The 56,577-nt window shown below is 72.4% G+C and carries 49 protein-coding genes and 3 pseudogenes; 26 read left to right on the top strand and 26 right to left on the bottom strand.

Annotated elements, in window-relative coordinates; all coding sequences use genetic code 11:
- Positions 1-331 precede the first annotated feature (331 nt).
- Positions 332-961, bottom strand: coding sequence for a TetR/AcrR family transcriptional regulator (locus ACFY2B_RS37335; RefSeq protein ID WP_390767492.1), 630 nt, complete (start codon positions 959-961; stop codon positions 332-334).
- A 68-nt stretch (positions 962-1,029) separates the two neighbouring features.
- Between ACFY2B_RS37335 and ACFY2B_RS37330 the strand changes: the two genes are divergently transcribed.
- Positions 1,030-2,487 (top strand): MFS transporter, encoded by a 1,458-nt coding sequence (locus tag ACFY2B_RS37330; RefSeq protein ID WP_390767491.1) that lies wholly within the window; start codon positions 1,030-1,032, stop codon positions 2,485-2,487.
- Positions 2,488-2,714: 227 nt separating this feature from the next.
- Here the strand turns inward: ACFY2B_RS37330 and ACFY2B_RS37325 are convergent, their stop codons facing one another.
- The gene (locus ACFY2B_RS37325; RefSeq protein WP_390767490.1) at positions 2,715-3,263 is read right to left on the bottom strand and encodes a GNAT family N-acetyltransferase; all 549 of its coding nucleotides are present in this window, start codon (positions 3,261-3,263) and stop codon (positions 2,715-2,717) included.
- 357 nt (positions 3,264-3,620) lie between these two features.
- Here ACFY2B_RS37325 and ACFY2B_RS37320 point away from each other — a divergent pair.
- Positions 3,621-5,497: pseudogene (locus tag ACFY2B_RS37320) on the top strand (TIM-barrel domain-containing protein).
- A 245-nt stretch (positions 5,498-5,742) separates the two neighbouring features.
- Here the strand turns inward: ACFY2B_RS37320 and ACFY2B_RS37315 are convergent.
- Positions 5,743-6,348, bottom strand: coding sequence for a helix-turn-helix domain-containing protein (locus ACFY2B_RS37315; RefSeq protein ID WP_390767489.1), 606 nt, complete (start codon positions 6,346-6,348; stop codon positions 5,743-5,745).
- An 89-nt stretch (positions 6,349-6,437) separates the two neighbouring features.
- Here ACFY2B_RS37315 and ACFY2B_RS37310 point away from each other — a divergent pair, with 89 nt between their 5' ends.
- Positions 6,438-7,064 carry an SAM-dependent methyltransferase gene (locus tag ACFY2B_RS37310; protein WP_390767488.1) on the top strand — a complete coding sequence of 209 codons (627 nt, stop codon included), beginning with the start codon at positions 6,438-6,440 and terminating at the stop codon, positions 7,062-7,064.
- Between the two features lie 43 nt (positions 7,065-7,107).
- Positions 7,108-7,608, top strand: coding sequence for a DinB family protein (locus ACFY2B_RS37305; RefSeq protein ID WP_390767487.1), 501 nt, complete (start codon positions 7,108-7,110; stop codon positions 7,606-7,608).
- A gap of 170 nt (positions 7,609-7,778) precedes the next feature.
- Here the strand turns inward: ACFY2B_RS37305 and ACFY2B_RS37300 are convergent.
- Positions 7,779-7,980 (bottom strand): annotated as a pseudogene (locus ACFY2B_RS37300) (CGNR zinc finger domain-containing protein); the annotation flags it as partial.
- Here ACFY2B_RS37300 and ACFY2B_RS37295 point away from each other — a divergent pair.
- Positions 7,970-8,326, top strand: a pseudogene (locus ACFY2B_RS37295) (MBL fold metallo-hydrolase); the annotation flags it as partial. The pseudogenes ACFY2B_RS37300 and ACFY2B_RS37295 overlap by 11 nt on opposite strands.
- A gap of 190 nt (positions 8,327-8,516) precedes the next feature.
- Here the strand turns inward: ACFY2B_RS37295 and ACFY2B_RS37290 are convergent.
- Positions 8,517-9,425, bottom strand: a complete 909-nt coding sequence (locus ACFY2B_RS37290) for a helix-turn-helix domain-containing protein (RefSeq protein ID WP_390767486.1) — start codon at positions 9,423-9,425, stop codon at positions 8,517-8,519.
- A gap of 142 nt (positions 9,426-9,567) precedes the next feature.
- Between ACFY2B_RS37290 and ACFY2B_RS37285 the strand changes: the two genes are divergently transcribed.
- Positions 9,568-10,125, top strand: a complete 558-nt coding sequence (locus tag ACFY2B_RS37285) for an RICIN domain-containing protein (protein WP_390767485.1) — start codon at positions 9,568-9,570, stop codon at positions 10,123-10,125.
- 309 nt (positions 10,126-10,434) lie between these two features.
- Here the strand turns inward: ACFY2B_RS37285 and ACFY2B_RS37280 are convergent, their stop codons facing one another.
- Positions 10,435-10,995 (bottom strand): hypothetical protein, encoded by a 561-nt coding sequence (locus ACFY2B_RS37280; protein WP_390767484.1) that lies wholly within the window; start codon positions 10,993-10,995, stop codon positions 10,435-10,437.
- 1,046 nt (positions 10,996-12,041) lie between these two features.
- On the opposite strand from ACFY2B_RS37280, the gene ACFY2B_RS37275 reads away from it, so the two are divergent.
- From ACFY2B_RS37275 to ACFY2B_RS37225, 11 genes are all read left to right on the top strand, one after another.
- Positions 12,042-12,305, top strand: coding sequence for a hypothetical protein (locus tag ACFY2B_RS37275; protein ID WP_390767483.1), 264 nt, complete (start codon positions 12,042-12,044; stop codon positions 12,303-12,305).
- Positions 12,306-12,715: 410 nt separating this feature from the next.
- Positions 12,716-12,850 (top strand): hypothetical protein, encoded by a 135-nt coding sequence (locus ACFY2B_RS37270; protein ID WP_390767482.1) that lies wholly within the window; start codon positions 12,716-12,718, stop codon positions 12,848-12,850.
- Positions 12,851-12,965: 115 nt separating this feature from the next.
- The gene (locus tag ACFY2B_RS37265; RefSeq protein ID WP_390767481.1) at positions 12,966-15,104 is read left to right on the top strand and encodes a SpoIIE family protein phosphatase; all 2,139 of its coding nucleotides are present in this window, start codon (positions 12,966-12,968) and stop codon (positions 15,102-15,104) included.
- A gap of 252 nt (positions 15,105-15,356) precedes the next feature.
- Positions 15,357-17,711 carry a phosphate ABC transporter substrate-binding protein PstS gene (pstS, locus tag ACFY2B_RS37260; protein WP_390767480.1) on the top strand — a complete coding sequence of 785 codons (2,355 nt, stop codon included), beginning with the start codon at positions 15,357-15,359 and terminating at the stop codon, positions 17,709-17,711.
- Positions 17,712-18,120: 409 nt separating this feature from the next.
- Positions 18,121-18,504 carry an RNHCP domain-containing protein gene (locus ACFY2B_RS37255; RefSeq protein ID WP_390767479.1) on the top strand — a complete coding sequence of 128 codons (384 nt, stop codon included), beginning with the start codon at positions 18,121-18,123 and terminating at the stop codon, positions 18,502-18,504.
- Positions 18,505-18,532: 28 nt separating this feature from the next.
- Positions 18,533-18,961, top strand: coding sequence for an RNHCP domain-containing protein (locus ACFY2B_RS37250; RefSeq protein WP_390767478.1), 429 nt, complete (start codon positions 18,533-18,535; stop codon positions 18,959-18,961).
- A gap of 586 nt (positions 18,962-19,547) precedes the next feature.
- Positions 19,548-20,702, top strand: coding sequence for a molybdopterin-dependent oxidoreductase (locus ACFY2B_RS37245; protein WP_390767477.1), 1,155 nt, complete (start codon positions 19,548-19,550; stop codon positions 20,700-20,702).
- A gap of 41 nt (positions 20,703-20,743) precedes the next feature.
- Entirely contained in the window at positions 20,744-21,154 is a 411-nt protein-coding gene (locus tag ACFY2B_RS37240; RefSeq protein ID WP_390767521.1) for a hypothetical protein, read from the top strand.
- A 321-nt stretch (positions 21,155-21,475) separates the two neighbouring features.
- Positions 21,476-22,528 (top strand): NAD-dependent epimerase/dehydratase family protein, encoded by a 1,053-nt coding sequence (locus ACFY2B_RS37235; RefSeq protein WP_390767476.1) that lies wholly within the window; start codon positions 21,476-21,478, stop codon positions 22,526-22,528.
- Between the two features lie 24 nt (positions 22,529-22,552).
- Entirely contained in the window at positions 22,553-22,741 is a 189-nt protein-coding gene (locus ACFY2B_RS37230; protein ID WP_390767475.1) for a hypothetical protein, read from the top strand.
- Between the two features lie 140 nt (positions 22,742-22,881).
- On the top strand, positions 22,882-24,033 hold the full coding sequence (locus tag ACFY2B_RS37225; protein ID WP_390767474.1) for a glycosyltransferase 87 family protein: 1,152 nt from the start codon (positions 22,882-22,884) through the stop codon (positions 24,031-24,033).
- A gap of 278 nt (positions 24,034-24,311) precedes the next feature.
- On the opposite strand, the gene ACFY2B_RS37220 is transcribed toward ACFY2B_RS37225, so the two are convergent.
- Positions 24,312-24,941 (bottom strand): TetR/AcrR family transcriptional regulator, encoded by a 630-nt coding sequence (locus ACFY2B_RS37220; protein WP_390767473.1) that lies wholly within the window; start codon positions 24,939-24,941, stop codon positions 24,312-24,314.
- A 64-nt stretch (positions 24,942-25,005) separates the two neighbouring features.
- On the opposite strand from ACFY2B_RS37220, the gene ACFY2B_RS37215 reads away from it, so the two are divergent.
- From ACFY2B_RS37215 to ACFY2B_RS37205, 3 genes are all read left to right on the top strand, one after another.
- Positions 25,006-25,665, top strand: a complete 660-nt coding sequence (locus tag ACFY2B_RS37215; protein ID WP_390767472.1) for a peroxiredoxin-like family protein — start codon at positions 25,006-25,008, stop codon at positions 25,663-25,665.
- A gap of 46 nt (positions 25,666-25,711) precedes the next feature.
- A complete protein-coding gene (locus ACFY2B_RS37210; RefSeq protein ID WP_390767471.1) occupies positions 25,712-26,542 on the top strand; it encodes an SDR family NAD(P)-dependent oxidoreductase in 831 nt (276 codons plus the stop codon).
- A 301-nt stretch (positions 26,543-26,843) separates the two neighbouring features.
- A complete protein-coding gene (locus ACFY2B_RS37205) occupies positions 26,844-27,443 on the top strand; it encodes a YbhB/YbcL family Raf kinase inhibitor-like protein (protein ID WP_390767470.1) in 600 nt (199 codons plus the stop codon).
- Positions 27,444-27,543: 100 nt separating this feature from the next.
- Here ACFY2B_RS37205 and ACFY2B_RS37200 read toward each other — a convergent pair whose 3' ends face one another.
- The 3 genes from ACFY2B_RS37200 to ACFY2B_RS37190 form a co-directional block, all read right to left on the bottom strand.
- Complete coding sequence (locus ACFY2B_RS37200) at positions 27,544-28,065, bottom strand: hypothetical protein (RefSeq protein ID WP_390767469.1); 522 nt, start codon at positions 28,063-28,065, stop codon at positions 27,544-27,546.
- A gap of 2 nt (positions 28,066-28,067) precedes the next feature.
- Entirely contained in the window at positions 28,068-29,501 is a 1,434-nt protein-coding gene (locus ACFY2B_RS37195; RefSeq protein ID WP_390767468.1) for a molybdopterin-dependent oxidoreductase, read from the bottom strand.
- Positions 29,502-29,790: 289 nt separating this feature from the next.
- The gene (locus tag ACFY2B_RS37190; protein WP_390767467.1) at positions 29,791-31,167 is read right to left on the bottom strand and encodes a glycosyltransferase 87 family protein; all 1,377 of its coding nucleotides are present in this window, start codon (positions 31,165-31,167) and stop codon (positions 29,791-29,793) included.
- A gap of 344 nt (positions 31,168-31,511) precedes the next feature.
- Between ACFY2B_RS37190 and ACFY2B_RS37185 the strand changes: the two genes are divergently transcribed.
- Positions 31,512-32,684 (top strand): MFS transporter, encoded by a 1,173-nt coding sequence (locus ACFY2B_RS37185; protein WP_390767520.1) that lies wholly within the window; start codon positions 31,512-31,514, stop codon positions 32,682-32,684.
- 436 nt (positions 32,685-33,120) lie between these two features.
- Complete coding sequence (locus tag ACFY2B_RS37180) at positions 33,121-33,756, top strand: ScbR family autoregulator-binding transcription factor (RefSeq protein WP_390767466.1); 636 nt, start codon at positions 33,121-33,123, stop codon at positions 33,754-33,756.
- Between the two features lie 70 nt (positions 33,757-33,826).
- Here ACFY2B_RS37180 and ACFY2B_RS37175 read toward each other — a convergent pair whose 3' ends face one another.
- The 3 genes from ACFY2B_RS37175 to ACFY2B_RS37165 form a co-directional block, all read right to left on the bottom strand.
- Complete coding sequence (locus tag ACFY2B_RS37175; protein ID WP_390767465.1) at positions 33,827-34,603, bottom strand: class I SAM-dependent methyltransferase; 777 nt, start codon at positions 34,601-34,603, stop codon at positions 33,827-33,829.
- A 274-nt stretch (positions 34,604-34,877) separates the two neighbouring features.
- Positions 34,878-35,993, bottom strand: coding sequence for a tetratricopeptide repeat protein (locus ACFY2B_RS37170; RefSeq protein ID WP_390767464.1), 1,116 nt, complete (start codon positions 35,991-35,993; stop codon positions 34,878-34,880).
- Positions 35,994-36,052: 59 nt separating this feature from the next.
- The gene (locus ACFY2B_RS37165) at positions 36,053-38,929 is read right to left on the bottom strand and encodes a CHAT domain-containing protein (protein ID WP_390767463.1); all 2,877 of its coding nucleotides are present in this window, start codon (positions 38,927-38,929) and stop codon (positions 36,053-36,055) included.
- Between the two features lie 23 nt (positions 38,930-38,952).
- Here ACFY2B_RS37165 and ACFY2B_RS37160 point away from each other — a divergent pair, with 23 nt between their 5' ends.
- From ACFY2B_RS37160 to ACFY2B_RS37150, 3 genes are read left to right on the top strand one after another with little or no spacing between them, the layout of a single operon-like run.
- Entirely contained in the window at positions 38,953-39,321 is a 369-nt protein-coding gene (locus ACFY2B_RS37160; RefSeq protein WP_390767462.1) for a hypothetical protein, read from the top strand.
- Positions 39,318-40,208, top strand: a complete 891-nt coding sequence (locus ACFY2B_RS37155) for a hypothetical protein (protein ID WP_390767461.1) — start codon at positions 39,318-39,320, stop codon at positions 40,206-40,208. The genes ACFY2B_RS37160 and ACFY2B_RS37155 overlap by 4 nt, the downstream gene beginning before the upstream one ends.
- The gene (locus tag ACFY2B_RS37150) at positions 40,205-40,750 is read left to right on the top strand and encodes a hypothetical protein (RefSeq protein ID WP_390767460.1); all 546 of its coding nucleotides are present in this window, start codon (positions 40,205-40,207) and stop codon (positions 40,748-40,750) included. The genes ACFY2B_RS37155 and ACFY2B_RS37150 overlap by 4 nt, the downstream gene beginning before the upstream one ends.
- A 254-nt stretch (positions 40,751-41,004) precedes the next feature.
- On the opposite strand, the gene ACFY2B_RS37145 is transcribed toward ACFY2B_RS37150, so the two are convergent.
- A complete protein-coding gene (locus ACFY2B_RS37145) occupies positions 41,005-42,249 on the bottom strand; it encodes an MFS transporter (protein ID WP_390767459.1) in 1,245 nt (414 codons plus the stop codon).
- 134 nt (positions 42,250-42,383) lie between these two features.
- Between ACFY2B_RS37145 and ACFY2B_RS37140 the strand changes: the two genes are divergently transcribed.
- Entirely contained in the window at positions 42,384-43,310 is a 927-nt protein-coding gene (locus ACFY2B_RS37140) for a LysR family transcriptional regulator (RefSeq protein WP_390767458.1), read from the top strand.
- A 17-nt stretch (positions 43,311-43,327) separates the two neighbouring features.
- Here the strand turns inward: ACFY2B_RS37140 and ACFY2B_RS37135 are convergent, their stop codons facing one another.
- The 12 genes from ACFY2B_RS37135 to ACFY2B_RS37080 form a co-directional block, all read right to left on the bottom strand.
- A complete protein-coding gene (locus ACFY2B_RS37135; RefSeq protein ID WP_390767457.1) occupies positions 43,328-43,501 on the bottom strand; it encodes a hypothetical protein in 174 nt (57 codons plus the stop codon).
- A gap of 91 nt (positions 43,502-43,592) precedes the next feature.
- Complete coding sequence (locus tag ACFY2B_RS37130) at positions 43,593-44,492, bottom strand: HpcH/HpaI aldolase/citrate lyase family protein (RefSeq protein WP_390767456.1); 900 nt, start codon at positions 44,490-44,492, stop codon at positions 43,593-43,595.
- Positions 44,489-45,826: a CaiB/BaiF CoA transferase family protein gene (locus ACFY2B_RS37125; RefSeq protein ID WP_390767455.1), complete on the bottom strand. Its 1,338-nt coding sequence runs from the start codon at positions 45,824-45,826 to the stop codon at positions 44,489-44,491. Before ACFY2B_RS37125 ends, ACFY2B_RS37130 begins: the two co-directional genes overlap by 4 nt.
- 85 nt (positions 45,827-45,911) lie before the next feature.
- Positions 45,912-46,826, bottom strand: a complete 915-nt coding sequence (locus ACFY2B_RS37120; protein WP_390767454.1) for a ribokinase — start codon at positions 46,824-46,826, stop codon at positions 45,912-45,914.
- On the bottom strand, positions 46,823-48,247 hold the full coding sequence (locus ACFY2B_RS37115) for an ADP-ribosylglycohydrolase family protein (protein ID WP_390767519.1): 1,425 nt from the start codon (positions 48,245-48,247) through the stop codon (positions 46,823-46,825). Before ACFY2B_RS37115 ends, ACFY2B_RS37120 begins: the two co-directional genes overlap by 4 nt.
- 2 nt (positions 48,248-48,249) lie before the next feature.
- Positions 48,250-49,398 carry an ADP-ribosylglycohydrolase family protein gene (locus ACFY2B_RS37110; protein ID WP_390767453.1) on the bottom strand — a complete coding sequence of 383 codons (1,149 nt, stop codon included), beginning with the start codon at positions 49,396-49,398 and terminating at the stop codon, positions 48,250-48,252.
- A complete protein-coding gene (locus ACFY2B_RS37105) occupies positions 49,395-50,720 on the bottom strand; it encodes an ADP-ribosylglycohydrolase family protein (RefSeq protein WP_390767452.1) in 1,326 nt (441 codons plus the stop codon). Before ACFY2B_RS37105 ends, ACFY2B_RS37110 begins: the two co-directional genes overlap by 4 nt.
- Positions 50,717-51,835 carry an ADP-ribosylglycohydrolase family protein gene (locus ACFY2B_RS37100; protein WP_390767451.1) on the bottom strand — a complete coding sequence of 373 codons (1,119 nt, stop codon included), beginning with the start codon at positions 51,833-51,835 and terminating at the stop codon, positions 50,717-50,719. The genes ACFY2B_RS37105 and ACFY2B_RS37100 overlap by 4 nt, the downstream gene beginning before the upstream one ends.
- A gap of 88 nt (positions 51,836-51,923) precedes the next feature.
- Complete coding sequence (locus tag ACFY2B_RS37095; RefSeq protein ID WP_390767450.1) at positions 51,924-53,231, bottom strand: extracellular solute-binding protein; 1,308 nt, start codon at positions 53,229-53,231, stop codon at positions 51,924-51,926.
- Positions 53,231-54,052, bottom strand: coding sequence for a carbohydrate ABC transporter permease (locus ACFY2B_RS37090; RefSeq protein ID WP_390767518.1), 822 nt, complete (start codon positions 54,050-54,052; stop codon positions 53,231-53,233). The genes ACFY2B_RS37095 and ACFY2B_RS37090 overlap by 1 nt, the downstream gene beginning before the upstream one ends.
- An 89-nt stretch (positions 54,053-54,141) precedes the next feature.
- Positions 54,142-55,050, bottom strand: coding sequence for a carbohydrate ABC transporter permease (locus ACFY2B_RS37085; protein ID WP_390767517.1), 909 nt, complete (start codon positions 55,048-55,050; stop codon positions 54,142-54,144).
- Positions 55,051-55,088: 38 nt separating this feature from the next.
- Positions 55,089-56,219: a LacI family DNA-binding transcriptional regulator gene (locus ACFY2B_RS37080; protein WP_390767449.1), complete on the bottom strand. Its 1,131-nt coding sequence runs from the start codon at positions 56,217-56,219 to the stop codon at positions 55,089-55,091.
- Positions 56,220-56,577: the final 358 nt, after the last annotated feature.

The raw sequence follows: 56,577 nt of genomic DNA, 5'->3' as shown, positions 1-56,577 counted from the left end.
CGTTCGGCTGCGCTCGGCCCAGGAAACCCTCGATGCGTTCCACGTCAGGGACGCACGCTCGCCGACCGGGCACTTCCCGACGGGTCGGGGGTACGTCGCGGCGACCACTGTTCCTGCCGTCAGCCTGGGCCAGGATCTTGCACGCCGCTAGGCGGTGCGCCCCGCCCGGAACACCCGGTCCGTGCGCCCCGGACCGGGTGCCGGTCCGAGGCTGGCGGATCTTCCGTCAACGAAACGCCACGGCCAAGCAGTTCGGCTGCCCCTGCTTACCTCGTGAAGCGGGTACGGGGGCTGCCTCTGGATTGTCGGGCTGCCCGGCCGGGGCGGTCGGTCAGTGGTGCCACCGGGCCCGCCAGTTGTCGGTGGCGGCGCCGGTCAGGACGGCTCTGACCACGTCCTCGGCGAGTGTGGCGGTGATCGGGAGGTGCCCGAACAGGACCCGGTAGTAAGTGGTGGCAGCGAGCATGTCCAACAGCAGGTCGATGTCGATGTCCGGCCGGAGGTCGCCGTGTTCGATGCCCCGGCGCAGGGCGGCTGCCGTGGAGGCCCGGCGGGGGTGGAAGAACCTCTCCCGGAACTCGGTGTCCAGCTCCGGGTCGTCGGCCAGGTCGGCGACGAGGGCGGGCAGGACCCGGCGCCCGACAGGCTCGGCGAACGCCTCGCTCAGCGTGGTGATGCCCTCGACCAGGTCGCAGTGGGTGCAGCCGGTGTCGGGTGTGGGGGCAGTCCCCGCGACGCCGGCCAGCGCGTGCACGACGAGGTGCTGCTTGGATCGCCAGCGCCGGCGGAGGGCCGGCTTGCTGGTGTGGGCCCGTACCGCGACGGCGTCCATGGTCAGACCGGAGTACCCGTTCTCCTGGAGCAGTTCCAGTACGGCCTTCGGGACCGCGGCGTCGATGCGTTCGTCGCGGGGCCTGCCCTGGGACAGGCGTTCCTGGGCATCGTGAGCGGGTTTGGCCATGGAGGCAGTATAGGTTTACATTTACGTTCCGATCCAGAACGTAATTAAATTAGAGAGGTGTGCGTGCTGTGACCTCCTGGACCGAAACCCCTGCCACGGGGACGGCCGACGGCGTCTTCGCCCGGCCTTACAGAGCCCTGACCTGCGGAGTGATCCTCAGCGTCGCCCTGGTGGCCTTCGAATCCCTGAGCATCGCCACCGTGCTGCCCGAGATCGCCCGTGCGCTCGGCGGCCTCGACTCCTACGGGTGGGGGTTGTCCACCCTGATGCTCGCCAACATCGTCGGCACGGTGGCCGCCGGCCGGTCCGCCGACCGGACAGGCGTCCGGCGTCCCCTTCTGCTGGGCCTGGTGGTCTTCACCGCCGGCTGTCTGCTCGCGGGCGCCGCGGGCAGCTGGCCGCTGTTCCTCGCCGGGCGGGCTGCACAGGGTCTGGGCGTCGGCGCCATCATGGGCATGGCCTACACGGTGGTCGGGCTGGCCTACCCGGAGCGGCTGCGGGCGCGGATGTTCGCTCTGCTGTCCTCGGCCTGGACCCTGCCGTCCCTGGTCGGGCCCGCCCTCGCCGCGTGGATCGCGGACGCGGCGGACTGGCGAGGTGTCTTCCTGCTCATGCTGCCCCTGACCACCGCCGCCGCGCTGCTCGCGCTCCCGCCGATCCGCGGCCTCGGCCGTCCCGCCGCCTCCGACACCTCTGACATCTCTGACATCTCTGACGCTTCTGACGCCGGCCAGGACGGCCGCTGGTGGCAGGGTCCTGTCGCCGCCAGTTGCGCCCTGACCGCCGCGACCACCGTCCTTCTGTGGGCACTGTCCCTGCGCGCCGTACTCCTGCTGGTGGTCCTGGCACTGGCCGGTCTGGCCGTGGCGCTGGCGTCGCTGCGCCGGGTCACCCCGCCCGGGACGTTGTCCCTGCGTCCGGGCGTGGGCGCGGGCATCGTGGTGCGCGGGCTGCTGTGCGCCGTGTACTTCGGCAGCGAAGCGTTCATTCCGCTCGGGCTGACGGAACTGCGCCACCTCAGCGCCACCCAGGCCGGCCTCGGCCTGTCCGTGGGTGCGCTCACCTGGGTCGCCGGATCCGCGCTCCAGGCCCGGCACGACACCCGCGCCGCCGGCGACGGAAAAGTGCGGGGTCGGGGGCGGAGCGTGGCGCTCGGCTGCGTGGTCCTGTTCGCGGGCCTGCTGGTCACCGCCCTGGCCATGCTCCTCCCTGCCGTGCCCGCCCTGTTCGCCCTCGCCGGCTGGGCCGTCGGAGGTCTCGGCATGGGCGTGGCGTTCAACGCGGCCACCACCGACACCATGGAACAGGCCGCCTCCGGCCAGGAGGGCGCGGTCAGCGCCGGCCTCCAGCTCGCCCAGACCCTGTCCACCGCTCTGATCAGCGGCGCGGGCGGCGCGGCCATAGCGATCGCGCACGCCCACGGCTCGACCACGCGGGGCGCGCTGCTGGGCGTGTTCGCCGTCACCGGAGTCCTCGCCGCCCTCGCCGTACCCGCGGCCCGCAGACTGCGCCCCCGCGCCGTATGACCCTTCGGGTTCGGCCCGACCGGTGAGGACACAGTCCTCAGGACCGGAAGGACAACAGCCTCGGGCGGCCGCCACCGGCGCGTGTCTCAGCCCACCCGTCGAGGAGTTCCCCGTTCGGCCGGCTGGTGCCGCCCCCGGTGGCACGCGGCACACCGTCCGTGGCACGTCGTGCGGCACGCGGCATGCCGCCGGGACCCGAGCCGGTCAGTGCCGTCGGGGGTACGAGTTCAAGCGGGCGGCGTGACCGGGAACCGTACGCCCATCCACTGTTCGGCGCCCCACTCCTCGAACCGTTGCACCTCGGTGAACCCCAGCTTCACCGCGAGGCGCATCGAGCGCTCGTTGGCGGTCTGGGTACAGAGCACCACCGGGTCGCCGGGAAGGGCGTCGGCGAACCAGTCGAGCGCCGCCGCGCACGCCTCGGCGGCGTACCCGCGTCCCCATGCCTCCGGCAGGAGCAGGTAGCCGAGCTCGGCCTCCCCGGCATCCGGACGGACATGGCTCCGATGGTCCGCGTCGCGCCGGTTGAGCTCGATGGTGCCGATCATCGCTCCGTCCAGCTCGATGACGAAACGGCCGGGCCGCCTCTCCGGTGTCTCGGGCAACGCGCGCTCACACTCGTCACGCGGTCGAGGGCCGCCCATGTAGGCGCCCACCTGCGGCGAGGTGAACAGCTCGATGAACACCGCACGGTCCCGGGCCTCGGGCACACGGAGCACGAGCCGCTCGGTCTTGATCGGGGCAGGTGGCCAGGCGACGGATCCCAGTTCAGTCATGGCAGGGAACCTATCGCCGCGAGCGCGGCACGGGCTTCCAGAAGAATGCGAGCAGTGCGCCGGGTCGGCTCCGGCGCTTCCTCTCACTTCCTCCTCGGCCAAGGCCGGCAACCGGTTGCCGTCGCCGCCCACGGGTACGACCCTCACGCCGCACGCCCGTCGGCCTTCACGCCACACGCCCCGTCGACGGGACCGTGCAACTGCCCGCCCGCAGCCGCACGGTGGTGCGTGAGGAGCGGTGACATGGGCTCACCCCGCCCGTCGGACTCGCTCCCACCGGCCACGGCCGACGACCGGCCGCCCGGGCTTCCGTGTGCGGTTCCGCTGCCCCCACCGCCTCACCCCCTCAGGAAGGTCATGAAGTTCACCGACGGTCTCTGGCTCGTCCGCGACGGCGTCCGGATCCGGTACGCCACCGAGATCCGCGACATACATGCCGACCCGAAGCGTTTCACCGCCTACGCCTCCTTGCGGCGGGTGACGCACCGAGGGGACACCCTCGACGCGCTCCTCACCCTCGACTGCTTCTCGCCCGCCGAGGGCGTCATCGGTGTCCGTGTCACCCACCACGCCGGCAAGCGCCATCCGGGCCCCGAGTTCGCCCTCACGGCCGAGCCCGGCGGCGCGGGGGAGGTACGCCGGGAAGGCACCGTCACCGAGTTGGTCAGCGGCCCACTGACCCTGCGTGTGGACCGCGCCGCCCCGTACACGCTGGCCTTCCACGGCGCGGACGGCCGGGAGCTGACCCAGGCCGGCCGCAAGGGCACGGCCTTCGCCACCACCGACGACGGCGCGCACCACGTCCTGACCCAGCTCGCGCTCGGTGTCGGCGAGCAGATCTACGGCCTCGGCGAACGCTTCACACCGTTCGTCAAGAACGGCCAGGTCGTCGACATCTGGCAGGCGGACGCCGGCACCAGCAGCGAGCAGGCGTACAAGAACATCCCCTTCTATCTGTCCTCCCGCGGCTACGGCGTCTTCGTGAATCACCCCGGCAAGGTCTCCTTCGAGGTCGGCTCCGAGTCGGTCGGGCAGGTGCAGTTCAGCGTCGAGGACCAGACGCTGGAGTACTACGTCGTCGCCGGCCCCACCCCGAAGGACGTCCTCGCCCGCTACACCGCCCTCACCGGCCGCCCGGCGCTGCCGCCCGCCTGGTCCTTCGGCCTGTGGCTGACCACGTCCTTCACCACGGACTACGACGAGGCCACGGTGATGTCGTTCGTCGACGGCATGGCCGAGCGCGGCATCCCGCTGTCCGTCTTCCACTTCGACTGCTTCTGGATGCGCGCGCACCAGTGGTGCGACTTCGCCCGGGATCCCGAGGTCTTCCCCGACCCCCGGGGCATGCTCGCTTCGCCCGGTCCGCGACCGCGGGCGGTCAGCAGTACCCCGTGCACTGGGGCGGCGACTGCTGGTCGTCCTTCGAGGCCATGGCGGAGTCCCTACGGGGCGGTCTGTCCCTGTCGCTGAGCGGTTTCGGCTTCTGGAGCCATGACATCGGGGGCTTCGAGGGCACGCCCGACCCGGCGGTCTTCAAGCGCTGGCTGGCCTTCGGCCTGCTGTCCTCCCACAGCCGTCTGCACGGCTCGTCGTCCTACCGTGTGCCCTGGGAGTTCGGCGAGGAGGCCGTCTCCGTCGCCCGGCGCTTCACCCTGCTCAAGCACCGCCTCATGCCCTATCTCTACGGTGCCGCCGTCGAGGCCCACCGCACGGGCGTGCCGGTGATGCGGCCCATGGTCCTGGAGTTCCCGCACGACGCGGCCTGCCGCACACTCGACCGCCAGTACCTGCTGGGCGGCGACCTTCTGGTCGCCCCCGTGTTCAGCGAGGACGGAGAGGTGGAGGTGTACCTGCCCGCGGGCACCTGGACCCATCTCCTCAGCGGCGAGCAGGTCACCGGCCCGGCGTGGCGCACCGAACGGCACGGTTACGACAGCCTGCCTCTGTACGTCCGTGAGGGCGCCGTCCTGCCACTGGCCGCCGACGACCGGCGACCGGACGGCGACTGGCTGGAGCATCCCACCCTGCTCGTCCATCCGCAGGCCGGGGCCGCCCACGCCCGGCAGGTGACCGTCCCGGGCCCGACCGGTGTACCGGCCGCCGTCTTCCGGGTCCGGCGTGAGGGCGGCCTGCTGCGGGTCACCGCGGACGGTACCGAGCGGCCTTTCACGGTGCGTGTCGTCGGCGGAGCGAGCGCCGAGGGCACCGGGGAGGTGACCGTCCCGCTGCCGTGACGACGCAGCCGCGCTCGGGGACGCGTGGGCAGCCATCCGAACTGCCCCCGGCACGGGCCCCGTACGCGGGTGAAGCAGGCACGCGTCAGCAGCGAAACCGGCGCGCGTCCGCGGTGCGGCAGACGCGCGCCGACGGTGAAGCAGGCGACCGGCGGTGATGCAGGAGCACCGCGATCCGGTGCGGTCGCGGCGTCGGCCCGGTGGGCACCCGGCCGACGCCACCGCAGGTTCACTCGCTGCGGTCGTCACCGGGGCCCGGCCCGGCCCGGCCGATCGAGGTCGGTGCGTACGTGCGCGCGCAGCCCTTGCAGGCCGAACAGGATGAGGAGTTCGACCGCTGCGCCGTCGGCGCTGCCCAGCCAGTGCGGCAAGGACGTGTCGAACTCGGCCGCCTCACCGGGCGGCAGGGTCAGGTCGCGCTCGCCGGTCACGAGCCGCAGGCGACCGTTGAGCACATAGAGCCATTCGAAGCCCTCATGGGTCTGCGGGGTGGGTTCGAGCGGTTCCGGCCGGGCGGGGATGATCATCTTGAAGGCGTGCACCCCGCCCGGTCGCCGGGACAGCGGCACGAAGGTCATTCCGTACCGTCGGATCGGCTTGAGGTGGATCCGGGGGTCGCCGGTGCGCGGGGCACCGACGAGGTCGTCCAGCGGAACGTCGTAGATACGGGCCAGCGGCAACAGCAGTTCCAGGCTCGGCCTGCGCTGTCCGCTCTCCAGCCGGGACAGGGTGCTCTCCGACACCCCGGTCGTCGCCGCCAGGTCGGCAAGGGTGATGCCGCGGTCACGACGCAGCGCACGCAGCCGCGGCCCCACCGCGTCGAGCACGTCGTCGTCTGTCTTGGGGTCCATGCGGTCCATCGTGCCGTTACCGCAAGATTTCGTGCCAGGGCGTGGGGTGCCTGGCGAGACTGGGCGCCCGCCGACGACAAGGAGTCCTGATGAGCACCACTGATGCGGTCACGTTCTGGGACGGCGTGCATGCCGCCCGGCCGACAGCCGGCGACCCGCGGCCGAATGCCCGCCTCACCGAGACGGTGGCGGATCTGCCGCCCGGCGACGCGTTGGACCTCGGATGCGGTGGCGGCGGCGACGCCCTGTGGCTCGCCCGCCGGGGATGGCAGGTCACCGCCGCCGACATCTCGGCCGTGGCGGTCGAGCGGCTCACCGCTCTCGCCCGCTCACACGACCTGGGCGACCGCGTCATCGCCGTGCGGTACGACTTGCAGGAGTCCTTCCCGCCCGGCGCATTCGACCTGATCTGCGCCCACTACCTGCATACCCCCTGTGGCCTCGACCGGGCGGCCGTCCTGCGCGCGGCCGCGCACGCGCTGCGCCCCGGCGGGCAGCTGCTGGTCGTCGACCACGGCTCGACCGCGCCGTGGTCATGGCAGCAGGAGCCCGATACGCACTGTCCGAGCCCGCGGGAAGTCGCCGCCGGTATCGACCTCGCCCCGGAGACCTGGACGGTCGAGCGGGCCGACGCACTCCGCCGGGTCGCGACCGGACCGGGCGAGCGCACCGCCGAGGTCACCGACCATGTCCTCCTCATCCGCCGCACCACCTGACCTGGTGGCCGGCACCGCCCCCGACGAAGGAAGGCGACCACCGTTGCCCAGCACCACGCGCCGCGACCGCCGCGGCGACACCCCGCCGCCCCGGACCTGCAACAGTGAGACGGAGGTCCTGCGCGGATTCCTCGACTACCTCCGGACTTCGATCGCCGCGAAGGTCGACGGTGCTCCCGAACCGCAGGTCCGGACAGCCGCGGTGCCCTCGGGCACGAACCTGCTCGGGCTGCTCAACCACCTGACGTTCGTCGAGCGCGCCTTGTTCCTCGGGGACGGCGTCACTGACTGGCAGGCCACGTTCCGGGCCGGACCGGCGGACAGCGTGGCCGATGTCGTGGCCCGCTACCGAGAGGCGGTCGAGCAGGCGAACGACGTCCTCGACGGGTGCACCGATCTCGGCGCACCGGTCCCCGGGCCGCGGCCGGGGCGCCCCGCTCCCAGCGTCCGCTGGGCACTGACCCACATGATCGAGGAGACCGGCCGGCACGCGGGCCACGCGGACATCCTCCGCGAACTGACCGACGGTTCGACCGGTCGTTGATCCGCCTTGCTCCGCCTTCGCCGCGGGCGGGGTGAGGGGGCTCGGCAGACGGGCGGCGGAGGCGGCAACGGCCGGGTGATCCGGACCAAGACGGCGCGCGGCCGGCGAGTTGGTGAGGGTCGGTCGAGGAGGGCCGGTGGCCTCCTCGACCGACCGGACGCCCGACGGCGTCACGGGGAGGTGGTGCGGCGGGCGTAGGCCCGGGCGGCGCGGGCGCGGTCGCCGCAGCGGACGGAGCACCAGCGCCGGCGGACGTTGCGGAGCAGGTAGCGGTTGCAGGGAGCTGAGCCGCGGCGCGTCGGGACCGGTGAGCAGGTCGGCGGCATCCGCGGCCAGGGTGGCCGGCGCATGGTCCACGATCGCGGTCACCGGCGAGGTCGTCGGCTTCGTGCTGACCGGCGAGGGCCTCCCCACGGTCTACGCCAGCGGTGACAACGCCTCCCTCGACGTGGTCCGGGAGATCGCCGACCGCTTCGCTCCCCTCGACACCGCTCTCCTCTTCGCCGGCGCCCCCCGCTTCCCCGTTCTCTTCGACAACCAGCTGATCGTCCTGGACAGCGCCCAGGCCGCCGAGGCCGCCCGGATCCTCGGCGCCCGCCGCGTGGTTCCCGTCCGCTACGACAGCTGGGCCCATCTCAGCGAGGGCCGCGAGGAGTTGGAAGCCGCTTTCACCAGCGCCGAGCTGGCCCAGCGTCCGGACTGGGGCCGGCAGGACTGACCGCTGCCGCCTGCGGGGTGTTGCGGTGGACGCAGGGGCCGCTGCCCGGGTTCCGGGCGCGCACCGCATGTGCGGAACCCGGGTGCGCAGGGCCGGGCGGCCTCTGCCCGGCGCCCGCTCCTGCCGAACCCGGGGCCTGGTCCTGATGCCGACGGCCGCCACGGGCCGGATTCCCTGCCCAGACCGCCGGTCATCCCGCGGGCTTGAAGCAGGATGTCCTCGCCGACTCACCTGCTGTGCCGTGCTCCGTGATGAAAGCCTCGACGAATACGCATCCGTGGACTGTTGACAGGACGTCCCCCCAACTGCCCGGAAGCTTCTGGTCCCCCGTGTACTGGGCCGGTGCCGACGTCCGGTCGGGGTCGCGGTGGGCGACGATGTGTGTCGTCCAGGTGTGGGAGACCGGGCCTTGGAGGTATCCCCAGGCCGCCCTGCACGCCGGAGAGTACATCAGAATGATCGTCCCGTAGGGTCGGCCGCCGGGCCATTTGACGGGTTGCCAGTCGAGTTGCTTGGCATCGGCGCGGCAACCTGCCTCGTAGGGGTCCCTACCATCCCGGGCGGCATGAGCAGCCACCAGGGAACCCGACGGCGCTTGCGGATCGTGCCCGGCCTGACGGCCGCCGGTCCGGTGGACCAGCAGCACCACGACCACCGCCACGCAGACCAGTGCCAGAAGAACCGCGAGCACTCGTCGGCCACGGCGCGTCCCTGAAGTCCCTGAACGCAGGCCAGGGTGCGCGCCTGCACCGTACTCGCGCGTCGTGGTGACGGCGACGTTCGTGGGACCGGCGCTGTCCGAGGTCGTGTCGGTGACCGACGCCGCCGGGGCCGCGACTTCCTCGTCACGCGCGAGTTCCCATAGCTGCCGCCAGTTGGCGGGGTCGGCTCGACATGCCTGGACGAACGCCTCGATCACCGGCCAGGTCGGGGTCGCGCGCCCGCTCTCCGCAGCGCTCAGTGCCGCGGTCGAGTAGCCGCTGCGCTCCGCCAACTGCCGCAAGGTCATCCCGCTGGTGTCCCTGAGGTCCCGGAGCCGCTGCGCGAGGTTGCTGCGCGGGCCGCTACCGATCAGCGGCACTCTCTTCCGTCCTGCCATCGAACGCTCCCCCACCTCGACCGGCCATCGGCATTGTTCAGCAATGTTCAGGCACGCACGCCGCCGCTGGCTACCGCCGGTCCAGACGACGAAAGATTGATCCACACGCAAGCCGGACAAGCACAGACGAGAGGAGCCACACATGGCAATGACCAGGCAACTGCGCCGCCTGGCGGTCCTGGGGGCGGTCGCGACGTTCGCGGCAGGCGCGGCCGTCGGCACGCCCGCGAGTGCCGCTGCGGCATCGGCCCCGAGCCCGCACGTCGTCCCGCTGTCGTTCCACGCGGGGGAGTTCGAGTTGATGAGCGATCTGCCGAGCCACCGGTGCGTGGGCATCAACGCCAGCCGTCAGGCCGGGCTCTGGAACTGCACGGGCGGCAACGACCAGGTGTGGTCCTTGGCCAACGGTGACAACCAGGGCAACCTTCAACTGGAGAACCGCAACGGCCAATGCCTGGGAGTCGCCTCCGCCGGCACCCGCAACGGCTCCCGCGTGGTCGCCGGATCCTGCCATGCCGACCACCCCGACCAGTTCTGGTTCGGCCTGCAGTACCGCGATGATCCGTCCTCGATCCTGAACTGGCACGCAGGGCTGGAACTCGCTGTGTCGGGCGGTGCCGACATCAACGGCCAGCCTGTCATCCTGTGGAGTCACACCACCAACCCGGACCACCGCTGGACCCTGAACAACTACTTCTGACGGCCGTCTCGGCGGGCATGACCATCCGCCAGTCGCGGACGGAGCGAGCGAGCCCGGACCGACCGGTCCGGGCTCGTGGGCTGTTCGGACGCGGCTTGCGACAACTCTCGGGGCGGCCGTGTGGTGATGTGGGAGGAGTCCGCCCGCGACGGCGCGCAGGCGAAGACGCTCAATGACCGCGGGGTTCCGGGTGCGTCTGGCCCGCGAGACGGGCCGGGTCTTCGGTGCGGAGGTGCGAATGGGCCGCAGCACGTGGTGGTGGCAGTTCGGGCGCGCTCGTGCTGGCACAGGACGCCCGCAGCGGGCCTGTCAGGCGCAGGGTGGCTCCGACCGGGCACCTTCTGGCAGCAGCTTGCGTTCGGCTTTGGTGTAGTCCCGTCCGGCGCCGGCGCAAAGAGCGCGGAACTGAGCGTCGGAGCGCAAGTCGAAGGTCTGGCGGAGTTGGCCGGTTTCGATGGTGAGACGGTGGCCGTTCACGAAGCCCGCCGTCCAGTCGTCGCCCGCGACCGCCAGGGTTTCGGAGGCACCGTCACCCGCCTGATCGTAGATCTGGACCTGCTTCTTGCCGAAGAGGTAGGTGACGGTGCTGCCGGCCGGCCCGAACCCGACCAGTGTGTCGCTGGCTGAGCAAAGTGCGTTGAGCACCCGCGGCTTCCCGCGGTCGACGTCCCACACGCGCAACTGGCCGTCGGAGTTCTGCACGGCAAGGCTTGAGCCGTCCGCGTCGAAGGCGAGGCTCGCGGTGACAGTTTCGGTGCTGAACGGCACGGTGATCGTAGGGCCCTTCAGTGTCGTAATGCGCCGCGGGGCACGGACGTCCCACGGCAGGATCTCGCCGCGCAGGGTTCCCGTCCTGGTGACTGCGGCCACCTGTCCGGGATGTCCTGGACGAGCGAGGAGTCGGGCGCGCGCAAACATCTCGTTGGTGACGCCGATGCCGACGAATCGCCGTGCTTGCGTGGGGCGGCAACGACACCGACTGGTGGCGGGTACGGTCGGCGTCGACGATCTCAAGCCGTTGGTCGGTGGCCCGGGCGACGTAACGCCCGTCCGGTGACACGGCGGACATCCCCGTCCCGTTGTCTTTCCGGAACCCTTCGTCACCGGCCCGCTCGGCGCGCACCGCCATCAGCGCCGTGCCGACGGGCACGAGGACCATGAGCCCGCCGCCCGTGCTTGGCACCGCGGCGACACCGTCGTACGCGGCGGGAGTGTCGCCCGATGTGGGGATGTGGGTGCGGTAGGTGTATCCGGTGCGTACGTCGGTCAGGGTTTTTTCTGCGTAGCCTCCGGTCGAGAGCCCTGTATCCGGGCTGTCCGCTGTGTCGGCGACTCCGTACCGCGAGGTGGCGTCCTGATCGCTCAGCGCGGTGGGCAGCTCGGTCTTTGGGCCGGGTGTGCGGCCGAGTGCTTGTGCGTACTGCGTAGTGGCCAGGTGTTCGCCACCGGCCGCCAGTTGGGCGTTGTCCAAGTCACCGGTGTGGGAGGTGTACCGCAGCCGACCCGTGGTGAGGTCCCTTGCGTCGATGCGCTGGCCAGGCTGCTTGCGGGAGTAGCTGATGGTCACGACGGTGTCGGCGCCGGAAATGAAAACGGCCTGCTTCACCCCTGTCTCGGGGACGAGCCCCTCCGGCACGTCGACAGGGGTGCCGGAGGGCACCTGCCACGCCTCGGCGAAGGCCGGGACGCATCGCTGGGTGCCGTTGAAACACTCCATGGAGTTGTCGTTGGCCAGACGGGCGTAGCAGTCCGCGCTGATCATGGCGAGTTGGGCGACTTCCTCACGGCGAAGTCCCGGCACGCGGCGGGGGCGCCCGACGACCGCCAGGCCGACCTGACCGGGGTCGATGTCCGCCCGGCGTGCCTTGAGGAAGGCTCCCGGCTCTCCGGGCCCTGGCTCCCTGTGGTCATGTCCTGTGTCCGCCTACGCCGACGGTCCGGTCGGGGCAATCCGCGCACTCGTCCAGTCAGAGGACGGCATCACCGCCCACGCACCGGGAGACCCGGCGATGATGGCGGCCGCCATCATCGAATCCGTCTCCCCCAGCCCCACCCCGACGCGGCTCACCCTGGGCAGCGATGCCTACGATGCCGTGCGGCACGCCTTGGCCTCCCGGCTGGAAGAACTCGAAGCGGCCAAGCAGACCGCCCTGTCCACCGATGTGGCGGCAACAGGCTGAGATCGCGGGGCACAATGGACCTCCCATGAATACCGTGTCGGTACACCGCCGGGCCGGGCAGTTCACTGAACAATGAGGAAGAACCAGTCGGTCGAAAATCCTCACCTGATCTCATGGACCGGACCTGAAAAGGCGGCGAACCTCGCGGGGGCTCACACATGTCCTCTTCGACAAGTTCTCCGGAATTCTTGCGGACAAATACCCGCCTATAAATGTGCGACGACATCGCCGTCGAAGCTCTCTGCACACCGGTGGGCACATACCGGCACCGAGGCGGTCGACAGGGATCCATCCGTCGCCCCGATATCACCATATGAGGTATATATGGTGGCAAGGTGTGGTGAAAGGTGGCCAATGCAACTTTTTCGGCGGCGAACATCAGCCCGGGAAGAGAGTGAGCCTGACGACTCATGTCCGGCATCGTCGGCCGGGTCTCCTTCGGCCCTGATCCCGGCACGGCAGCGGGCAGCCAGGACGCCCAGGTACGCGGTCGTGACCCGGCACCGGCGCGTCGGCGCGCGCAGCACGCCGGACGACGGGCGTGAACGAAGGCAGTTGACGGCCGGCGTCCCGCGATGCGGGCCGGCCGGCCAGGCACGGAGCTTCCTCGCGGACGACCGCCGACCCACCCCCGACAGCCCGGACCTGGAGTAGGAAACCATGTCGTGGGCGGCCGTGGACGAGGCGCTGCTGCAGGTCGTGCGCTGCACCCACGCACACGTGGGGGCCGTCTATCTGCTCGACGACCATGAGCAGGTGCTCCGGATGTCCGTGGTGACCGGCGTGTCGAGCCGGGTCGCGCAGCCCTGGTCGCGGGTGGCCTGGGCGGCACCGGTACCGGTCGCGGAAGCGGCCCGGGAGAACCGCATGATGTGGCTGCCCAGCCACCGGGACATCATCAGGCGGTATCCGCGGACCGGCACCGCCTTCCCCTACGACGTCGCCATGTGCGTGGCGCCCGTCGCCATGGCCGGCACCGTCCTGGGTGTCGTCCTGCTGCTCTGGCCAGGCACCCGCCCGTCCGAACTGTCGGCCGACGAGACGCGCGAGATAGCCGGCGCCGGGCGCGCGGTCGCCGCGGTGCTCACCCGGGCGCGTGCGGCGGGCAGCCCCGTCGAGGCCCCCGAGCGGGTACGTACCGTGCAACCGCCGCTCCCCCCTGCCGAGCAGGGAAGGCCCGCGGCCACCGCCCTGGTCGAGCGGCTGGAGGAGGGGCTGTGCGCGCTGGACCTCGAAGGGCGCATCACCTTCCTCAACGGCGCGGCCCGGCGTCTGCTCGGACCGCGGGGCGCGGACGGCGAGGACCTGATCGGCTCCCGCCCCTGGAAGGCACTGCCCTGGCTGTGCGACCCGGCCTACGAGAACGCCTACCTGTCGGCGCTCTTCAGCAGGCTGCCCACGTCCTTCACGGCCCTACGCCCACCGGACCGGTGGCTGCACTTCCAGCTCTTCCCGGACGCCACCGGAGTCAGCGTGCGCGTCGTCGCCTCCGACCCTCCCAAGGAGGACAGGGGCGCGCCCGTCACGCCGCCACCGCCGGCGGCCACGGGGGCGGCCGCGCTCTTCTACCTGCTGCACCTGTCGTCGGCGATCACCTCGGCCATAGACGTCTCGGACGTACTGTCCGCCGTGACGGACCAGATCATGCCCGTCATCAACGCGCAGGGCATGGCCATGATGACGTCGGACGAGGGCAGGCTGAACGTCCTGTGCTCGCACGGCTTCCCGCGGGGGGTGGACAGCTACTTCCACGGCAGTCTGACGTCGCTGCGCAGCGCGAGTGTGCTGGCGATGGAGACGGGGCTGCCCGCCTTCTACCCCAGCAACGAGATGTTGCAGCGCCGCTACCCGCACGTCCCGCTGTACCGCGAGATGAGCGCCTTCTGCTACCTCCCGCTCGTCGTGTCGGGCCGGGTGTTCGGCTGCTGCGTGCTCGGCTACGACCGGCCGCGCCCCTTCCCCCCGGAGGAACGCGCGGCCCTGACCTCGCTGGGCGGAATGATCGCGCAGGCCCTGGCGCGCGCCCGGTTGTACGACACGACCAACCGCGTCGCCCGCGGTCTGCAGGCGGCCCTCCTTCCGCAGGAACTGCCGCAGGTGACGGGTTTTGACGTCGCGGCCAGGTATCTGCCCGCCACCCGCGGGATGGACATCGGCGGCGACTTCTACGACCTCATCCGCGTCCGCGAGGACACCGTCGTCGCGGTGATCGGCGACGTCCAGGGCCACAACGTGAGCGCGGCCGCCCTGATGGGGCAGATCCGTACGAGCGTGCGGACGCACGCCGTCTCGGGCGCACCACCGGACGAGGTGCTCCGCCGCACCAACCAACTCCTCGTCGACCTCGACAGCACCCTCTTCGCGAGTTGCCTGTGCGCCGAGATCAACCTGCCGAGCGGGAAGGTGCGCGTGGCGACGGCAGGCCACCTGCCGCCGGTGGTCTGCCACGCCGACCGCTCGACGGACATCGCCGAGACGGTTCCCGGGCTGCTGCTCGGCATCGTCCCGGACTCCGTGTACGACACGAGCGACGTCACGCTGACACCCGGGGACCTGCTGGTGCTGTTCACCGACGGCCTGGTCGAGAGACCGGACCTCGACCTGGACGTCGCGATCGGCCTTCTCGCACGCCAGTTGGCGGGCATCGACGGCGGCGAGTTGACGGGCATCGACGACATCCCCCTGGACGCGCTGGCCGACGCCCTCATGACGTGGGGACGGCGCACCGGCCAGGGGTACGACGACATCGCGCTGCTCCTCCTGCGCGAGTCCCCGGCGATGACGCACGCGCCATGCTGACCCCCCGTACGGACCGTCTGGCGCCCGGCCCAGGGCTACCGACCAGGGCGACGGCAGGACCGACGAGACGAAATCCCCCGGCCGTCCCGCCAAGCCGGCCGGCCGCCGAGTGATGCGGGCCACCGAGTTCGTCATCCGTGATCCCTGCACCTCCGCTGCCCGCATTTCGGACCGCTGCGGTACCCCTCGATGCGTACTTTTCCTCTCTCCCGGCCCCCTATGCTGTGGGGCACCTAGTGGGGAGGAACACGGGTGACGCTGCTGGAGGGGGATCCGCTGTCCGTCGGCGGATATCGGCTGGAGGGCAGGCTGGGCGCCGGGGGCATGGGGATGGTCTTCCTCGGGCGTTCGGTGTCGGGGCGGCGGCTCGCGGTCAAGGTGATCCGGCCCGAGCTGGCCACGGACGAACAGTTCCGGGCCCGGTTCCGGCAGGAGGTCGCTGCGGCACGGCAGGTCAGCGGGGCCTTCACCGCTCCGGTGGCCGATGCCGACGCGGATGCCGAACCGCCCTGGCTGGCCACGCTGTTCGTACCCGGCCCGTCCCTGCACCAGCGCGTCGCCGAGAGCGGGCCGCTGCCGACGCAGGAGGTGCGCCTGCTGGCCGCCGGGCTGGTGGAGGCGCTGCGGGACATCCACCGGGTGGGACTGGTCCACCGCGACCTCAAGCCGGGCAACGTACTCCTCGCGGAGGACGGCCCCCGGGTCATCGACTTCGGTATCGCCCGCGCCTTCGCCGCAGATCCGCTGACCCGTACCGGGGTGTTGGTCGGCACGCCCGCCTTCATGGCTCCCGAACAGTTCCGCACGGGCGGCATCGGCCCCTCCGGGGACGTGTTCGCGCTGGGTTCGGTCCTGGTGTACGCGGCCACCGGGCACAGCCCTTTCGAGGGGCAGAGCACCTACGGGATCGGGTACCGCGTGGTCCACGAGGAGCCGGACCTGACGGGGCTGGCCGAGGAACTGCGGCCGCTCGTGGAGCCGTGCCTGGCCAAGGAACCCGCGGCGCGTCCCACCGTGGAGGAGTTGTTGGCCGCGCTGTCGGCGGTGGCGCCGCCGCAGGAAATGGACGAGCCGCGCTTACCGGGACTGAACTCCCCGGTACAAGAGGAGCACCCGCCCTCGGCCAAGGAAACACCGCCCGGACCGGCCGGCCCGCGCGCGGTCGGCGAGGGCCCTTCGGGCGTGAGCGGGACTCCGCCCTCCCCGAACGGCAGCCCGCCGCCCGGAGCGGAGAACAGGCCGGTGACGGTGGGAGATCCGTGGCCCGGGCAAGGCGCCCCGCCCGCTCCGGACAGCGATCCGGCCGACGGGGCGAAGCAGGCGCCGCCCGAGCGCTCGCCGGTCAGCTCGGACGTGTCCACCCGGAAGCTCCGGCCGGCCGTGTCGGCAGGTGAGTTCGGGCCGTCAGCAGGTGAGTTCGGCCCGTCGGCAGGTGAGTCCGACCGCCCCTCCCCGTCGGCTCGCCGCCCCAGGCGCATCGCCCTGGTCGCCGCTGCCGTGGTGGTCGCGGTCTCGGTCGCCGTGGCGGTGCCGTTGCTCACCGACAGGTTCGGCCGCGCCGACCAGGGCGCAGGCGGCGGCCCCAGCACTTCCTCCTCGGCGTCCGCCTCGGCCGCCGGCTTCTCGTGTGCCGGTGCGCAGGGCAGCCTGACGGGCAGCGGATCGACGGCGATCGACGCCGCGATGACCAAGTGGACGGCCGGTTTCCAAGCCGCCTGTCCCGGCACGACGGTCGCGTACAACCCCACCGGCTCGGGCAATGGAGTCACTACCTTCCTCGGCAAGTCGGCGGCCTTCGCCGGGGCCGACATCCCGCTGGACGCCACGGAGGTCCAGCAGTCGCGGGGACGGTGCGGGGGCGGCGGGCAGGCCATCCATCTGCCGCTGGTGGCCACCCCGGTGGCGGTCGCGTACAACCTGCCCGGAGTCAGCCATCTGGTACTGGACGCGCCCACCCTCGCGAAGATCTTCGATTCCAGGATCCCGCGCTGGGACGACGAGGCGATCAAGAAACTCAACCCGGGGGTGAAACTGCCGTCCCTGAACATACAGACCTTCCACCGCAGCGACGCGAGCACCGCCACCCATGCCTTCAGCAGCTATCTGGGCGGCGCCGCCCCGAACGACTGGCGGTACCACCAGGCCGACTCTGCCTGGCCGGCCCCGAACGGGCTGTCGGTGTCCGGCGACGCCGGCATGAACGAGGCGGTGACGCAGACTTCGGGCTCCGTCGGTTACCTCGGTCTCGCCGGCAGCGGGCGACTCGCCACCGTGCGGCTGCTGACCGGAGCCTCCGCGCCGGTGGAAGCCGACGCCATCGGCACCACCAAGGCCCTCGCCGCGGCCAAGGCCGGCGGCAGCGGTGACGACCTGTCACTCACCCTTGACCCGGCCACCCGCGCCGAGGGCGCGTATCCGATCCCCCTCGTCAGCTACGGAGTCGTCTGCGACAAGGGCAATGATCCCGCCACGCTGAAGACCCTCCGGGCTTTCCTGTCGTACGCGACGAGTGCCGCGGGCCGGTCTGCGGCCACCGCCCAAGGCTACGCACTGCTCCCGGACGCGCTCGTCGAACGCGTCCGCGACACCGTCCGGGCCCTCGGCTGAACCGCGGGACGCGTGCGCGGCAACGGGTTGGGACACGTCTTCGCCGCCCACGGGGCATGGAGCACGGGGTACAGGTCGGATGGACCTCTGATTAATTCACTGGCACCGAGCGCGGAGCCGTTGTTACGGTGACGCCGTTCTTCCCGTCTGCTCCGGGCGAATGCGCCCTAGAAAAGAGATTTTGTGCCCCGGCCCGCGCCGAGCGCGCTTCGCTGCACCGCGTAACGTCCGTCTCCCCGATACCGTCCGTCCCGCGGACGGCGACCGGACGTGAGTTTCCGGTGTCCCGACTCGGCCCACCCCTCGGCACCTGCCGGCAGTCCGGGGCCGGTGAGGCCGGTGTCCTCCGTCGAGGCCGCTCGGCCTGCTCTTGCTGTCATCGAAGACTTCTCAGCAAGGAGCACCCCGGGTGTCCAAACCCCACAAGACGTCGTCGAACACCCCGCACCACACTCTCAAGGTCGACACCTTCGCCTGCGCGTGGTGCGGCCTGGCCGTGTCCACCTACGCGGGCGACGGCACACTGCGCAATCACTGTCCGTCGTGCCTGCACTCCCAGCACGTCCATGATCAGGTCGAGGGCGGCGCGGGCGACTGCCACGGCCGGATGTCGCCGATCGCCATCGCCGTACTGCGCACCGGTGACTGGATGGTCGTCCACCGCTGCGTGCGCTGCGACGAGTTGACGTCGAACCCCGTCTGCGCAGACGACAACCAGCTCATCCTGATGCGCATGGCGGTACGGCCGTTGGCGCAGCCGCCGTTCCCACTCGAAGCGTTCGGCACCCTGTGAACCCCTTCCGGAAGAGGAGGAACTGACCGTGCCCAGACGCAAGAACCCACGCGGGCAAGCACAGGGGACGCGGCGGCCGCAACGGCACAAGGACGTGCTCCATGGCCAGGGCGGGCACCGGGCGAACGACTTCCGGTGCGTGACATGCCGACTGGACGTGTCCCCGGACGCACCCGGCACCACGCACCGCAATCACTGCCCGAACTGCCTGACCAGCCTGCACGTGGACCGGCGCATCCCCGGCGACCGGGCCGCGGACTGCCGTGGACGGATGGAGGCACTGAGCATGTCGGTACGGGCGGACGGCGAATGGATGATCATCCACCAGTGCCGGTCCTGCGGCAGGCTCAGCGCCAACCGCATCGCGGGCGACGACAACGCTCTGGCTCTGGTACGCCTGGCACTCAAGCCCCTCAGGAACACCGGCATCGCCCATCGCATACTGCTCAGCCTGTGACCTCGGTCCGATGACCGGGTGCGGGGCGGCGGCCCTCAGCACGGCCCGCCGCCCCGCGCCCCCGTGGGCCGGGTCCCGGCGGGCCGGGTCCCGGTCGACGCCGGCTCGACGGCGTCCCCGGTGCGTCCGGCGGCGATCGTCTTGCGGCTGCCGCCTGCGGACTTCGTCCCGTGGCCGGTCCCGATTCCGGTTGTCGTCTTGGGGCTGCTCTCAGCAACCTGACACCCCATAGGTGATCCAGGCGGGGGCACACCGCCCCTGACGCGCGGTACTGCGCAAGGACCTCGGCTGTGGCGCGCCAGGACGGGGCTCGACACGTGGATCTGAGCCGGGCCGCACGGCTTGCGCGGGCCCCCCTCCCGGCTGCTGCTTGCGGATCGTCACGGTGCCCGATCACCGCGCGGTCAGCCGGTGCCGTTGAAGCACTCCCTTCCAGCGCGCCCGACGCGGGGAGCCGGGGGCGAGCGACGGCCCGGCCGTGTGTCCCCAGGCCGGAATCCGGGCGCTCGAACAGGGCGGTACCAGAAGGCGATGTCCGCCTTCCGTAAGGATTCGGACGTTCCGCTTCGCCCGCGCGACGGCTGTGATGGAAGGCATGAAACCGCGTTTTCATTCGCTCCGTCCGCCCGTGTTCAAGGGGCGGTTGCACGATGCCAGAACGGCGACCTCGATCGGGCGGTGGCTGGGCCTGGCCTTCGTGGTGTGCTTCGTGACCGGCCTGATCAGCCATTTCCTCCAGCATCCCCCGCATTGGCTGGCCAATGAGCTGCCGAGCCGTCCGGTATGGGGTTACCGGCTCACCCAGGGCCTGCACGTCGCCTCCGGCACAGCCGCGATTCCCCTGCTGCTCGCCAAACTGTGGGCGGTGTACCCGCGGCTGTTCACCTGGCCGCCGGTGCGTTCGGTGCGGCACGCGCTGGAGCGGCTGTCGATCGCTCTGCTGGTGGCAGGAGCGGGGTTCGAGCTGGTCACCGGGCTGCTGAACACCACACAGTGGTATCCGTGGCCGTTCTCCTTCGTGCCGGTGCACTACGCCGTGGCCTGGCTGGTGGCCGGGTCGCTGCTGCTGCACGTCGCGGTCAAGGCGCCCGAGATCAAGGCGCACTGGAGCCGTCGGTCGCCCGGAACGCTCGCCCTGCCCGCCGAGGACACGCTCGACCGGCGCTCGCTGCTGACGGCGGTGGCCGCGGCGGTCGGTGCGGTCACGGTGACCACGGTCGGTCAGTCCTTCACCCCGCTCAAGGACGTCGATCTGCTCGCGCCCCGGCAGCCGGACCACGGCCCGCAGGGCCTGCCGGTCAACCGGACCGCGGCCGCGGCCGGCGTCGGCCGGATCCCCGATGACGCCTACCGGCTGACGGTGGACGGGCCGCGGCCCTACACACTGACGCTGGCGGACCTGCGCGGTCTGCCGCAGCACGAGGTGGAACTGCCGATCGCCTGTGTGGAGGGCTGGAGCAAGTCGGCGCACTGGACCGGTGTGCGCGTGACGGATCTGCTGGAGCGGGCGGGTGCCCCGTCGCACGCGCGTGTGCGGGTGGTGTCGTTGCAACTCCGCGGCGGCTACCGGGTCTCCGAGATGAGCCACGAGCAGGCCCGCGATCCTCTCACCCTGCTCGCACTGCACCTCAACGGAGAGGAACTCACTCCCGACCACGGCTATCCGGCCCGCCTCATCGCCCCGAACCGGCCCGGTGTGCTGCAGACCAAGTGGGTGGGCCGACTGGAGGTGCTGTCATGAAGCCGGACCTTGCGAAGGCGAGCCCTGCGCGGCCGAACCCGATGAAGGTGAGTGCGACCCGGGTCCTGGCCGGCATGGCCGGGCTCGCACTGCTGGGCTGGGGCGTGTCCCTGCTGCTGGACGTACCCGACCTGACGGGCGTCCTGGTCTGGCTGGGCGGGGCTCTGGTCCTGCACGACGTGCTCATCGCGCCGCTGGTGCTGCTCGCCGGGCTGGTCCTGGTGCGTGGTGGCGTGCGCGGTCCGGTCCGCGGGGCGCTGCTGGTCGCGGGTGCGCTGACAGCCGTGGCCCTGCCGGTGCTGCTGCGTCCGGGCCCCCGGGCCAACCCCTCGGTCCTGCCGCTGGACTATCCCCGCAACTGGCTGCTCACGCTGGTGGGGGTGGTCACGGTCACCGCGCTGGTGCTCGCCGTGCGGGGATTCAGCCGGCACCGGCGCCGTCCGCCGTCCTGAAGTCCGCAGTAGACTGCGCCGTCCCGCTCCGACCGTTCCCGGTCGGCCCCGCCGACGGCCCCGCGGCACGTTCGGCGTGCCCGGCTGCGCCCTGGTCCGCGCTCCGGTCAGACCTCTGGCCCGCGCCTCGGTCCATATTGCGGTCCGTATGGCGGTCCGTATGGCGGTCTGTGCTCCGGTCTGCGCCGCGGTCCGTGCGCTGCCGACGCGGGCGGCCTCGCGGCCGGGCACCGTCTGGCCGGAACCGATCCGCCTTACGTACCCGTGACGTTCCGGCGAGGCCCGTCCGTGGGCGCCGGTACGGGCCCTACCGTCGACACCATGCTGATCCTGGTCACGGGAGGTGCGGGCTTCATCGGTTCGCACCTCGTCACCGTCCTCACCGGCGCCGGGCACGAGGTGCGTGTGCTCGACGCCCTGCTGCCCGCCGCGCACCGCACCGCCCCGCCGATCCCCGAAGGGGTGGACTGGCGGCACGCTGACGTCCGCGACGCACGGGCCGTCGCCGGCGCCCTGCGTGGCGTCGACGCCGTATGCCATCAGGCCGCGATGGTCGGGCTCGGCAGACACTTCGCGGACGCACCCGACTACGTCAGCTGCAACGACCTCGGCACCGCCGTGCTGCTGGCCGGCATGGCCGACGCCGGGGTGCGCCGCCTGGTGCTGGCGAGTTCGATGGTGGTCTATGGCGAAGGACGCTACGAATGCGCCCGCCACGGTGTGGTGCGGCCGGGGCCGCGCCGGGTGGACGACCTGGAGTCGGGCCGCTTCGAACCGCCCTGCTCCCGGTGTGGCGAGCCGCTCGCCCCGGGGCTGGTCGAGGAGGACGCGCCCGTCGATCCGCGCAACGTGTACGCGGCCACCAAGCTCACCCAGGAGCACCTCGCCGCCGCATGGGCGCGGGCGGCCGGCGGGCGGGTCGCGGCGTTGCGCTACCACAACGTCTACGGACCCGGGATGCCCCGGGACACCCCGTACGCCGGTGTCGCCTCCCTGTTCCGCTCCGCACTCGCGCGGGGCGAGTCGCCGCAGGTGTTCGAGGACGGGCGGCAGCGGCGGGACTTCGTCCACGTCCGGGACGTCGCCGAGGCCAACGCGGCGGCCCTGACCGGGGTGGACGATCTTCCTGACGGGGGCTTTCGGGCGTACAACGTGGGCAGCGGCGAGCCACACACGGTGGGAGAGATGGCGGTGGCACTCGCCGTGGCGTGCGCCGGGCCGATGCCGGTCGTGACGGGTGACTTCCGGCTCGGCGACGTGCGGCACATCACCGCTTCCGCCGAGCGGTTGCGCGGCGAACTGGGCTGGAAGCCGCAGGTCGGCTTCGCGGAGGGGATGGCGGAGTTCGCGGCGGCAGCGCTGCGCGCCGGATGACCCGCCGTCATATGCCCGCACCCGGTGGACCGCAGCACCGGTACCGGCGATGACCCGGCCGCCCCGGTCACCCGTCGCCCCGCCGCGTCGTCACCGGCGGGCGCCCGCCGGCCGAGGCCGGCCCCGCACGGCGTGGACCACCTCCTCACCGTCCCTTTCGAAGACGCGCACGGCGGCCCCCACCACCCCTTCGCCCATCTGCGCACCACCTGAGGGCCGCACCCTGGCACTCCCGCACTCCCGCACTCCCCGGAAAGTCAAGGGATCGATCCGCCATGACACAGGCCGTCACCTCGCGCTGGTCGCGTCCCGGACGGGCCGGACCCCCGCCCGGGACCCCACCCACGGGACCCGTGAGCGACGGCGCCGGTCGTGCGCGTACCCGTGTCGCCGTCACCGTGGTACTCCTCGCCGCGCTCACCGCGGTCGTCGCCGACACCGTCCGGGCCGGCGACAACCAGAGCGATCCCGGCCGTGTCCTGGCCGGCTACGCCGTGGCCTGGACACTGTTCGCCGCCGCCGCATGGGCCGTACGCAAGGTTCCGGTGCGGGCGGCGACCGTCCTGGTCCTGGCGGGTGCGGCGGCCGTCGCCGTCGCCGCCCTCGCGGCCCCGCCCCGCACCAGCGACGACATGTTCCGCTACGCCTGGGACGGTCGTGTCCAGGCCGCCGGTGTCTCCCCCTACGCCTACCCGCCCACGGCTCCGCGGCTCGCCCGGCTGCGCGACGACTGGCTCTTCCCCGCCCACAGCTCCTGCACGGGCTGGGGTCTGCACCGGACCAACACCGGCCTGTGCGTCCGTATCAACCGCCCTGCGGTCCCCACCATCTACCCGCCCGTCGCCGAGGGCTGGTTCCTCGCCGTCCACGTCCTCTCCCCGCCCGGCAGCCGTCACAAGCCGCTCCAGATCGGCGGCGCCGCCCTGGCGTTCGCCACCACCGTCGCCCTGCTCCGCGTGCTGCGCCGACGAGGCGATCCACGGCGGGCCCCGGGCCGGGCCGCGCTGTGGGCCTGGTGCCCGGCGGTCGCCTTCGAGGCGGTCGACGACGCCCACATCGACACCCTCGGCGTCCTGCTCACCGTCCTCGCCCTGGGCACCGCGACCGCCGGGGCCCGGCGCGGCGCGCTCCTGGGAGCCGCGATCGCCGTGAAGCTGCTGCCCGTCCTCGCCCTCCCCGGCGCGCTGGCCGGCCGGCGCGGCCCGCTGCACGTCCTCCGGGTGGCGACCGCGGCCGCCGCAACGGTCGTACTCGCCTATCTGCCCTACGTCATCGCCTCCGGCAGCGGCGTGCTCGGCTACCTGCCCGGCTATCTCCAGGAGGAGGGCTACGAACCAGGCCAGGTACGGCGTTTCGCCCTGCTGCGCCTGCTGCTCCCGGACACCGCCGCGGGTGTGGCCGCGGTCGTCCTGCTCGCCCTACCGCGCTCCTCGTACGGCGGCAGGGAGACCCCGCTCGCCCCTGGCGCGGCGCGCTGCTGCTCACCGGCACCGCCCTGTTGCTGATCTCGCCCAGCTACCCCTGGTACTCCCTGCTCGTCGTCGCGCTCGTCGCACTGGACGGCCGCTGGGAGTGGCTGACGGTGACTCTGGCCGGGACCGTCCTCTACCTGGCCGGCCGGCTGCTTCCGGGCTTCCCCCTCCAGGCTTGGGCGTACGGTGCGGCGGCCGCGGTAGTCGTGCTCGCCGCCTGTCTGCGCGCCGCCCCGACCCGGCTCGAACGGGGTGGTGCCCGCGGGGCGGGCCGCGGCGGACCGGCGCCCCGGTGGCCCGCCGGTGCGGACTCAGGGCCGGTGGGAGCGCAGGTGGGCGAGAGCCATGGTCAGGGCGTCCTGGAGCGGGGTGATGTCACGGCGCAGATGCGCCAGCATCAGTCCGCCCTGAAGGGCCGCCATGGTGGCGGCGGCGAGGCGGGCGGGATCGGCGTCGGCGCGCAGTAGGCCGCGCTCGCGCAGCCGGTCCAGGCCGCCCGCCAGGAAGGACTCCCAGGTGCGGAAGGCGGCGTCGAGCTCCTGGTGCAGGTCGGGGTCGTCGTCGAGTTCGCCGGCCAGGCTGCCGAGGGGGCAGGCTGCCGTACCCGCGGGACCGGCCTGCAGGGCGAGCAGGTCGGCTGCCCAGCCGTCGAAGTCCGCCCAGCTCTGCAAATGTTCCAGGCGCGGCTGGTTGGCCAGGATCCCCCGGAGTTGGTGGTCGATGACGGCGGCGACGAGTTCCTGCTTGCCGCCGAAGTAGTGATACAGCTGCGATTTGCCCGCGCCACAGGCGTTCAGTACGTCGTCCAGGCTGGTGGCGGCCACCCCGCGCTCATACATCAGCTGTCCGGCGGCGGCCACGATCGCCGCTCTGGTGCGCCGTCCCTGCTCGGTACTCGGCTCGCGCCGACGCGTTGCCCTGCTGTCCTTGGTCACCCTCACAGTCTGTACTGTATAGTCCAACGACTGTACCGATTAGTACACGACTGTGATCGGGGTGTGCCGCATGAGCACAGACGGGCTGAACGTCCAGCTGAGCGAGCTGAAAACGCAGATCAAGACCAATGCTCCCGCCGAGGTCTTCGACACCTTCGCCGAGGAGCAACGGACTCTCGTCTCCTCCGCGGACCCTTCCGGCTTCGTGCAGGCCGGCGACAGGGTGGAGCCGTTCACCCTTCCCGACGCCGATGGAGCGCCGGTCGACCTGAGCCGGCTGCTGGCCGCGGGACCCGTCGTCATCGTCTTCTACCGCGGGGGGTGGTGCCCCTACTGCAATCTGACCTTGCGTGCCAACCAGCGCGAACTGCTGCCGGAACTGGAGCGGCTGGGCGCCGCCCTGGTCGCGATCAGCCCGCAGACCCCCGACGGTTCGCTCAGCGTCAAGGAGACCGCCGAGCTGGCCTTCCCGGTGCTCTCCGACGTCGGCAACAAGGTCGCCCGATCACTCGGCATCACCCATCGGCCCTCGGCCGAGACCCGTGCGACGTCGCAGGCCCTGGGCAACGACCTCGGCAAGGTCAACGGCACCGGCGAGTGGGAACTCCCCCACCCGACCGTGCTGGTCCTCGACCGCGACGGCAGCGTCGCCTTCGCCGACGTACACCCCGACTACACCAGCCGCACCGAGCCGGCCGCGATCCTGACCGCGGTCCGCGCGGTCGTCTGAACGAATCGTCCGGCGTCGTCGCCCCGCACCCCGGGAGATGTTCCCCATGCAACTGACGGGCCGCAAAGCCCTGATCACCGGAGCCGGCAGCGGTATCGGCCGCGCGCTGGCCCTCCGGCTGGCCGACCACGGCGGTGCCCTCGTGCTCACCGGCCGCAGGTCCCAGCCGCTTCACGAGACCGCACGGCTGGTGCAGGCACGGGGAGGGACCGCCCGGGTGATCCCCGCCGACCTGGCCGACCCCGCGGTGCCGGCCCGGCTCGCCGAGCAGGCCGCCGCCGCCCTCGGCGGGCTCGACCTGCTGGTCAACAACGCGGGCAACGTCCGGGCCGGCGAACTGGAGGCCATCGGCGAGGACGACATCCAGGCCATGGTCGCCGTGGACCTGCTCGCTCCGCTCCTGCTGACACGCGCCGCCCTGCCGCATCTGCGGGCCGCTGCGCACGCCACGGGCGGGGTCCACGGGTCGGCGGCCATCGTCGGAATCTCGTCGGGCATCGCGCTGGTCGGCCTGCCTTACTACGCGGTCTACGCCGGCGTCAAATCGGGTCTGGCCCGGTTCGACGAGGCGCTGCGGCGCGAGCTTCACGGAACCGGGATCTACGTCGCCACGGCATACCCCGGAGCCACCGCCACACCGATGATGGACACCAACGCGGCCGGGGACGACGTCGGCTTCGGCCGGCGCGGCGTGGAGGAAGTGGCCGACGCGATCGCCGACGGCCTGCGCGAGGGGCTGCCGGAGATCAACACCGCGTCGGCCGGCCGTAGAAGCATGCAGGACCTCAACCGCACCGACCCGGCCGCGGTCGACGAGAAACTGGCTCCGCTCCTGCCCCGGCTGCGGCAGGCCGTCTCGGGGCACCGCTCCATGTGAGGCCGGCTCCCCTCGGGGCGGCTGCGCCGCAGGGGACGGATGTGGGCGGTGCCCGCGTCCGGCCTTCAGGGGCTGCCGGGCCCACGTGCCCGTCAGCCCGCGCCGCCGTCCGGTCGAGCCACCCGGACGGCGGTACCCGGCGGGACGCCGTCAAGAACATCCGGCCGCTGTTCGACCGAGTCGTACGTGCCTTTCCGGTGCCTGCCGCCCAGCCGGAGCCTTTGGCCGGGGGCCGACGGGTCACGAAGCCGTAAGGCAGTCACGGGCGGCCGGGTACGTCCACCCGTCATACGGTTCCGATATGAAGCACCGTTTCCTTGTCTCGGGTGCCGTCGCCCTGGTCGCGCCGCTGGCGACCACCGCGTGCTCGTCATCCTCGTCCTCCGGGCCCGCCCTGTCGACGTCGTCGCCGTCCGCCGTGGTCTCCCGGGCCACGGCGGTGCCCACGGGCCCCTTCGCCCTCGGCCGGGGCGAGGGTTTCGACGCCTCGGGCGCGTTCCTCTCCCTGATGACCTGTGACAGCCCCCACGACTTCTCCCCGGCACTCACGTTCAAGAACGTCCCCGTCGGGACCGCCGAGCTCGCCCTGTCCATGGTGGACCTGAACAACCACAAGATCCACTGGCTGCAGGTCGGCCTTCCCGCGACGGCGTCGGGAACGAAGGCCCACACCCTGACGCCCGGTGCCCGGGAACTCCTGAACGACCTGGGCGAGGCGACATACGACGGCCCCTGCCCGCCCGCCGGTCAGACGCACCGGTACCAGCTGACGCTGTACGCGCTCCGCACCCCGCTGCCGGCGTCCTTCGGCCGAGGCACCTCGCCGAGCCAGACCCTTGAGCAACTACGGAGTCACGCCGATGCCACCGCGGTACTGGTCGCCCCCTACACCCGGAAATGACCGTAGCGGCGTTTCACCCCGGCGGAATCGGCACCCTCGGCCGACACCCCGACGGCCTCGTCGGTCGGACCGCGGAACGCGATCAGCGGCCGGCCGGTCGTCATGGCGTGGTGCCCGGTGTGGGTCGTGTCGTGTGGGTGTGGGTGTGGGTGGTTTTCCGGGTCCGGCGGAGTTTGAGGGCGAAGGCGAGGGCCGAGGCGAGGAAGAGTACGGCGGTGATGGCGAGCCAGCGGCCGAGGTAGATGTCCGCGGACAGGCGGGTGGCGCCGGGGTAGGGGATCGACAGGTCGAGGACGAGGGGGAACCAGACCAGCAGGAGGACGCCGGAGAGGAAGGCGGGGACGCGCAGGTAGTTGACCCATGGCACGTGTGGTCCGGGGGTGGTCCGGTGGCGCAGGACGGAGCTTGCCGAGCGGTCGGCGAGTGAGTACAGGGGCAGCAGGATCAGGTCGTGGAGGATGGCCGCGCCGACGATCCAGAGGGCGACCTCCAGGGGGCGGACGGCGAACAGGCGGACCATGGCGTAGGCGGTGATGGCGAAGGAGGCGAGCAGGGCGAGCAGGTGGAGGGGGCCGGCGCCGTACCAGCGGGTGAGGTGTGCCATGCGGGTGGGGTGTGCCATGGTCAGGTCCTGAAGGTGAGCCGGTGCACCCATTTGGTGTTGTTCACTCCGGGGTTGGCCGGGACGATGATGCGGGCGGGAAAGCCGTGGTCGAGGGAGAGGTCCGCGCCGTTGACGTGCAGGGCGAGCAGGGAGCGCGGGTCGTGGATCTGGTTGTGCCGCAGGAGTACCGAGGTGTAAGGGCCGGGCGGCTGGACGGACTCGACCAGGACGCTTGCGGCGCCCGGGATTCCGGCCATGGCCGCGAGGTCGGTCAGGCGCAGGCCGCTCCAGTGCTGGTCGGTGGTGGACCATCCCTCCACGCAGGCGATGGGCAGGGCGGCGGTGTGCTGGGGCAGGGCGAGGAGTTGCGCGCGGGTGAAGACACGGGTGGCGCCGGGGCCGTGGATCTCCAGGCGCCAGCCGGGACCGACGTGGGCGGGGGTGACACCGACGGAAGCGGCCGTCTTGTTGATCTGGAAGCCGTTGGGTCCGCTGCCCGGGGTGCGGTTGTGCGGTGCGAGCAGCGCGGTGTAGCGCAGCCAGCCGCCGATGCTCTGTCCGGCGGTGACCACGAGGAGGAGCAGTGATCCGCCTCCCACCATGGCCAGTGCGCCGCGCCGGGTCATCGTCGGGGGTGCGGGCGCGGGTGGGACCAGGCCGTCGGGGTCGGGGGGCTCGGGCCGAGTGTGGGCGAGGTCGGTGCGTAGTTCGGCGGTCAGGCTGCGCGAGCGCAGGGCGCGGGTCATCCGGCCGAGTCGGAGGCCGACGTGGAGGAGGAAGGCGGCGATGAACACCCAGGCGCCGTAGAAGTGCAGGGTGTAGAAGGAGCCGGGGAAGACGTAGTAGAGCTGGATGTTGAGGATGCCGGTGGCGAATTCGAAGATCGCCCCGCCGACCAGCAGGAGCAGGGACAGGCGCTCCAGCCCGTGCGCGACGGTGCGGACGGGCGGCCACTCGAACAGTTTGGGGATCACCGACCACAGCTTGGCCAGCAGCACCGGCACGAGGACCACCCCGAGCGTGACGTGCACGCCCTGGGTCAGCCGGTAGAGCCAGTACGGATGCGTGGGCCAGTGGAAGAGGTAGAAGCCCAGCAGGCCCTTGTCCGGGGTCTGGTCGTTGATACGGCCCAGTCCCGGGTTGTAGGAGGCGTAGGAGAGCATGCCCGTGACGAACAGCACCGGGATACCGATCAGCAGGACCAGCCCGAACACGGACGTCAGCCAGGGCCCCCGCAGGGGACTGCGCCAGAAACCAGGACGGAACGCCCCCGGCGGCGCCGGAACCCGCACAACCCGCCCCGCGAGAGCCCGGACACGAGCGGCACCGCTGCCCACGCCCGCCACCACGGCAGCACCAGCACGCCCGACACGCCCACGCACCCGGCCCTGTTCCCCGGCCGGGCGCCGTGACCCGCCGGAACCCCGGCCGTCCGGCCGTCCGCCCCTGCCCATCCCCTGCCTCCTTCCACGACCGGCCACTCCTCAGCAGCGGCCCGCAACCCGCATCCCCCGCGACGGATGACTGTCCAGAAACCCGTCGGGAAGCCAGCTACAACCTGACACGGAACAAGCCGGAACGCCGTACCGGACGGGCATGCGGGTGCACGCTGCCAGCCGAGCGGCTGAACCGCTGCGCACCGTGGACTCCCGCTGACGGGTGCGACGACTCGACCTGCGGCGGGGCGCCTCCGAAGGGCCCCGCCGTAGAGTCCTGGTGCCCGAGCCGACCGGCGGCCCTCCCTCAGGCCCCGACCGGACGTCGGTCTCCGCCGCCGCGCGCCCGCGCGCGGACGAGCGCACCGGCGAGCACCGTCACGGCGGCCGACCCGTACGCAGCGGCCTGGACGTCACTCCACCGGAGGGCGTCCGCGATGTACAGCACGGTGCTCGCGACGGTGACGGTGAGCCACTCCCACCGTCCGCCCATGGCCACGAGGGCCACGACGAGCAGCGTGTACCAGTAATAGCCGGGCGAGGTGAGCAGCAGCGCGATGCCCGTGACCAGCAGCGAGCCGTGCCACGGTCGCTGTGGATCGCCGCGCCGCAGGACGTACCAGGCACTGAGCACGACCAGGGCGACGGCGGCCGGAGCGGCCCACCGGTCCGGCAGCACCAGCCGGAGCAACGCGAACCGGCCCACGTCGCCCGACTCGTAGCCCTCTTCCCGTAGATAGCCGGGGAGGTAACCGAGGACCGCGGAACCGGATGCCAGCACGTAGGGGAGATAGACGAGCACCACGACGCCGACGGCCGCGAACAGCACGCTCGCCGTCCTCCGCAGCGCGGCCCGGGCGGCGACGCCCGGGGCCAGCACCCCCGACAGCGCGCCCGGAAGGGTGAGCACGGGCAGCAGTTTGACGGCGATGGCCGCGCCGAGCAGCGCTCCACGGCGTATTCCCGTGGCCGTACCGAGCGCGACGACGGTGAGCAGCACTCCGAGGGTGTCCACATGGGCGTCGTTGACCGCGGCGAACGGCACCGCCGGACACCACGCCCACAACGCCACCCGCCGTATGTCGCCACCCGTCCGCCGCTGCACCAGCAGCAGGGCGGCCGTCGTGGCGACGGCGAGCAACGCACCCGCGAGTTGCAGCGGCTTGTGCCGCCCGCCCGCCGGGGAGACCGCATGCACCAGCAGGAACCATCCCTCGGCGACGGGCGGATAGATCGTGCGTGCCGACGGCCTGTTGATGTGTGTGCACCCGCCCGGCACCGGGTGGAGGTCCCACGCGCGGCACTCGGTCCGGGCGGGAAAGAGCCACGGACCACGCAGTCGGGCGAGCTGTGGCGCGTCCGGGGGGTAGGCGTACGGGGAGATTCCGGCGGCCTGTACGGTGCCGTCCCACGCGTAGCGGTACATGTCGTCGCTGGTGCGTGGTGGAGCCGAGAGCGCCGCCGCGCACAGGGCGGTCCCGCCGGCCAGGATCAGCGTCACGGCGGCGCGCACCGGCACCCGGTGTACGGTCCACGCCGCGCCGGCGAACAGCGCCCACGCGGCGGCGTACCAGTACAGGAGCGGGGTCGGCCGGCCGAGATCACCGCCTGTGCGGACAGTCGCGGCGACGACTGCCGTGAGGGCGGCGAGAAGCGTCGTGGCGCAGAGCGTGCGTACTCCCACATCCGCCACAGTGGCAGTCGCGAACGTCACGGCCGGGCTCGCCGCGCCGTGCCTCCGGATCCGGCCGTGCCCGCGAAGGGGCGACGGTACGGTCAAGGGAGGCCCTCCTCCAGCCTCTTCGACGCTTCGCCTGTGATACGCCCACCCCCTCCATTACGTCGTAATAGCCGTGGGGCGTCCGCGATTTGAGGCCGGCCGGAGCCTCGTCTTCGCGTCTGCGACCGGATGGCACCGCCCCAGCGGGTGGTGGGCCCTGACACGCCCGACGCCGGCCTTGCGGGCCATCCCGTACCGGACGGTTACCGTGAGACGTGGTCAGTCGCGACGCCGAACGCCGTGGGCGGGTGCGTCGGCTGGGGTACGGCGCCGCCGCGGGTGTCTTCGCCGTCGGGATGATGGGCACCACCCTGCCGACGCCCCTGTACGAGTTGTACCGCCGTCAGATCGGCTTCTCCGAGCTGATCGTGACGGTGGTCTTCGCCGTCTACGCGGTGGGGGTCATCACCGCGCTGCTGGTCGCCGGTGACTTCTCCGACGTGCTGGGACGGCGCCCGATGCTGTTCTGCGCGCTCGGTCTGTCCGCGCTGAGCGCGGTGTGCTTCCTGTGCGAGGGCGGCCTGCCCCTGCTGTTCGCCGGGCGGGTCCTGTCGGGTTTCTCCGCCGGTCTGTTCAGCGGCACCGGCACCGCAGCCGTCCTGGAACTGGCACCCGAGGGGCGCCGCGCACGCGCCGCGTTCGCCGCGACCGCCGCCAACATGGGCGGGCTCGGACTCGGCCCCCTCGTGTCCGGTCTCCTCGCCGAGTACGCGCCCTGGCCGCTCAAGCTGCCCTTCCTCCTCCACCTGGTTCTCCTGGCGTCGGCTGCCGCGGCCACCTGTCTGCTCCCGGAGACCGTGCGCCGCACCGGCCCCCGGCCCCCGCTGCGGCCGCAGGGCATGACGGTCCCGCCCGAAGTGCGCGGCGTGTTCACGCCGGGCGCCCTCGCGGCCTTCGCCGGCTTCTCGCTGCTCGGTCTGTTCACCGCGGTCGCTCCGGACTTTCTCGCCCGGACGCTGGGCGAGCACAATCTGGCGGTGGTCGGCGCCGTCGTCTTCTCCGTGTTCTGCGCCTCCACCGGCGGGCAGTTGCTCATGGGCCGTGTCGGCCTGCGCAGGGCTCTGCCACTGGGGTGCCTGGTGCTCGTCGCGGGCCTGCTCCTCGTCGGAGCCTCGCTGCTGCTGGCGTCCTTGCCGGTGCTCCTCGTGGGCGCCGCGACCGGCGGCGTGGGGCAGGGCCTGGCATTCCGCGCGGGCCTGACCGAGGTGGGCTCCGCGGCTCCCGACGCCCGCCGAGGCGCCACCATCTCCGCGTTCTTCGTGGTCGCCTATGTGGGGATCTCCGTGCCCGTGGTCGGGGTCGGCGCCCTGGCGGTGGCGCTGGGGGTGCGGGACGCCGGTCTGGTGTTCACGGGGTGCGCGGTCCTCGGCGTCTCCGGGGTGTGCGCCGGCCTGTGGCGCCGGTTCACCGTGGCTGTCTGAGAGGGGACGGCAGGGGCGGTCCGGCCGGAACGATGGTCTGCGGCGTCAGGCATCATCGTCGTGCCTGTCGCATGCGCCCGTTCACGGGCAGGGAGATCGTCGGGGGTACCGCACTGTGCTGGAGTACGTGGAACGTGAAAGAGTCACTTTCACTCCGGTCCCGCGTACCGGCTCGGGCAGGCCGTTCCTGATCGTCCCGGCGCCGTGGCGGACACCGCCGCACGGCAACCGGTCGTGACGGCGCTGGACGTGCCCGGAACGGTCCGAACGTCATCGGGGGGGCGTCTGCCGCGGTGCTGCCCGCGCTTCTGTGTCGCTTTCCCGAGCGGCACTCGCCGGGCCAGCCATACAATACCCAACGTACGGTTTGTTTTTAGCCGATCGGCCTGACCGGTCATCAGGCCGACATGTCCTGGGGAAACAGGGAATCACCACGATGGCACAACAGGAACGAGCGATCGCCACGCGACGGAGACTGCTGATGGGGGCGGCCGAAGTCTTCGACGAACGCGGCTACGCGGCCGCGAGCATCAACGAGATCCAGGAGCGCAGCGGCATCACCAAGGGTGCCATGTACTTCCACTTCAAGTCGAAGGCGGAGATCGCGAACACCGTCATGGCCGCGCAGACCGAGATCCCGCTGGAGGTGCGCAGCCCGTCCGGATCGCCGCTGCAACAGGTGATCGACTTCACGCATGTACTGGCGCACCGGCTGCGTACCGACGTCCTGTTCCGGGCGAGCATCCGGCTCACGGTGGAACAGGGGACCTTCCAGTCGGACGACTCGGACATGTACGACTGGTGGCTGCTCGCCTTCACCCGCGATCTGGCGCGTGCCCAGGGCGCGGGAGAACTGCGCAAAGAGATGGCTCCCGAGGACGTGGCGGCCAGCGTGGTGGGCTCCTTCACCGGCATCCAGATGCTCTCCCACGTCATCTGTGGCCGTCGTGACCTCCATCAGCGCCTGGCCTGCTGGTGGCAGCAGATCCTCCCCGGCATCGCGACGCCGGACGCCGCGGCCGAGGCCCGGCCGGCCGGGTCGCCGGAACTCGACCTGTCCTACGAGAACTGACCGCTGTGCGCGGCGTGAGGCCGGCGTGCTGCGCCGGGCCCCCTTCCCCGTCCTTCGGGCGGTCGGCCGTTCACCCCGCCTTCGTGGCGCGCAACGTGTAGACCAGCGGGACGCGTTGCCCGGCGGGGAGCCGGAAGTGGCCGTGGTCGTGTTCGTGCAGGAACTCCAGGCGGAGCCCGGCGGCGGCCAGGGCACTGACCACCTCACCGAGGCCGTGCTGCCATTCGACGGTCAGGCTCGCGGACATCGGCGCACCGGTGTCGGCATAGGTACCGGGTGCGTCCTCGACGACCGGGGCGCGGCGGAAGTAGTCGCCCTCGACGGTGCGGCCGTCCTCGGCGAGGATGTCGGCCACCGGATGGAACTCGGCCAGGTAGAGGAAGCCGCCCGGGGCGAGGAGTTCGGCGACTGTCCGTGCCCACCGCTCGATGTCCGGAAGCCAGCACAGCGCGCCGAAACCGGTGTAGACGACGTCGAAGGCCTGCCCGTCGAGTGCCTGGACGGCGTCGTACACGTCGGCGGTGACGAAGCGGGCGCCGGCGACGCCGATCCGCGCGGCGAGGCCGGCGGCCGTCTCCATGGCGGGCTCGGAGAAGTCGACACCGGTGACGGTGGCTCCGCGCCGGGCCCAGGACAGGGTGTCGAGCCCGATGTGGCACTGCAGGTGGAGCAGTGTCCTGCCGCTCACGTCGCCGACCTCGTCGAGTTCGAAGTCCCGCAGTGTGTCCTTGCCCGCGACGAAACCGGGCAGGTCGTAGAAGGGGCCCGCAACGTGGATCGGGACGCGTTCGTCCCAGTTGGCGCGGTTCGCCGCGCGCCAGTCGGCCTCTTCCGGGGTGGTCGTCATGACGGGCAACGCTAGCCAGGCGCACGGAAGGTGATCAATCCATTTGAGCGCCACAGCACGTGTCCGGGCTCCGGAAGAACGGATCAGGGCCGCGCTTCGACGGCGGCCCCGTCCTTCGTCCAAGGGCTCGGACCGCAGGCATGGACGGCGTCGTGCCATGCCGGCGAAATCGCCGGCTGGTGGCCGGCGTCGTTCACGGATCCGTCCGACGAGCCGGCGGCCATGGTCGGTTGTTGGTCACCGTGACAGGTCCGGCATTCCGCAGGCGGGACTTCTATCCGCCCAACTGCGCCAGGATGTTGGTGAGTTCACGGACACGGGGGTGGTTGGGCCCGTGCGTGCTCTGGTAGCCCTCGATCGCGTCGCGCAGCAGCGGCACCGCCTCCGCGTTGCGGCCCTGGTTGGCCTTCATTGCCGCGAGGTCGACCTGCACCCCGAGGGTCTTGGCGTGCCGGGGGCCGTGCGCCCGCCGGTACCCCGCGAGCACCTCGGCGATCAGCGCCTCCGCTTCGCTGACGCGGCCGAGCCGGTTCAGGACGACGGCGTAGTTGTGCCGGGCGGTCAAGGTGTCCGGATCCCGGTCGCCCTTCAGCCGTGACCGGACCTCGACCAGTTCCCCGTACATCGTCAGGGCCTCGGCGTGTCTGCCCTGGTGGATGAGGACGGCGGCGAGGTTGTGCCGTACGGTCAGGGCCTGGTCGCTGTCGGCGACGGTGTCGGCCAGCATCCCCCGGTACATGCGCTCGGCCTCGGCGAGCCGGTCGAGCGAGCCGCGTAACGCGCCCGCCAGGGTGTTCCTGCTGCTGAGCGTGTCGGGATGGGTGGCACCGAGGGTGCGGGTACGGCGGGCGACGGTGTCCCGCATCAGCCCTTCCGCCTCCTCCCTGCGCCCGAGGTCGAGCAGGATGTTGCCCAGGTTCGTCGCGATCGACAGGGTCTGGACGTCGTCCTGGCCGCGCAGCCGCTCCCACCCGGCCAGTGCCTCCCGCAACCGCTGCTCGGCGACCACGAGTTGGCCGCCCTCCTGTAGGAGCCGGGTGAGGTCGTTCAGCGTCAGGAGTCTGTTCTCCTCGTCCCTCGCGCGGGCGGCGACCAGCCAGTTCAGCAGTTCGACGGCGTCGTTCAGCCGGCCGGGCTCCCGGCCCACGGCCACCGCGTGCACATGGAGAGCGTGCAGTGTCTCCGGGTGCTCCAGGCCGAGTTCTTCACGTTTACGCTCGAACTCCAGGCCGGAGGCGAACTCCTGGGTCACCGACAGCTTGACGTGGACCAACGGTACGTCACCCGGCCGCTCCGTCATCTTGATCTCGGCACTGCCGAAGTCACCGACGAAGTGGTCGGTGACCTCGGGCTGGTTCTTCTTCGTCTTCTTCCTGTCCCAGAACGCCACCTCACCAGTTTGGCCGAAATGCCGCGCCGGTGCCCAGGGGTTCGGCGTTCAGGTGGCTTTCACCGACCGGAATACAGGTACGCCGCCCACAGCGTCGGGGTCCTCGGGTAGCGCTCCCGGCAGCGGCGCACGGCGTGGTGCAGGGCCGTCGCGACGTCCTCACCCGCCGCGATCCCCTGGTGCAGGTCCACGGCGACCAGCCGGGCCACGTGGTCGTTGACCTGCCACAGAGTGCCGACGACCTGCGGGTAGCCGGCGAGTTGGAAGGCCGACACCAGGTGCAGCCCCTCGTCCGGGATCCGGTGTGTGCCGAGGGACGTCTCGCAGGCCGACAGCACCGCGAGCCGGACCCCGCAGAGGTCCAGCGCCGACACGTCCAGCACCGACAGCGGGCCGTCGTGCAGCAGCAGATGCCCGGCTGACGGATCATCAGGGTCGTGCGTCGCGTGGCACGCGAAGTGCGCCGACGCGTGCGTGGCCAGCGCGGCGCGGACCGTGTCGACCGTCGCCCGCGCGCCGGTCAGCCGGGTCGCCGGAGTCAGTGCGGCGATCCTGCTCGCCTCGCGTTCCGTGCTGCGCAGCGCCTTCGCGCCGGGTGCGTCCCCGATCGCCACGACCACCAGGTCATCGCCGGCTCGTACGTACCGGGCCCGCGCGTGCCGCAGGGCGCGCAGCGTCGGGGTGTAGGCGCAGACCACGCGGTCGAGGACCGTGGCACCGTCCGGGAAGCGGCCCGCCGCGTGGAGGGGGAGCAACGCGAGCTGTCCCACCGGCGACCACCAGATCCGCGGCGGGGTGCCGGACGGTGCGGCGGTGTGGCCGAGCCGTTTCAGTACCGGTTCGGCGACGAAGTCCCACAACCAGCCGAGCACCCGGGTGACGGTGGTCTGGGCCTCGGTCTCGCCGGGTCCCGGCCGGGTCGCCGCGGCGAGTGCGGTTCCGAACGCGTCGGCCTGCTGGGCCACGGAGTCCGGTGTCACGCCCGGCAGTTCGACCACCGTGACGCCCGCGGGTCCGACGATCAGCGCGTCGCTGCGCAAGGCGCTCACGTTGATGAGGACGACCGGTCCGTCCTCGGTGGCGGCCAGCAGGTCGGTCAGCTCGGGCGGTGCGAGGAAGTCCTCGAACCCGGGCAGCGCGCGGACCTCGTCGAGCAGCCGCCCCAGACGGATGTCCAGGCCGTGCCGCTCGTCGGCCGCGGCGCCCAGGAGGTGCCCGGACGGGGCCAGCCGGTCGAACGCCTCGCCCAGCCGGCCGGCCAGCTCCGGTGCGACCTCGTGCAGCCGGGACAGATCGCTGCGGCTCTGCAGCACCTGCCCGCCCAGTACGCCACGGCCGAGTTCCAGCAGCCGTACCGCGGTCTCCGGATCGTTCGCCCATACGGCGCTGGCGGCCGCGTCGGCGGCAAGGCCGTTCAGCTCCTCCAGCATCCGTTGCTGGTCCGGGCGGGCCAGCCGCCGCGGGACCACGAGCGGAAGCAGGCCGACCGCGAAGGCGTAGGCGTCCCGCGCCCGGCGCCAGTGTGCCGCCTCCGCCTCTGTGCGGGCCCATGCGCGGGCGGCCCTGATCCGTACGATCGGCTGCGCCTCCTCGGTCCGCGCCGCCTCGTGGAACGCCTGCCCCGCCGCGGCGAGGACGCCCGGGTCCAGGTTCGTCTCGTACTGGGCGTACAGGGCGTCACCGTAGTTGATCTGGGCCGCGCCGCGCCGCGGGGTGCCGGGAGCGCTCGCCCGGACGACGCTGCCCAGAGCCGTCACGGCCCGGCCCAGGGCCGCGGGATCGCCGCTGAAGCGGTGCTCGGTGAGCCAGAGCCGGCCCAGGTTGCCCAGCGCCGCCACATGGTCCGACCCGCCGTACGGCACCGACTCGACGACCTGCGTGTACTCGGTGACGGCCTGCGCCAGATCCGTCCGCAGCCGGGAGTGCAGGAACCGGTCGTGGTGCAGCAGGCCGAGCAGCAGTGGGACGGTGGCGTCCTTGCTGCCCCGGCCGCGCGCGGACCTGCCGATCTCCACGGCTTGGTCCAGCAACTCGATGTCATCCGTCTGTTCGATCAGATCGTGCACGGCGATCAGGTAGTTCTCGCATCGGTTGCCCCACGAGCGGGTGCCGGCCGGGGTGGCCGCGAGCACCTCGTGCAGGAGGCCCACGCCTTCCCGCAGGGCCGCGAGGTCACCGGTGTACCGGCCGCGGTCCCGCAGCGCGGCGGCGAGGTCGACCTTGAAGTCGAGCAGCAGGGCCGATGTGCTCGGGGCGCCCGCCACCGCGGCCCGCAGATGGCCGATGGCGCTCTCCCGCACCGATTCGTCACCCGTGTGTTCGGCGGACCTCTGCAGCACGTCGCCGAGGAGGTTGAGCCGCAGCAGACGGTTGAGGTCGTCGGCGGGCGACGCCCGGACGCTCTCTTCCAGAAGGCTGGCCGCCTCGACGAGCGCGGTGTGGTCGTCGGTCAGCACGTACCGCTGGTGGAGGGCCCTGCCCAGGACGAACAGCACCGCAGGTGCGCGCGGCAGCCGGGACGCCGACTCGACGGCCTGGGCGACGTACGAGGCGTCGCGGGTGTGCTCGGCCAGCACGATCAGCGCCTCGGCCCGCATCGTGGCCACCACCCGCCGGTCCTGCTCGTCCAGTCGCGGGAGGGCCGCGTCGCAGCCGGCGATCGCCTCGTGCAGCGCCGACACGTCGCCGAAGTAGTCGAAGTGGTCCAGCAGCAGGGCGCTGAGGTTGACCCGCAACGTGTGTCCGACCGGATGGTCCGACACGTACCCGATGGCGGTACGCAGCCGGGCGATCCCCTCCAGCAGGTCGGCCGGATCGCCCGTGTACCGGTGGCGGTCGCGCAATCCCATGGCCAGGTCGAGCATGGCGTTCACCGAGCCCTCGTCGGCCAGGCGCCGGTTGCGTTCGATGTCGCTGTCGAAGGGTGTCGGGGTCACCACGCGAGGTTATCCTCACTACGATGAGCGCTGACCAACTCGCCGTTCTGTGCGAGCGTTTGGCCGATGCCGCCGACGCGGTGCGGTCCTCGCCGGAGGTCCGGGCATGCGCGGAGTCGATCGCCGACCGGGTCCGCGGCGGTGCCGCGCCCCTCGAACTCGCCGACGACTTCGACGAACTGGAAGAGCTGCTGCTACAGGCCGGGCACTCGGCGGGGCTGAGCCCGGTCCGTACCTACGAGCGGCTGCTCGGCGTCGGCGACGGGCACCGGGTCCTTGAGGTCCTCGCCTGCCCCGGCGGTACCTGCTCCCGCATCGAGGCGCCGGGCGCCGTCCCGGTGGACTGCCTGGTGCACCGGCGGCCGATGGCCGTCAAGAGGCTGCGGTCGTGACCAGGTTCCTGGAGGCGCTGGGCGGCAGACTGGCCGAGCGGTGGCTCGCCCTGCTGCTCGGCCCCAGCGTGCTGCTGATGGGCGCGATCGCGGCAGGGGCGACGCTCGGGCAGCGGCGCTGGCACGACACAGGGCTGCTGCTCGACCGGCTCGACGGGCTGTCGGCACAGCCGGCGCTGCGGACCGGTGGCACGCTGGTGCTCCTCCTGGCGGGGGTCCTCGTCGTCTCCGCGGGTCTCGGGCTGGCGGTCACCGCGCTGGGCGCCGTGGTGGAACGGCTGTGGCTCGGCGACCGGCCGCGACGGCTCACCGCCCGGCGCCGTCGGCGTTGGGACGCCGCGCAGGAGCGGTTCGACCGCGCTCTGGTGGCGGCGGCGCGGGCCGAGCGCACTCCCGAGGCGGCGGCCGCCGCGGCGCGGGCCCGTGACCTCAACGCCCTGCGCAACCGGATCAGCCTCGCGCCGCCGGCCCGCCCGTTCTGGCTGGGCGACCGGATCGCCGCGGTGGACACCCGTGTCTGGGACAGCTACCGGCTCGACCTCACCTCGGCCTGGCCGCGGCTCTGGCTGACGCTGCCCGAGGACGTCCGTGCCGAACTCGGCACGGCCCGCAGCAGCCTGGCCGCGGCGACCCGGCTGCTGGCATGGGCCCTCGGCTATCTCGTCGTCGGCCTCGTGTGGTGGCCGTCGGCGGTCGTCGGCGCCGTCACCGCCGTGACCGCCTGGTGGCGGGCACGGACGGCGGGCGTGGCGTTCGCGGAACTCGCCGAGTCGGCCGTCGACCTGCACGGCCGAGGGCTCGCGGAAAGCCTCGGCATCCCGTGCGCGGGCACGCTCACCGAGGACGTCGGCGCCGAGATCACCGCGTTGCTGAGGAAACGGACATGATCTTCTTCTCCCGCCGTCGCAGGTCCGGCGACCCGCCGACCCTGGACGACCAGGCCGTCCTGGTGATCGACCAGTACGCGCTGCCCTACCGGTCGCCGCACTGGTACGGCCACGCGGACTACCACGTACGGGTCTTCCGGCCCGGGAACGCGCCGAAACCGGTGGTCGTCATGGGCGATCTGGACAACGACCCCGTGGCCTCGATCACCAACAAGTGCCCCGAGGTCACGGCGATCGTCGCCGACCTGGTCCTGCGTCGCCACGGCGTGCACCCCACCCGGTTCGAGGACCACGCCCGGTGGCTCACCTACTACTCCGCCGCCGGTGGGATCGGCGAGAGGTTCTGCGAGGTGCACGACTTCGACGTGGTGCCCGGCTACGAGCCGCCGCTGGTCAAGTTCAGGCACCGGGACCTGCGGCGCGAGGAAGCGGAGGATCTCGTGGGCGGACCGCTCGGCAGGTGGCAGCGCCAGGACTACACGGTCGTGGAACTCCAGCGGCGCGGGGTCCGCGTGATGCGGGTGCACCCGGCGAGTTCGTGATCCGGGAAGGTGAAGGGACTGGACGCACGGCAGACGGCCGAACCGGCACGGCAGTCGGCGCCGCCGTCGGCACCGCGCCCGCCCGCGATCTCCTCTTCAGGGATCTCGGCACGGGGGCCGAGGACTCCGGCCACGCCGCTGGGTGCCGATGGCCTGCCGGGCCGGCCGAGTTGGTCACCCGACGGGCGCTCGCCGTACCGCCGTCGAAGGGATGGGCCCCGGAGCGGGGAGGCCCGCGGGGCGGGCCGCGCTGGTCAGGTGGTGGTCACGGCCTGTTCCGTCGGGTTCTTGGGCGCCTTCTCACGGAGCGGGAGCAGCAGCGGGGTCGCCAGGAGGACGACCCCCGCGAGGGCGATCGCCGTGCGGGGGCTGGTCGCGGCGGCCAGCACACCCCACAAGGCGGTCAGGAGCGCGATGGCGGCGCTGCTGCTGATCGACCACGCGGTCAGGGTGCGGGCGACGCGGTCGGAGGCGATGTGATGGAGCCGGTGGGTGGCTACCACCGGGTTGAACACGCCGTAGCAGGTCACCAGACCGAACTGGACGCCGATGATGAGCATGATCCCGGGGACGCCGGGCCGGACGAACGCCAGTCCGACGGGCCAGCAGGCGCGCAGCACTCCGGTGGCGAGCAGCACCCTGCGCTGTCCGAACCGCGTCACGAGCCGGGGCGCGAGACGTGCGCCGAGGAGACCTCCGACGCAGGGCAGCGCGAACACGAGGCCGTACTGCCAGGGCGTGAACCCCAGGCTGCCGACCAGGAGTACGGCGAGCAGCGGGTCGGCGGCCATGATCAGGCCGCTTACGACGATCGTGTTGAAGAACAGCGGGCGCAGCTCGGGATGGGTGAGTATGTGGCGCCATCCTTCGAGGAGTTCGGCCGCACGCACCCGTTGGACGCCGGTGCGCGGGGGGTGCTGTTCCGTCCCGCCGATGGCGCGGATGCCCAGCGCCGAGAGCAGATAGCTGACCGCGTCGGCCGCCACGGTCGTCACCGGGCCGAACAGCCCGATCGCGGCGCCGCCGAGCGGGGGTCCGAGCACGGTCGCGCTCCACGTCGTGGACTCGAACCGGCCGTTCGCGACGAGGAGGTCGGCCGGCGGCACGAGCGCCTTCAGGTACGCGCCACTGGCGGCCTTGAAGGCGATGTCGGCCGCGGCGGCGACGACGGAGACGGCGAGAAGCTGGGGGAAGGTGAGCCAGCCGAGCACGTACGCGACGGGGACGCTCGTCAACGCCGCGAACCGGGTCAGGTCCATGGCCATCATCACCGGCCGTTTACGGCGGAACTCCATCCACGGGCCGAGCGGCACCGCCATCAGGGCTCCGACCGCCCGGCCCGCGGCGGACAGGGCCGACACCTCGGTCGGCCCGGAGTGCAGCACGAGGACCGCGATCAAGGGAAACGCGCCGAACCCGAACCCCGTGCCGTACGCGCTGACGGCGTACGCCCCCCACAGCCATCCGAAGCTCCTCCCCAGCGTCCGCCTGTCTGCCATGCCCCACGCAACCCTCGTCGTCCCGAACAGCCTCTTGCCGACCAGCGACATCAAAGTGACTGACGGGCGCCCTGATCAAACAACCGACCGGGCAGGAAGGCACAACCATTCGTTGTACCGATACCCTGATCGGTGTGGATCTCGATGCTGTGCGCACCTTCGTGACCGCGGCGGACACGGGGCGGTTCCAGGACGCCGCCGCCGAATTGGCGGTCACCCAGCAGGCCGTCTCCAAACGCATCGCCACCCTGGAGAAGGTCCTCGGTGTGCGGCTGTTCACCCGCACCGCGCGAGGGGCGACACTCACCATCGACGGGCAGGCGTTCCTGCCGCACGCCCGCGGTCTCCTGCGGGCCGAGGAGCGGGCTGTCGCCTCCGTGCGTCCCGGCCGTCGTGCGCTGCGCGTCGACGTGATCGGCCGACGGCTCGCCCCGGCTGCCCAGTTGGGGGACTTCCGCCGCGCGCACCCCGAGGTCGAGCTGGACGTCGTGACCCTCTTCGACGTCGACGCGGCCGTCGACGCGATCCGCGCCGGCACGATCGACACGTCCTTCCGTGCCGTCACCATGCCCGGAAAGCGGCTCCCGGACGGCATCGGGGCCGCCCGTGCCTTCGACGAACCCCTCCAGTTGCTCACCGGACCGTCCCACGAACTCGCCGCCGCCCGTGCGGTCCGGCCCGCCGAACTGGTCGGGCGGCGGATCTGGATGCCCGGCCTCGTTCCCGGAACCGAGTCGGCCGCCTACTACGACGATCTGGCCGCCGCGTTCGGGCTCACCATCGAGATCACCGGCCCCGACTTCGGCACCGAACCCCTGCTGGACACCATCGCCGACTCCCGGTCGCTGGCGACGTTCGTCGGGGAGCAGACACGTCTCGTCTGGCCCGCCGACCACGGCCTGCGGCGGATCGCCCTGCGGGACCCGACGCCGGTCTACCCGCACTCACTGGTATGGCACCACGACAACCCGCACCCGGCCCTCGCCACGCTCCGCGACCACTTCCGCTCCGGACGGTCCGGCCACGCCGGGGCCGGGACGTGGACACCGGCCTGGGCGTAGCGGCCGGCACCACCACGTCACCCGGCGGCGCGGTCCCCGAGCGCGTCGGCGGTGGCCCGGACGAGTGCCCGCGGAATGTCGAGCATGATGGTGTGGCCGCAGCCCGGGAGCGGCACCACGGCGGCTCCCACTTCGACGAGCACGTCGGTTCCCACTTCGACGAGCACGTCGGTTCCCGCTTCGACGAGCACGCCGGCGCCCCGGAGCGGGGCATCGGCCTGACGCGCCGTGCGCGTCTCCCGCCGGGCCCTTCGCCGCCGCCCGGTCCGCCGGGGGCCGGCGTCAGGTTCGGGCCGTGCCCCGGCGGTTCGCGAGGGCCAGGACGCGCCGGGCCGCGGCCACCACCGCCGCGTCGACGAAACGGCCGTCCGGCAGGGCCGTCGCGCCCGGCGTCACCCGCGCCGCTTCGACCGTCTCGTGTGCCGCGGCGATCTCCGCTTCGCCCGGCATGAACGCCCGCTCGATGACCGGGAGTTGACGCGGGTGGATCGCCGCCCTGCCGAGCAGGCCGAGGGCGCGGCCCCGGCGGCAGGAGGCGGCCAGTCCCTCGACGTCGCGCACGTCCGGGTAGACGGACTGTGCGGGCGGCGCGAGGCCGGCTGCCCGCGCCGCGACCACCGCGCGCACCCGCGGCCAGGAGAGCCCTTCCTCGTCGGTGATCCCGAGGTCGGCACGGAGATCGGCCTCGCCGAGCGCGATCCCGCGGACGGCGGGATGGGCGCGCGCGACGGCGTAGGCGTTCTCCAGACCGAGCGCCGACTCCAGCAAGGGGTACAGCGGGGGTGTTCCGGCCGGGCCGCCGTCGGCGAGCGCCTTGACGACGGACCGCACGTCGGCGGCCGAGGTCACCTTGGGCAGCCGCAGCCCGCCCAGGCCGGGCAGCGCCCCGAGCGCCGCCAGGTCCGCGGCGGCCCACGGGCCGTCCAGCGCGTTGATCCGCACGTGGACGGACGCGGGACCCGGCAGGGGTGCCGACAGCAGTTCCGCGGTCGCCTCGCGGGCGTGGTCCTTGCGGTCCGGCGCGACGGCGTCCTCCAGGTCGACCACCACCACGTCCGCACCGGACCGCAGGGCCTTCTGCACCGTGTCGGGCCGGTCACCCGGAACGTAGAGCCAGGTCAGGAAGGCGTCCGACAGGCCGGGGACGTCCGTGCCGGCAGCGGCGGAGGTGAGTGCGCTCACAAGGTCCCCTCCTCGCGCAGGGCTTCCCGCTCCGCCCCGGTCAAACCCAGTTCGGCGAGGATGCTGTCGGTGTCCGCGCCGTGCGGGCGGCCCGGCCAGCGGATGGCGCCCGGCGTCGACGACAGCCGGAACAGCACGTTCTGCATCTTGATCGGCCCCAGTTCGGCATCCTCGACGCGGGCGACGGTGCCGAGCGCCTCGAACTGCGGGTCGGCCAGCACGTCCCGTACGTCGTAGACGGGTGCCACCGCGGCCTGGGCCTCCTCGAACGCGGCGACCACCTCGTCCCGGTCGTGGCGGGCGATCCAGGCGCCGACGGCGGCGTCGATCTCGTCGGCGTGCTGCGCGCGGCCCGTCCCGGTGGCGAACCACGGCTCGGACACGAACTCGGGGTGTCCGACGAGTTTCAGCACCCGCTCGGCCACCGACTGGGCCGACGAGGACACCGCGAGCCACCTGCCGTCGGCCGTGCGGTAGGTGTTGCGGGGCGCGTTGTTGACGGACCGGTTGCCGGTCCGTGGCTGTACATAGCCGAGTTGGTCGTACCAGAGCAGTTGCGGTCCGAGCATCGCCAGCATCGGCTCGATGATCGCCAGGTCGACGACCTGTCCGGTGCCGGTGCTCGCGCGTGCGGCGAGCGCCGTCATCACCGCGTACGCGGTCGCCAGCGCGGAGACCGAGTCGGCGAGCCCGAACGGCGGCAGGGTCGGCGGGCCGTCGGGTTCGCCCGTGGTGGCCGCGAAGCCGCTCATCGCCTCGGCGAGGGTGCCGAACCCGGGGCGGCGGGCGTACGGGCCGAACTGGCCGAATCCGGTGACGCGGGCGAGCACGAGCCGCGGGTTCGCCGCCGACAGCTCGGGCCAGCCGAGGCCCCACTTCTCCAGGGTGCCGGGGCGGAAGTTCTCGATGACCACGTCGGCGTCCGCGACGAGCCGGAGCAGCACGTCCCGGCCGCCGGGGGTGGACAGGTCCAGGGTCATGTTCCGTTTGTTGCGGCCCAGGTGCTTCCACCACAGGCCCACACCGTTCTTGGCGGGGCCGTGGCCGCGGGAGGGGTCGGGCCGTCGTGGATGCTCGACCTTGATGACGTCGGCGCCGAAGTCCCCGAGCAGTGTCGCGGCAATCGGTCCGGCGAACAGCGTCGCGAGGTCGAGAACGCGCAGTCCGGCCAGCGGGGGGCCTCCGCCCGGGGACGGTTCGCGGGCGGAGGTGCGGGCTATGGCGCCCTCGGCCCGGGGGCCGGGTTCCGCCCCGGCTCCGGGCGTGGTGCCGGGGTCGGCGGCGGTGCCCGGCGTGGTGCCGGGACTGGAACGGTCGGGTCGTGCGTCGTACATGGTGGTACCTCGGCTTCCTCGGCCGGTCGGGCACGCGGGGTGCGGCAGGCAGGTGGTCGGCGGACGGCGGCGGCAACGCACCCGGTCAGGGCGGGCTCGCCGCGACCCGGTCGATGGCGGCGCGGTCCGGCATGGAGGACGAGGCGCCCGGCCGCTGGACGGAGAGCGCGGACGCGACGGTCGCCCAGGCGAGGGCGTCGGCGACGGGCCGTCCCTCGCCGAGTGCGACGGTCAGGGCGCCCACGAAGGTGTCCCCCGCCGCGGTGGTGTCCACCGCGGCCACCCGGCGGGCCGGCACCCTCAGCCGATCACCGTCCCGGCTCAGGTACACGCAGCCCCGGCCGCCCGGCGTGACCACCACCTCGGGGACCAGTTCCAGCAGGGCGCGGCCCGCGGCCTGCGGATCGTCGTGGCCGGTGAGGGCCGCGGCCTCGTGTTCGTTGGGCACGAGCAGGTCGACCAGAGCGAGCAGTTCGTCCGGCAGCGGCCCGGCGGGCGCCGGGGTGAGCACCGTACGCGCGGCCCGCTCCCGTGCCGCGAGCAGCCCTGCCAGCACCCCTTCCTGCGGCAGTTCCAAGTGAAGCAGCAGCGCGTCCGCGGCGGCCACGGCCCGCTCGTCCCGGTCGGTGAGGGCGGTGACGGCGGCGTTGGCTCCGGGCACCACGACGATCGAGTTGTGACCCTCGCCGTCCACGACGATGTGGGCCGTGCCGCTCAGTCCCGGCACGGTGCGCAGGTGGTCCGTGGCGACTCCGGCGCCGTCCAGGACGGCCCGCAGCCGCGGTCCGAAGTCGTCGTCCCCGACGGCGCCGATCATCGTCACCTCGCCGCCCGCCCGGACCGCGGCGACGGCCTGGTTGGCGCCCTTGCCGCCCGCGACCGTGCGGAACGACTCCCCCATGACGGTCTCCCCGCGCGCGGGTGCGACCCGGGTGAAGGCGACCAGGTCCATGTTGGTGCTGCCGAGGACCGCGATCCTCGCGCGGGACGCCACGGTCATGCGGGGCCCTCCTGCTCGCGTCGTCCGGCTGCCGGGGCGGGCGGCTCGACGACGGCCGCGGTGCGCCGCGCCAACGCGTCGAAGCCGATGCCGTCGAGCCCGGCGACTGTCGTGGCCAGCCGGTTCTTCAGCGGTCCGGTCCACCGGCCGGGCAGCGCGCCCGGGGACCCCGCCAGCAGTCCGGCCACCGATCCGGCCGTAGCCCCGTTCGAGTCGGTGTCCCAGCCACCCGAGACGACCCGGCAGATGGACCCGGTGAAGTCGCCGTCGGCGTGGGTGAGCGCGGCGGCCAGCAGCGCCGCGTTGGGCAGGACGTGCACCCAGTGGTGGTGCCCGTAGGCAGCGTGCAGGGCGTCGACGACCTCGGTGAACCCCGCGGGGGTGCCGGTGGGTTCGGCGCGTGCGCTGTCGATGCCGAACCGTACGGCGGCGGCGAGCCGGGAGCGCGCGGGCACCACGGACAGGCCGGCGGCGAGGCACTGGTGCACGTCCGCTCCGCCGCCCGCGGCCCGCGCGATGACGGCGGAGGCGAACATCGCGCCGTACACGCCGTTGCCGGTGTGCGTGAGGACGGCGTCCCGCCATGCCTCGTCGGCGGCGGCCGACGGGTCGCCCGGGTGGGTCCAGCCGAAGACGTCCGCGCGGATCAGCGCGCCGATCCACTCCCGGAACGGATTGCGCGTCGTCGCCGTGCGGGGCGGTTCGACGCCGTCCAGGAGATTGCGGTAGGCGACGCGTTCGGCGGTGAAGGTCCGGCCGGCCGGCAGTTCGTCGAGCCACAGTCGGGCGATGTCCGCCGTGGTGAAGGTGTGCCCGAACCGTTCCAGTGCGAGCAGGCCCAGCAAGGGATAGTTCAGGTCGTCGTCCTCGGGCATCCCGTCGATGTTCTCGGCGAGCGAGGTGGGGCGGCTGCGCCGGTTCCACGGGTAGCGTGCGGCAATGTCGGGGGCGAGGCCCCGTTCGGTGAACCAGGTGGTCAGCGGCCAGTCACCGGTGGAGCGGGCGATGGCGCGGATGCCGTCGAGCGGCAGTTTCTCCACCGGTTTGCCCAGCAGGCAGCCGGCGGCCCGGCCGAGCCATCCCGCCTCCAGCCGGACCGCGACGTCCTCCGCGCCCGGGGCCAGCACGGCCGGGGCCCGGACCGGCCCTGGTGCGGTGTCGTGGATCGCCGCCAGGTCGGTCGGTTCCTCGGCGGCCGACGGGCGCTCCAGCGCGGCCAGTTCGTCCAGCAGGTCACCGGCGAGGGCGCGCAGCACCGGGTCCCCGGGCCCCGGTGAGGCGCCGGCCCGCTCGGGCGCGAGGTGGCCGCCCGCCGCCAGCCACCGCTTCCGTACCTCCCGCGCGTCGCGCCCGTCCTCGGCGGCCTGCCGCAGTTCGTGGCCGACGAGGTCCTCCGGTTGGACCCAGGTCAGTCGCAGCACGGTCACCGCGCACCGGCCAGTTCGGTGAAGGCGGCCTCGTGGGTACGGCGGCGTTCGGTGTCCTTCGCGAACACCTCCCGGGTGACGGCGGCGAGTTCGGCGGCGGGACCGTGCAGGTCGAGGCGGCTGGCGCGGCCCACCTCCTCGCTCCACCGGGCCGGGACGGCCGTGCCGCCGCCCAGCGCGCCCGCGATGGCGCCGCTCATCGTGGCGATCGAGTCGCAGTCGCGGCCGTAGTTGACCGAGCCGAGCACCGTCGGCTCGTACGCGCCGTCCGCGACGAGCAGCATGCCGAGCGCCACCGGCAGTTCCTCGACGCTGTGCAGCCGCGAGGGGCGCCGGGCACCGAGAGAGGGCTGCCGGTAGTGGGGGCCGACCGTGTCGAAGGGGGCGACGGCCTCCCTGAGCGCGGTGAGTGCGGACTCCCAGTCGTCGTGGTCGGCGGCCCGTTCGCACACCGCTTCGATCGCGGCCCGCGTGCCGTCCTTGGCGAGCCGCAGTGCCTCGCCGATCACGCTCGACGGGGTCGCGCCCGGAGTGAACGCGGCGGCCACCGCGGCGGCGAACACCCCGGCGGCTTCCCGCCCGTACGAGGACTGGTGCGGTGCGGCCACCTCCAGCGCCTCCCGGTAGGCGGCGTCGGGATGGCCCGCGTTGACGATGCCGACGGGCGCCATGTACATCGCGGCACCGCAGTTGACGATGTTCCCCACTCCCGCCTCGCGCGGGTCGACGTGCCCGTAGTGCAGGCGGGCGACGATCCACTTCTCGGCGAGGAAGATCCGCTGGAGCGGCAGCGCCTCGGCCTCCAGTTCGGGGATCCAGCGGGGGGTGCCGATCAGGTCGGGCACCAGGTGGTCCGCCACGCTGTAGGCGTCGAGATGGTCCCGGACGGTCGTGTAGACCCGCACCAGCGCGTGCGTCATCAGGGTGTCGTCGGTGACGTGCCCGTCGCCCTTGTGGTACGGCGCGATCGGCCGGGCCGTGCGCCACTCGTCGCCGTGGAACGGGCCCACGATGCCCCGCACCCGGCCACCGTGCCGCTCGGCGATCTGCTCGGGGGTCCAGCCCTCCACGGGGCCGCCCAGGGCGTCGCCGACCGCCGCGCCGACCAGGCAGCCGGTGACGCGGTCCTCAAGTGTGGGTTTCATCGGGCTTCAGGTCCTTCCGTGGCGGTGGGCGCGGGCTCGCGGGTGGCGAGCCGGGTGGCGAGGTCGGTGAGGTCGCAGCCGGCGACGCGGGGCAGGGCGCAGCCGACGAGCGTCCCGCAGGTGTCGCGCCAGGACGCGGGCAGCGCGGCGGCGCCGCCGATGGCCCCGGCGAGGGCTCCGGCGAGGGCGGGCGCCGAGTCGGCGACCCGCGAGAGGCAGGCGGCCGCCGGCACCGCCTCGTGCACGGCGCCGTCCGAGGCGAGGACGAGGGCGAGTGCGGTGGGCACCGTCTCGGCCGCGGCGATGCCGTAGCTGTAGACGTGGTCGATGATCTGGTGCTCCAGGAGCGGGATCAGGCCGAAGGCCCGGCCGGGTGTGTCCCGGTCGTAGCCGTGCACCAGCGACACGGCGTGCGCCGTGTTGCGGGCGATCTCCGAGCCCTCCGGGAGTTGCCCTCGGGCGGCCTCGACGCACTCTTCGGCCGGGGCGCCCACGAGGGCGAGTGAAACGGCCGCCGCCATCGCGCGGGCGCCGTGCACGCCGTCGCCGTCCTGCGTGTAGTGGGCGTCGAACTCGGCGAGGTCAGCGGCGGCCGACGGGTCGCCGGGGTGGACGACGGCCAGCACGCAGGCGCGGACACAGGCCGCGTCGTCGAAGAAGTGCGGGTTGTCGTGGCCGGTGGCCGGCGGGCGCAGGCCGGTGGCGAGGTTGCCGAGCCCGGCGCGCACGGAGATCCGGGCGCGGAGCGTGATCACCGCGGATTCGACCTCGGGGGCACGGGCGGCCGCCGAGGAGATCTCCGACGCGAGCGCCGTCCACGCCAGGTCGACCGCGGAGCGCACCCTGCGGTCCGGGCTCAGGTCGCTGCGCTGCGTGGCGTGCGCGGCGATCACGGCCTGGGCGGTGAAGGCGGCCCATTCGGCGTCGTCGGACGGGCCGAGCCGCAGCGGTTCGGACGGCTGGTTGAGCGCGATCGGCACCGGCAGCGTGGTGGTGGCGTTCTGCTCGGCGAACGTGTCGAGTTCACGGGTGAGGCGGCGGGTCCACTCCGGCATCCGCGCGGCGCGGTGGCGGGCCGCGGGCCAGCCGGCCGCGTCGCCCGCGGCGAGTCCGATCAGCATGCCTTCGACGCGGTCGCGGGCGGGCAACGGGAAGCCGGCGGTCCCGGCCGCGCGGGGCGCGGCACCGGTGGCGGCGGCCCGGCGGGCCGGGTCCTGCGCGGTCGTGTCCGTGGCGGTCCGGGCGCCGCGCGCGTTCTGGCCGCGCGTGTTCTGGCCCCTCGACCGGCTGTCCGGTACGGGTCGTCGGGATCCCGTCGTCATGACGCCACCCGCTCGGCACGGTCGGATGCCTCGTCCTCGGGGGGCGACAGCAGGTCCGCTATGTCACGGACGTGGTATCCCGCCATCGGCGGCAGACAACTGCCGCGCACGGGACGGACCGCCGACGTCCAGCGTTCGGGGAGCGCCGCGTGGCCGCCGAGCGCACCCGCGAGGGCTCCGGCGACGGCGGCCGTGGTGTCCGCGTCCCGGCCCATGTTGACCGCGCACAGCACGGATTCCGTGAAATCGCCGTCGGCCAGCGTGAACGCGCCGAACGCCAGTCCGACGGCCTCCGGTGCCAGGTCCGTCCAGGGATAACCGCCGATGACCACCGACGACCTCAGGGCGCGCTCCCGGTCCAGGCGGGTCAGCGAGGCGTCCTGGCGGGCCAGCCGTGCCGCCGTCACCGCGCGGCGCAGCGAGCGGGCCGTCCAGGAGTCCTCGGGCACCACCGACAGCGCCGCGTTGATCACGGCCGAGCAGTCCCCGCCGCCCATGGCGGACGCCACCCCCGCCGCGACGGCCTGCCCCCCGTAGATGCCCTCGCCCTCGTGGCTGACGGTGCCGTCGACGGCGACGAGCAGCGCCGCCTCGGCGGGCCGGCCGGCCGCGAACACCCCGAACGGCGCCGCGCGCATGGCCAGGCCATCGCTCCAGGCGTGCCGGTGCTGCGCCGTGATGGGGGCGGCCAGGCCCCTGCGCAGGTTCTCCAGCGTGCCGCGCTCGCTGAAGCCCGCTCCGCGGAACGGCCCCTCGTTGCGGTCGGCGATCCAGAAGTGCCAGGCGGCCTCGACGTCGGCGACGGTGAGCGCGGAGCCGTAGCGGGCGAGCAGCAGCCCGGACAGGATCGCGTACTCCGTGTCGTCCGTGCCCGCGGGGTCGGCCGTGACGAAGTCCTCGATACGGCCCCAGCGCTCCCTGATCTGGGAGGGCTTCATGTTCTCCGCTGGTGCGCCGAGGGCGTCGCCGATGGCGAGCCCGGTGAGCGCACCGCGGGCGCGGTCCCGCACGGTGCCCGGTTCCGGCGCCGGCAGCGGTGTGCCGCCGGGCGGCGGTGCCGGCGGCGGCCCGAGGGGGGATCCGGGTCGTGCGGGGGACGTGGGGGGTGCGCTCATGTCGTGCCGTTCTCGTTCGGTGGTGCTGTGCGGTGCGTGCGATGTCGGTGGGTCCGGGCGGCCGGGTGCCGGGCCGGCCGCCCGTGGCTCACTCCCGGTAGCGGTCGAAGATGCGGTTGCCCTCGCGGACGAGCTGGTTGCGCAGGTCGTCAAGGCTGGAGCCGCCCTTGTAGTACTCCTGGAGCGCAGGCGTGGCGATCTTGTCCTTCCACTCGGGGTAGCCGCGTGACCCGAGCATGGGCGAGGCGATCAGGTTGCGGGCCACGGCGACCCCGGTCGACCAGCCGTCCTTGGCGGTGGTGATGGACGGGTCGGCGAGCGCGGTCTCGCCGGTGGGTACCATCCAGTCCCCGCGCGCCAGTTGGACGAGGTGTGCGTTCTGCGTCATGAAGGCGATGAACGCGGCGGCGGTCCCGGGGTGCTTGCACGCCGTCGACACGGACAGGGTCTGCGGGCTGACGCCCTGGGCGCGGCTGTGCGGGCCGACGGGCAGCGGCAGCGTCACCCAGTCGAAGCCGTCGGGGGCCTGCTGTGCCACCTGCTGCCGGTAGGAGAAGCCCAGCGGGAGCAGGGCGTAGCGGCCCGCGAAGAAGCCGGGCAGGGTGTCGCCGCCCCCCATGCCGAGCGCGCTCGGTGACGCCGTACGGTCGATGTTGACCTGCCGGTGTATGAGTTCGGGGAAGGCCGAGTCGGCGGCGTCGAAGCGGACTTCGGGCGTACCGTCGTCGCGCCGGTACAGGATCTTGCCGCCGTTGGACACCGACAGGTTCACCGTCGCGTTGACGGGTGCGTTCATCGCCCATGCCGTGCCGTACCGCGCGGCGGTGCCCTTGCCCGCGGTGGTGAGTTCCTTGGTGACGTCCTCGAACTCGGTCCAGGTCCAGGGCTTGTCGGCGGTGGGCAGGGGGATCTCGGCCCGGTCGAGGATGGTCCGGTTGGCGAGCAGCACCCAGGGTTCCTGGAGGAACGGCACGCCGTACAGGCCGCCGCCGAACTGTGCGGCGGACCAGGACGAGGCGGGGATGCGTGTCTTCAGGTCGGCGGGGACGAGGTCCGTGAGATCGGTGAGGTAGCCGCCGTAGCCGAAGTCGGTGAGGTCGACGGCCTCGTCGTGGATGATGTCCGGGGCCGCACCGCCCTCGAAGGAGGTCAGCAGCTGGTCGTGCACGGTGTCCCAGCTGCCCTGCACGTACCGGACGGGGGTGTGGGGATGGTTCTTGTTCCACTGGGCCACGAGCGCCTTGTTCGCGCTCACCGACTCGGCCTGCCAGGCGAGCGAGAGGAAGTCCAGCGCGCCGGAGCCGTCGCCGGAGCTGCCGCAGCCGGTCAGCAGGGGCGAGGCGACGGCCGCCGCGGCGGTCGCGGCGGCGCCGCTCAGGAACGTACGACGGCGCATCAGCCCTTCACCGCCCCGGCCAGTACGCCGCCCACCAGACGCTTCTGGAGGAAGGCGAAGAACACCAGGCTCGGCAGGGTCGCGAGCACCGAGGCGGCGGCGAGCGGGCCGAGGTCGGCCGCGCCCTCCGCGCCGAGGAAGTGGGTGAGGATCACGGACATCGTCTGCTTCTCGGGGGACTTGAGCAGGACAAGGGCGAAGAAGAACTCGTTCCACGCGGTCACGAAGGAGAACATCAAGGTCGCCACCAGGCCGGGGACCAGCAGCGGGAAGACCACGCTGCGCAGGATGCGCCACCGCCCGCAGCCGTCGATCGACGCCGCCTCCTCCAGCGAGAGGGGAACCGCCTTGACGTACCCCTGGAGCATCCAGAGTGCGAACGGCAGGTTCCACACCACGTAGACGATGACCAGGCCGGGCAGTGAGTCGACCAGGCGCAGGTTCTTCAGCACCAGGAACAGCGGGATGATGACGAGCACGAACGGGAACATCTGGCTGACCAGCACCCAGCCCGTGCCGAGGCGGCTGACCACCGACCGGAACCGCACCAGCACGTACGCGGCGGGTACCGCGATCGCCACCGAGACCAGCGCGGTGACCACGGACACCAGGAGGCTGTTGAGCGCGGACCGCAGCAGCGGTTGTTCGTCGATCGCCGAGCGGAAGTTGTCGAGCGTCGGGTGCCGGGGCAGCCAGGTGGGGTCGACGGATCCCAGTTCCTGCGGGGACTTGAAGGCCGTCGACAGCAGCCACAGCAGGGGGAAGGCCAGGAAGATCACGTAGCACAGCAGGGCCAGGTACTGGCCGGTGCGGCCGGCCACGTGCGCACCGCCGCGCCGGGCGGAACGCCGCGGGCGGGAGTGCCTGGCCGGTTTCGCGGAGTCCGACCGCGTCGGGGCAACGGTGCCGCTCACTGGTCTGCCTCCTTGAGACGGTTGCGCAGGAAAACGGTCAGCAGGACGGCGATCACGGCGATCATCACGAGTCCCATCGCGGCGGCGTAGCCGAACTGCCCGTACTGGAAAGCCTCCTGATAGGCGAACAGGGTCGGCAGCCGGGTCTTGCCGCCGGGGCCGCCGTTCGTGAGCACGTAGACCAGGCCGAAGGAGTTGAAGTTCCAGATGAAGTCGAGTGCGGTGATGGAGAGCACCACCGGTTTCATCGCGGGCCAGGTCACGGCGGTGAACCGGCGCCAGACGCCGGCTCCGTCGAGGGCGGCCGCCTCGTGCAGTTCGGCGGGCACGTTCTGCAGGCCGGCCAGCAGGACGACCGTGGTCTGCGGCATCTTGGCCCAGACGCCCACCACGATCACCGCGGGCAGTGCGAGGGTCAGGCTGGAGAGCCAGTCGGTGGTGCCGGAGGTCAGGTGGAGGTGGCGCAGGGTGCTGTTCAGGATGCCCGCGTCGGGGTTGTAGACGAGCCGCCACATGATGCCCACGACGACCTCGGGCATGGCCCACGGAACGAGCGCGAGGGTCCGGGTCAACCAGCGGAATCGCAGGTTCTGGTTGAGCAGCATGGCGAGGCCCAGCGAGAACAGGAACTGCAGCGCCGTCACGCAGACCGCCCAGATCAGGCCGATCTTGAAGGAGTCCCAGAACAGCGAGTCGAGCCGGAGGTCCGCGAGATTGCGCAGTCCGGTGAAGGACGTCGAGCGGGTGACTCCGGACTGCGCGTCGGTGAACGCGAGCGCGATGCCGTACAGCAGCGGTCCGACGCTCAGCACGAGCACCGGGATCAGCGCGGGCAGCAGCAGGAACCAGGCGTCCTTCTCCAGGCCGAGCATTCTGCGCCGCGCGGCGGACCCCCGCGGCGGCATACGGGTGCCGCGGGCGGAGCGGGTGGCGACCGGGGCGCTCACGGGCGGTTCCCCACGGGCACGCAGGGCTCGCCGGACGGGCGTGCGTCCCTTTCGTCGGGCGGTTCCCGGTCCGGCGACGCGACGGCCGCGTGACCGGCCGCGTCGGCCCCGGCGGAGGAGGCGCGGACGACGAGCCGCGGGGCGACCGTCGTGCAGCCGACGTCGGAACCGGCGGCCGGGGCACCGGCTTCGAGCCGGGCGACCAGCATCTCGGCGGCGAGCCTGCCGCGTTCGGCGGAGCCGAGGTCGACGCTGGTCAGCGGCGGGTAGCCGGCCCGGGCCAGATCGCTGTCGTCCATGCCGACGACGGCGAGGTCCGCGGGTATGGCGAGGCCCCGGCTGTGTGCGGCGTGCACCACACCGAGCGCCAGTTGGTCGTTGGCGCAGAAGATGCTGTCGATGCCGCAGCCGGCGTCGAGCAGCCGGTGCGCCGCCGCGGCGCCGGCCTCGACGGAGAAGTCGGTGGTGACGGTGAGGGCCGGGTCGACCGCGAGGCCCGCCTGTGCGAGTGCCGCCCGGTAGCCCTGGGCGCGGTTGGCGCCCGGAACGGTGTCGGCGGGGCCGTTGACGAAGGCGATCCTGCGCCGGCCGAGCCCTATCAGGTGCCGCACCGCCAGCATCGCGCCCTGGACCGAGTCGGCGCGCACGCTGTCCACCGTGGCCTCGGGCGGCACGGAGCCGATGACGACGACCGGTCCCGACGCCGTCCGCAGCGCGGCGAGATGGGCGTCGGTCACCCGGATCGGGCAGATCAGGAGGCCGTCGCTGGTGCGGTCGGCGAGGCTGCGGATCACGTCGAGTTCGTCCTCGGCGACGGCGTCGGTCGAGTGCAGCAGCAGCCGGTATCCCAGCGGTTTCGTCACCGCCTGTATCTGCCGGACCATCGAGACGTAGGTGGGGTTGCCGATGTCCGGCATCGCGAACGTGAGCTGTCGCGACCTGCCCCCCTTGAGGGACCGGGCCACCCGGTTCGGCACGTACCCCAGTTCGGCCGCCGCCTTCTCGACCCGGCGTACGGTGTCGGGCCGACCGCCGTGACCGTTGAGCACGCGGGAGACGGAGGCGATCGACACCCCCGCCGCCAGCGCGATGGTCTCCACCGTCGGTGGTCCACCCGAACTCGTCATGATCGCCCCTTTGCAGATCGGCTGGTCACTCCTGCTGTAAACGTTTACGGTCCGGTCGGTTTTCTGGAAACGTTTACAGAGCGGTCCGCACAACCGCGGGGGAGTGGAAGGTGTTTTCACATCCTGCGGACGGCTCAACCCCGCGTCAATGAGATGTGAGATCTGCCGCATCCGCCGACACGACCCTTGACGGGGTGTCGTTCGACATGCCGGAGCCGAGTGTGCCGCGACGTCCGGACCGGCCGGCTCCGCCCCGGTGCCCACGTTACCTTTCTTGTGGCCCCGCAACGGGGCGCCTGGCCCCCGGGTCCGGTATGGCTGTTTGCCCCCTGTCGTACGCATGACCTGGGGGGTGTTG

Source organism: Streptomyces sp. NPDC001270 (assembly GCF_042896695.1).
Taxonomy (GTDB): Bacteria; Actinomycetota; Actinomycetes; order Streptomycetales; family Streptomycetaceae; genus Streptomyces.
The sequence above is the reverse complement of the archived record's forward strand: the minus strand, read 5'-3'. Positions and strand labels throughout refer to the sequence as shown.

Excerpts from the sequence above, each read along its gene's own strand:
- ACFY2B_RS37335 (WP_390767492.1), bottom strand. The coding sequence starts at position 961 with ATGGCCAAACCCGCTCACGATGCCCAGGAACGCCTGTCCCAGGGCAGG.
- ACFY2B_RS37325 (WP_390767490.1), bottom strand. The coding sequence starts at position 3,263 with ATGACTGAACTGGGATCCGTCGCCTGGCCACCTGCCCCGATCAAGACC.
- ACFY2B_RS37315 (WP_390767489.1), bottom strand. The coding sequence starts at position 6,348 with ATGGACCCCAAGACAGACGACGACGTGCTCGACGCGGTGGGGCCGCGG.
- ACFY2B_RS37310 (WP_390767488.1), top strand. The coding sequence starts at position 6,438 with ATGAGCACCACTGATGCGGTCACGTTCTGGGACGGCGTGCATGCCGCC.
- ACFY2B_RS37290 (WP_390767486.1), bottom strand. The coding sequence starts at position 9,425 with ATGGCAGGACGGAAGAGAGTGCCGCTGATCGGTAGCGGCCCGCGCAGC.
- ACFY2B_RS37285 (WP_390767485.1), top strand. The coding sequence starts at position 9,568 with ATGGCAATGACCAGGCAACTGCGCCGCCTGGCGGTCCTGGGGGCGGTC.
- ACFY2B_RS37270 (WP_390767482.1), top strand. The coding sequence starts at position 12,716 with ATGTCCGGCATCGTCGGCCGGGTCTCCTTCGGCCCTGATCCCGGCACG.
- ACFY2B_RS37265 (WP_390767481.1), top strand. The coding sequence starts at position 12,966 with ATGTCGTGGGCGGCCGTGGACGAGGCGCTGCTGCAGGTCGTGCGCTGC.
- ACFY2B_RS37245 (WP_390767477.1), top strand. The coding sequence starts at position 19,548 with ATGGAAGGCATGAAACCGCGTTTTCATTCGCTCCGTCCGCCCGTGTTC.
- ACFY2B_RS37240 (WP_390767521.1), top strand. The coding sequence starts at position 20,744 with ATGAAGGTGAGTGCGACCCGGGTCCTGGCCGGCATGGCCGGGCTCGCA.
- ACFY2B_RS37235 (WP_390767476.1), top strand. The coding sequence starts at position 21,476 with ATGCTGATCCTGGTCACGGGAGGTGCGGGCTTCATCGGTTCGCACCTC.
- ACFY2B_RS37215 (WP_390767472.1), top strand. The coding sequence starts at position 25,006 with ATGAGCACAGACGGGCTGAACGTCCAGCTGAGCGAGCTGAAAACGCAG.
- ACFY2B_RS37210 (WP_390767471.1), top strand. The coding sequence starts at position 25,712 with ATGCAACTGACGGGCCGCAAAGCCCTGATCACCGGAGCCGGCAGCGGT.
- ACFY2B_RS37205 (WP_390767470.1), top strand. The coding sequence starts at position 26,844 with ATGAAGCACCGTTTCCTTGTCTCGGGTGCCGTCGCCCTGGTCGCGCCG.
- ACFY2B_RS37200 (WP_390767469.1), bottom strand. The coding sequence starts at position 28,065 with ATGGCACACCCCACCCGCATGGCACACCTCACCCGCTGGTACGGCGCC.
- ACFY2B_RS37195 (WP_390767468.1), bottom strand. The coding sequence starts at position 29,501 with ATGGGCAGGGGCGGACGGCCGGACGGCCGGGGTTCCGGCGGGTCACGG.
- ACFY2B_RS37180 (WP_390767466.1), top strand. The coding sequence starts at position 33,121 with ATGGCACAACAGGAACGAGCGATCGCCACGCGACGGAGACTGCTGATG.
- ACFY2B_RS37175 (WP_390767465.1), bottom strand. The coding sequence starts at position 34,603 with ATGACGACCACCCCGGAAGAGGCCGACTGGCGCGCGGCGAACCGCGCC.
- ACFY2B_RS37160 (WP_390767462.1), top strand. The coding sequence starts at position 38,953 with ATGAGCGCTGACCAACTCGCCGTTCTGTGCGAGCGTTTGGCCGATGCC.
- ACFY2B_RS37150 (WP_390767460.1), top strand. The coding sequence starts at position 40,205 with ATGATCTTCTTCTCCCGCCGTCGCAGGTCCGGCGACCCGCCGACCCTG.
- ACFY2B_RS37145 (WP_390767459.1), bottom strand. The coding sequence starts at position 42,249 with ATGGCAGACAGGCGGACGCTGGGGAGGAGCTTCGGATGGCTGTGGGGG.
- ACFY2B_RS37125 (WP_390767455.1), bottom strand. The coding sequence starts at position 45,826 with ATGTACGACGCACGACCCGACCGTTCCAGTCCCGGCACCACGCCGGGC.
- ACFY2B_RS37120 (WP_390767454.1), bottom strand. The coding sequence starts at position 46,826 with ATGACCGTGGCGTCCCGCGCGAGGATCGCGGTCCTCGGCAGCACCAAC.
- ACFY2B_RS37110 (WP_390767453.1), bottom strand. The coding sequence starts at position 49,398 with ATGAAACCCACACTTGAGGACCGCGTCACCGGCTGCCTGGTCGGCGCG.
- ACFY2B_RS37105 (WP_390767452.1), bottom strand. The coding sequence starts at position 50,720 with ATGACGACGGGATCCCGACGACCCGTACCGGACAGCCGGTCGAGGGGC.
- ACFY2B_RS37100 (WP_390767451.1), bottom strand. The coding sequence starts at position 51,835 with ATGAGCGCACCCCCCACGTCCCCCGCACGACCCGGATCCCCCCTCGGG.
- ACFY2B_RS37095 (WP_390767450.1), bottom strand. The coding sequence starts at position 53,231 with ATGCGCCGTCGTACGTTCCTGAGCGGCGCCGCCGCGACCGCCGCGGCG.
- ACFY2B_RS37085 (WP_390767517.1), bottom strand. The coding sequence starts at position 55,050 with ATGCCGCCGCGGGGGTCCGCCGCGCGGCGCAGAATGCTCGGCCTGGAG.
- ACFY2B_RS37080 (WP_390767449.1), bottom strand. The coding sequence starts at position 56,219 with ATGACGAGTTCGGGTGGACCACCGACGGTGGAGACCATCGCGCTGGCG.